The organism is Gallibacterium faecale, from assembly GCF_027920745.1.
Taxonomy (GTDB): Bacteria; Pseudomonadota; Gammaproteobacteria; order Enterobacterales; family Pasteurellaceae; genus Gallibacterium; species Gallibacterium faecale.
In genome coordinates this window covers 1-57,671 of sequence record NZ_JAQIBB010000001.1, presented here as the reverse complement: position 1 = coordinate 57,671, position 57,671 = coordinate 1, and the positions used below count along the sequence as shown (strand labels likewise).

The window sequence follows — 57,671 nt, the reverse complement described above, 5'->3', positions numbered from 1 at the left end:
AAGATAGTCTTGATAACACTCTGCGATTGCATTGACATCAAGGTTTTGACGGGCTGAAATAATTTGTCGATAAGATTGATGCAGTTTCTGACACACGTCGTGATCAAGTAATGAAACAGGTAAGCGATAACGCCAATTTGGATAAGCTCTGGCAATCCCCGGAATATTAAATGAAGATTCAATACCTAATAAATTTTCTGGTTGAATGGCAAATAACTGACTACGACTTACTGCTCCTAATTGATGAATTGCAATGATTAATTCCTCTGTAAGCTGTAAATCTTGTGGTAACGACGCTAATAATTTCGCTTGTTTTAATGTTTGTACAAAACGCAATTTGTCGTCTGTACGTTGTTGTAAAGCACGTTGGTATTGAGCCTCTTGTAACACCCCTAACTGATACATTGTTGCTAAATCAGTTGCTTTCCAAAATCCTTGTAATGGCGCAACATCATGGGTGCTCACTACCGCAATCGCATTCTTTTTATAATGTTCCGGTAATAAATAACCATCATAGGTCTTATTGAAATACATGACTGCATAAGAATAGATACCATAACGATCTAACCACTCTCTCACTTCTGGCGGAACAATGCCTAAATCCTCACCAATAATTACGCATTGAGAACGTTGACTTTCAATCGCTAAAATCGCAATTAATTCTGCAATCGGATAATAAACATAAGCACCTTGTGCTGCATTAGCACCTTGCGTAATCCACCATAAACGATATAACGCCATCACGTGGTCAATCCGCAATACACCATAATTTTGCATATTAGCACGCCACAATTTGATTAATGTTTCATACCCTTCTGCACGTAAATATTGTGGATGTAGCGGTGGAAGCTGCCAATTTTGCCCAGCCGGTCCCAATTCATCAGGAGGAGCTCCCACAGAGGCTTTCATACAAAATACTGCTCGATGACACCACGTATCTGAACCACCTCGTGCCACACCAACAGCTAAATCACCATAAAGCCCTAATTTCACGCCAACTTGTGCACAAATATGTTGTACCGCCTCTAATTGATCTCGCATCAACCATTGCAGCCACATATAAAACTCAATTTGTTTGCTATGTTGTTTAGCAAATTGCTGAACAGCTTCACTATTAGGATTTTGATACTCAAGTTCCCATGCTAACCAACCAGCTAAATCTTCTTCATCTTCGTTATCATGAGCAAAAGTGCGATCTAATACTTCAAATAATCCATGTAAATATAGTGGTTCACCTTGTTCAGCAACAAATTTAGCAAAGGCTTTACGTCGATAGGCTAATCGTCCTGCTTTCTTAAATACTTGATAAGCCATACGTAAACCATCAAGCTTTAATTGCCAGACTTGTGAATAATCCACCCAACCAGTATCCCGCACTTGCTGCAATAACTTTTCTACTTCTGGTGATTGTCGCCATGCCAATGCTGTGGGATCTTCCATTTCCGGCAATAAATCTACGGCTAAATAGATTGGATTTAACCAACGACGTGATGATGGGCTATACGGACTTGCCCACTCTGGATGGGCTGGAAATAATGAATGTAACGGATTGATTCCAATAAAATCAATTCCATCTCGGGCATACTCTGCGGCAATTTGTTGTAAATCACCAAGATCACCAATCCCCCAATTCCGTTGTGAACGTAAACTATATAATTGCAAATTTAAGCCACTAACTTTTTGTTCACCACTCAAGCAAGGTGCTTGATAAGTTTTAGCTGGTGAGACCAATAACCGATATTTAGCATAATTGGTAATTAATTGATAATAGCCCATCGGTAATGGCATAAATTCTAGATACTGCTCTGTTTCAATACGCCAACTATTTTCAATAATTTGTTGTTGTTCATTGAGAAGTTGTTGTGGATATTCATCTGCTTGGAAATTTAGCTGTTGCCATGTTAACCGAGAAACATTTTCTGCTTGTAACACAAAAACATTATTGAAAAGTGACGTTGAAGTTTGAGGATTAAGGCTAAGCCAGTTGATTAATGTTTGTAATACAACATCATCAACCTGAATTTTTTCCCCCTCTAAACTGTAATAAAAAGGGGCAATACCTAGTGCTTCTGCTTGTCTCTCTAATTGAGATCTTTCGGACAACTGTCCATGCTGAGGGGAGTTCACTATCGAATCCATGAGATTCTCCACAATAAGTACAACAATCTCGTTAACCACAAGTAGGAGAGCCTTGCCAATCGTTTGCGGAACATCTCTTTCCTACTTAACGAATACTCTATTTATACTCTTTTTTTAGTAGAAAACCTATCACAAGATAGTGAAGATATGATCTCCTCCACAATATTTTTTATTTTTTGTCGTTTTTTGTAACAACTCATTAATTTCTTAATAAGATTTGCTGTAATACGCAGTACAATTTTTTGCTTTAACTGAATAGTTTCATTATTTCCGCTGTGGTTAATACAGTCGCAAATTCCTCTTGTAAACTGGCTAAAGCTGTATCATGTATTAGTTGTGCCGAAAAGAGTTCTCCGTTTAATCCTTTCCGACTAAATGTCGCTGTGGCATCAGCGGCTAAAAAAACTGTATAGCCATAATTTCCTGCCATTCTAGTTGTCGTAGAAACACAATGATCCGTAGTTAAACCAACAATCACAAGTTGTTGAATCTGTTTTTCATCTAATAGTCGTTTTAAATCCGTATCAATAAAGGCACTATTCACTTTTTTCTGAACCACAATTTCACCTGTTGTTGGTGCGACTAAAGGCTTGAACTGATGTCCCTGATGGGTAGCGAATAGACAAGATTGAGGATTCTGTGAACAATGTTGAATATGAAAAACTGGATAACCTTGATTACGCCAATGCTGCAAAAGTAATGCCGCATTTTCTTCTGCTTTTGGATTATTTCTTTCTTCACCCCAATAGCCAGGAATATCAAAGCCTTGTTGAATATCAATAAGAAGTAATGCTGGTTGTAAAGTTTGCATCGTTTTTCCTAATAAATAAAAGACTGTTAGCACACTTAAAATTAATCACAAATCTTAATAAATGTCTCACGGGTTCCCTCTCACACTTGCCCGAATGTAAATCAGATTTTCAGGCAAAAAAAGTGATCATTTTTCGAACGCAGTGAGAAAAATCTCTGTTTTTTGCCGCCCGGAAAATCTGATTGGAATGAGGATCAGCAAGTGTGTGAGGGTGGTTTATTCGCTTCGCTCACCCTTCGGGCTGTTGCTTTCAGCAACATTCAACGCTTTGCGTTGTCTTTTGCTTCGTTTTCTTTACACAAGTAATGACAAAAAGCGTTAGCTTTTTGAACGTTGCTTGCAACGGCCCGTTAGGGTGAGCAAGCTTGCTTGCGAATAAAATGAAGTCGCCCTTTAGGGCGAAACCTAAATGCTAATTAGAACAAAAATATTAAATAGATATTGTCATTCAATCCCTTAATACACCACTATTAAACATTGGCAATCCAACCACAATCAGACTATCCCGATAAATCCCAAGTAAATCTTTTGCACTTACCTTTTGTAACTCCGCTAATGGTTTATCTAAGGCTGCCACAGCTTCAAATGTAATACCTTGTGGTCCAGAATCACGAGTGGCTAACTCAAATAAAGTTTGACCACGGCGAACATGGCTACCAGAACTAATTAAAATTGCATGTTTAATTTTATGATGTGCTAATGCATAACGAGAATAAAGAGCATTTTCTACCGTAGAACGTGCATAGTTATCAGCAAAAATTTTTTTTGCATCAATCCCTTGTTCAATTAGCCATTTTTTCATTAAATTAGCTTCAGTTTGATTATTTTTTGGTACCCCGCCAGTAACAATAATTAATGCCTCTGGATTCTGTTTTGCTAACTCTAATGTTTTCTGTAAACGCTGAATTAAGATCTCGTTCATACTACCATCAGGATTTAGTGCATAACCTAATGTAATAATTGCATCTTGAGCAGTTAATTTTGTTTCTGATTTATCTACTATTGGTAACTTAGTCACTTTATCGATTGTTGCGAAAACTTGTTTTAAAGTTGCTGCTTTTTCTGGCGCAATTTTTTCCAGATGTTTTAAATAGTTACCACTTTCCTTATCATCACCTTTATAACGATACCAACTTGCTAAATACATATTGTTTTTTACATCATCAGGTGCTACTTCCAGCGCTTGTTTATATAACTCAATCGCACGATCCACGTTCCCATTATAAATATAGGCATTGGCTGCACCTAAAACAAAATCAATACGATAAGGTTCTAATTTATGTGCTGTTAATAAAATATCAGCAATACGTTCCATATTGCTTGGTAATTTAGCGGTAAATCCTGCATCGGAAACTCTCGCAGGTGATTTTTGAATTTCAACTGCTTGAGCCAAAAGATCATCAATTACTTGTCGTTGATTTACAAGCTGTTGATACTCAACCTGAGGTTGTAACACTTCAACACTTTGAGTTGCAGAATAAGCTTGAACCGCAGCAAATAACGACACTGCTATAACACTTAATTTATGAAATTGCTTCATAACAAATCTCCTTTTTTCAGTCATAGAACTGTTTTATATAAAAGAAAAAAGTAATTACTTCTTCTCTATACCTAATAAATGCAATGTTGCTGCATCTAAATTTGGAAACCAAATAACCGGTTCAGGGCGAGCTGGGTGTTCAGCTAAAAACTTCTCCATCCATACCATATTGTACCAACGGCCAAATTTATAGCCGCATTTACGAAATTCCCCGACTAAACGATAACCTAAATGTTGATGAAAGTTAGCACTATTCCGTGTCAGATATTCATTATCTTGTTCTGGATAACCAATACAAGCATTTAAATTATAAATATTCTGCGCTTTAGAAATTTGTTCAAGTGCGGTATAAAGCCGTTTTCCTAAGCCTGATTTAGTTTGATTTTCTTTTAAATAAATTGTCGTTTCCACCGCCCAATCATACGCTGCTCTACCAACAAAAGCGCTGGTATAGGCATATCCTAAAATCTCACCACCTTGTTCTAAAACAATATACGGGTATTTAGCTAAAGTTTTACGCATACGCGCTTTGAACTCTTCTAAACTTGGCACTTCATATTCAAAAGTAATTGCAGTTTTTTCTACATAAGGTGCATAAATATTTAAAATCTCTGCTGCATCATCCAAAGTTGCAACACGAATAATGATGTCGTCCTGTTGTTGTTCCATTCCGTTTTCCTCTTAGTCATCCCACTGCTTTTCGATAATAACTATCTGGCATACAGTTTTCAATTTTCTTATTTACTGATCTTGACCAATTTCATTCTGATCCAGTTACCTCTATAATAGCCAGCGCAATACAAACACACATCATACAATTAAAAGATAATTAGTGACTGAAAATAGTGCAAAAACGTTAGGTATCCGAGATTACGGAATTGAAGAGGGTAAAGCAGCGAATTTAATTATTCTGCCAGCAGAAAATGGATTCGATGCGGTACGCCGTCAAGTTCCAACCCGTTACTCAATTCGTAATGGTAAAGTGATTGCGGAAACACAACCAGCACAAAGTCAAATTTATTTATCAGAACAAGAACGTATCAGCTATCGTTAGATAACTCTAGGCAAGATTAACGTTAATTCTCTCTAAAATAGGAGATGAGTAATGAATACATCAGAAAAATGGTTAAGTTGGGCAATAGAGCTACAAAGCCTTGCTCAAGCAGGTTTAGCTTATGGTAAAGATAATTATGATCTCGAAAGATATCAAAGAATTCGAGAGATTTCTGCCGAAATCATTGCTTATCAAGCAGATATCCCTTTTACTAAAGTAATGGATCTTTTTTGTAATGAAATCGGTTATCAAACACCAAAATTAGATACCCGAGCAGCCATTTTTCAAGACGATAAAATTCTATTGGTGCGAGAAAACGATGGAAATTGGTCTTTGCCCGGCGGTTGGGTTGATGTCAATATGTCGATCAAAGAAAACACTATTAAAGAGGTGAAAGAGGAAGCGGGTCTAGACGTAACTGCTGATAAAATTATCGCAGTTCAAGATCGTGCTAAACATAATCAACCTTTATATGCTTATGGTGTTTGTAAAATCTTTGTTCTCTGCACTGTGCTTAAAGGACAATTTCAACAAAATATTGAAACAACAGAATCCGCTTATTTTGCTGAAGATAACTTACCTAATCTTGCCACAGAGAAAAATAACCAACAGCAGATCCAAATGTGCTTTGCCGCTTATCGTGATAAACATTGGGTTACTCAATTTGATTAAATATTCATTGAAGAAGGAGAAAAAATGAGTCAGAAAAATGAATTACAACGTACTTTAGATTGGTTTAAAGAGGCAAAACCGAATCCAGAATTAAAAGATCTTTCTGTTCAAATTGGTTGTCATTTTGAAGAAGTTGTCGAAATGTTAGATGCGTTAGGTCATGCTGAAATGGCACATAATCTTGAAATTCTCGCTAATAGCTATAAGCAAAATAAGCAAACAGAACGCCTAACTGAATTAACCCATGAACATAAAGTCGAGGTGTTAGATTCTTTAGCCGATCAAGTGGTTACTGCCACAGGGGTTGCTTATATGGCTGGTTTTGATTTCTATTCTGCCTTTGCTGAAGTTAATGATTCAAATTGGTCAAAATTCGAGAACGGCAAGGCTATCTTTGACGAAAACGGCAAAATTAAAAAAGGCGAGAATTACTTTAAGCCGAAGTTGGAAAAGTTTGTGAAGTAATTAGTGATAAAAAATGCGGCTTTCGCCGCATTTTCTTTACTTATTTAATGTGTTGTGCCAAAACCTTTTAGACCAACTACATGCACAAACTCTTGGTTATGTGCGATTTTACGTACCAACTTATAGGTTGTTCCTTTTTCTGGACTGATGTTTTCTGGTGCGGCAATCAATAACTGCATATCTAAACGTTCACAAAGTTCAAATAGTGTTGAAATCGACTTCGCATCTAAACGAGCAGCTTCATCTAAGAATAATAAACGACAAGGCACAATATCCTTACCACGTAAACGGCGAGATTCTTCTTCCCAACTTTGTACTACCATTAACAAAATTGACATCCCTGTACCAATCGCTTCACCTGTTGATAATGCCCCACTTTCCGCGCGCAACCAACCGTCTGCGCCACGGAACACTTCCACTTCAAGATCAAGATAATGACGATAATCAAGAAGTTCCTCACCGATTGTCTGTGGACTACGTTGTCCCATATCAATGTGTGGATTAAGGCGTTGATATAACTTCGTTAACGCTTCTGAGAAGGTCAATTTATTGTTATTAAACAGATCTTCATATTCCGCTTGTTTACCTGATAACGCATCTAATAGCATTGCATGAGTATCACGAATATTCACGACCAACCGTACGCTTTTCACCTGACCAAAGGCAATATTTTGTAACCCTTGGTTCAACAAGCGAATACGGTTTTGTTCACGTTGAATCGTCTTACGCATAATATTAGCCACGCTATCCGCACTAATTGCTAATTTTTGTTCACGACTGGTTAATTCTTCAGTTAAGCGAGATAGTTCAACTTCCATTTGCTCAATCGCATCAATCGGATCATCTGTTTTTAAGATGTCTTGACGAATCCGTTCACGTAAATGTTGATATACCGCAATAAAGAATTTCACTTTATATTCTGGCTTCGCTGAATTTTCAGATAATCGCAACGCATCACGTAAATATTCATTATCTGCTACGGCATTACGCAATGCCCCTAACGCTTTATCCGACATAGAACGCAACTCTTCCGCGGAAAGATAAGCTAACTCACGGCGGTGCAAACGTTTCTCTACATCACTATGACGAGATAAGCGTTGTACTGCACACCAACTTACTTTTGCTGCTACGACAACTTCACGTTGCGCTTTATAATCTCGTTCTAATTTACGTAAGTTTTTAGTTAAGCCATCCGTTTCATTTTCTAAAACCGCTAATTGTTTTTCTAAATAGTTACAGCGTTGGCGATTTACCGAAAGCTGTTGATACAGTTCATCACGGCGATTTTTCGCTCGCATTTCTGCATCAGCATCCACACGCACACCTAATTGAGCGACTTCATCAAGTAATTCTTGCAATGTTTGCTGCTTAATTTCCTTAGAGGTTGTTAGCCCAGTTAAAACTTGTTGATACTGCTGTAACTGAGTTTGTGCTTGATTGAGTGCTTGACGTTTTTGTTCACGCTGTTGCTGCATTTGCTCTAAACGTTCACGCAATCTAATACTTAATTCTGAGGTTTCTAATTCTGCACTTTCTTGATAACTGAAATGTGCCAAACGGCTTACTACATCGGTAACAGCAAATAAGCGTTGTTGAACTTGTTTTTGCAATTCTACTGCACGTTGATATTCAGCTTGTAAGCTTTCATGTTGCTCAGGATCACTTTGTAACGCACTAGCAATTGGTTCTAATTGTTCAATCAATGCCCCATTTTGACGCACATAGAACACGCTTTCTTCTGCTTCAGCTAATTGCATTTGATACTCTTCAATCTGTTCAACAAGACTGTCTTCAGTCAATAAGGCAAGATTTGGTAAGAGTTTATTTAATTGTTGTAATTGCTGACGAATATCCGTTAATTGGCTACGTAATTGTTGCTCTTGATCGGTTAATTTAGCTAACTCACGCTCTACCTCATTACGTTGTTGTTGAGCTTCACGCATTAATTCTTCAGGATCAACTTCAAACGCTAATGCTAAATGTGAACCAACAAATTGGCTAAGTTGTTGATGTAGGCGTTGGCATTTTTGCACATCAAATGATACTTGGGCAAACTGCTCTGCAATTTCATCACGTTGTTCACGCAAGGTTTCTAAATGTTTTTCACGTGCCGCACGTCCAAACAGAGGGATCTCAGGGAAAGTAGAATAACGTAATTCACGTTGTGATACTTGTACCACTACCCCACAATCTAACTCTTGCGCTGATAACACACTATCATCAAATGAATTTGGATCACCCTCAATAAGATAGAGATCATCTGGGCAATCTTGTAATTCTTGTAATAACGGTTTAACTGCTTCTAAATCTCGTACCACAATCGCATGACGAGCTGGACCATATAAGGCTGAGAAATAAGGTGCATCGGTAATATCTACATCATCATATAATTCAGATAATAATACGCCCCCAAATTTTTCCGCTAATTGATTAAGGCGAGGATCTTCTGAACCATCTGGTTGTGTTAAACGTAAAATTTGTTGTTCAAGATCTTGTTTTTTTGCCTCAAGCTGGTCACGTTGAATGATCAATTCCCGTTCTTTAGTTAATTGATTTTGCATAAAATCCATAACATTTTGCGAACTGTGGAATTGTTGATTCACTTGCTCTTGAATTCGTTCTAATGCGGCTTGTGCAGTGAGCCATAATGGTGCTTTTTGCGTATTTTGTTGATACACCGCTTGGTAGTGATCACGTTGTTGGCGTAATGCTGATCGTTCTTCAATAATACTATTTAAACGTTCATCTAACGCTTCGCTGCGATCCTCTTGCTGTAACGCATAGCTTTCTAACTCATCGGCACTTTGTAGAGACTGCCCTGCTTGTTGGTTAAAAGTAGCTAATTGCTGCTGCACGCGTTGTTGTTGGTCAGCTTTTTGTTGCAACTCAACCAATTTTGCTTTGAGGTCATTCGCTTGTTGTTGCTGTAATTTTTGTGCAGGATAATCACGCAAAATCTGCTTCGCATATTGCCAAGCCTCTGCTCTCGCAACTTCCCCCTGAATTTTACAAACTAATTGGTACGCTTTATCAAACTGAGTTTTCGCAATATCTACTACTGACAATTTTTGTTCTAATTCTAAAACTCGTTCGGTCAAGGCATCTGCTTGTTCGCTAAATTCCGCTTGATATTGTTCTGCGGTGTCTGGCGTTAAGCTAGCAATGCCTGTTAAATTTTTCGCTTTTTCTAATGTTTGAATAGCTTGTTGATATTGCACACTACGTGTTTGTTGTGCATTTAACGCTTGCTGATAATCAGTTAATTGATCACGAATTGCTTCAATTTCACCCTCAATCATCTCAATGCTTTCTTGTTGTTCTGCTAAGGTGATTTGTGCTTCTTCGACAATGCCTTGTTGCTCTTCAATTTTTTCACTTAATTCAGCAACATCTTCTTGATAGCGTTCAATTTTTTCTTGATGATGTTGCGCATTCACCACTAAATTGTAATGATCATTTGCCCCTTGGTAATCAATTTCTAAGGTTTTCTCAGCCTCTTGTAATTGACTGACTTCACGGCTGAAATCAACAATATTATGTTGCGCTAAATTGAGCTGCTGCTTGGTTTGAAACAGTTCGTTACGTTGTCCCAATAATAGCGCAATATTATGGCGTCTTTCATTAGAATGGCGCATATAGTCCGCAGCCACATAATCGGTCGATTGGGTGATTAAGTGCTTAAATAAATCTCGATCTGCCTGAGTGACTTTAATCGCTTCTAATGTCATTCGATTTTCACGCAATGCCACTTCCATATCTTGGAACGCTTTTTTCACACCAACATTTTCTGGCAATAAGTAATCGCGTAAAGAACGGGTAATCGCTGACGAAATTCCACCATACAGAGATGCTTCAATTAATTTGTAGAATTTATTACGATCGGAAGATGAACGCAGGCGTTTTGGAATAATCCCCATATCGAACATAAAGCTATGATAATCAGCAACAGAGTGATACTGTTTGAAACTTCCTCCTAATGCTTCAATTTTCTCTTTCACTTCAGGTAAACCAATCACTTTAGCTTGGGTTTCTGAAATTTTATCGGTAAAAATTTCTGTTGGTGAAATGGATAATGGTACGCCCTGAATCGAAATCGCCTTAATATCAACTTTACGATCACGCCCTGCAATTTGTTGCAATCGCACACCGACTAAAGCACGTTGGCGATGGGAGTTAATCGTATCTAAAATCGCATAACAGATTCCTGGACGTAATTTTCCGTATAACCCTTTATCGCGTAAACCGCCAGATGCACCTGCTTCTGTGGTATTACGGAAATGCAATAAAGTTAAATCAGGAATTAATGCGGTTACAAACCCTGCCATGGTGGTTGATTTTCCTGCCCCATTACCACCGGATAATGTTGTTACTAATTCATCTAAATCAAAGGTACGTGCAAAAAAACCATTCCAGTTAATTAAGGTAAGCGAACGAAATTTACCTCGTTCTGCATTGGTATTCACACTTGCAACACTCACTTGTTGAGGTTCTAATGCTTCCATTTCTAATTCCGCCATTATGCTTCCCCTTCCTCAAAATTATTTTCTTCTAATTCATCTTCATCGTTTTCATTATTGTCATTATCAACTTGCAATGAATCTGGTGTTGCAATTTCCCCTTCACGAATTAAGCGTAATTGTGCAGCTTGCAGATCTTCACCACTACGTACTTCAGCGCCAAAACGGAACACGGCTTCAGAGATCACAAATTTACCACTATGTTGATCACCCACAGTCTGTAACATTCCTAAACGGCGTAAACGACTAATTGCAGCACGTACTTTTTCCGCTAATTTTTGTTTATCTAAATCCGAACCACTCGAACGTTGATTCACCGCTTTTAATAATTTATTCTCGTCCGCCAAATTAAGCAGTTCATCATATACTTCTTGCACAGTAAAAATGCCTTGTTGTGCCAGACGTTCCGGACTTAAATAGAGATAACACAAGACTTTCCCTACTAACATTTCTAATTCAGATAACACACTGCGCGCAATTAAAGTAGTCGCTTTGGGGCGTAAATAGAAAAAACCTTCTGGCGCACGAATCAGCTCCACATTATAACGGCGGTAGAAAAGCTCTAACTCTGTTTGGAAATCTAATAAAAACGCGTGTGGTTCTAATTGATCAAGACTAATATGACGTCCAGAACGTAACTGACTATCAACAATAGGGAATAATGGGTTCGCTATCGCGGTGGCTAATTTAGTCGGAATCGGTTCGTAAGAGGTAGTTTCACTCATAATTCTTTCGCTTTGTTAACGTTATTTCTTTGGTTGATTGTTATATTCATCAATAGGGTGAGCTTGTACTTCTGCACCATAGGCATTGATTGCCTGCCATTGCGGTACATTGCCGCTAAAATCTTGACTCGCAATACCAAGACGTACCGCTTGATCAACAATAATTCTTGCAACATCAAAATGTTGTGACTGCGGATAACGATCTAATTGTTCACGTAAAACTGCACCTAGCTCTATTGGTTTCTGATCTTGATAATACTGGATTAATAAACGCTGCATCGTTTCGGTAATTTGTTCATGTACGGTTTGTAATGATTCATACTCTAACTCAGCAGGTAATTCACCTAAGGCTTCTTCTTCACGTAAAGCCAGTTCTTCATCGCGTAAATCCACCAGACGTTCAGCTTGTACACTCCATAAATAGAATGGGGCATCAAAATAATCCGCAATTGAACGGCGTAAACGTTGAGCAAATACCCGATTTTTATCTAAATCAATAGCAGTACGAATAAATTTATGTACATGGCGATCGTAACTAATCCAAAGGTCAATCGCTTGTTGTCCCCAGCTAATAATTCGATCCAATTTAAGCTGTAAACTAATAATTAACTGCGCCACAAACTCTAATTGTTCACGTCCTAAAATACAGTCTTGAACCCGTAATAACCCTGCTTGCAACTTATCGCCTGCGGCATTAAGGGTATCTTGTAATTCGCGTAAATTACCTGATGTTTCATCTAATAGACGTTCACAACTGGAGATCGCCGCTTGCCAATCTTTACTCAATAATTCTGCGATCTCTTCTTTGGTATGATGTTGACTTTCATCCATAATCCGTTGTGACAAGTCGATACTGTCAAAAATCTCTGCCACCGAATATTTTAATGGGGCAAACACTTCTCGCCGCCAATAATATTCATCGCCATCATTTTCTGCGGCTTCTGCGGCACGTTGGATCTCATCCGCCACAATAGATAACTGCACTGAAAGACGTAACGCTGAAAATTCACGTTGACGAATATAGTAATCCGATACACCAACGCCTAAAGGGGTAAGACGATAAATCGCTAATCCTTCTGTGAATTCACTGCTGAAACGATTAACTAAACGTTGCTTAACTAAATCATTAATCGCATTATTGGCACGCTGCGTTAAGGTTTCTTCTGACTGCCCTAATGCTTTTGAAACATGGCGGAAGAGATCAACTAAATCACTTTCTTCCATTTCGCCGGCAAAGCGTTCATTGTTAAAAATAGCGATCGCCAAAAGAAAAGCTAAACGTTCTGTGGTTAGATTTAAACTAAATTCTCGTTCTTTTACCCACGAGACTAATTCAGGAATGGTTTGAGTTGATTCACTCATTATTAACTACCTAAACAACTGAGGTTTATCTTGATCAAATTAATATGCTAAAACAGGCAACATTCTAGCAAAAAATTGCTATTTTTCTAAAGGTTATTTAACAAGATCGTGACCTTTTCTCTGTGACTGATCTCCCATTTTTACAAATATTAAAAATTTCGCTGTACAAACACTGATTTCTCGCAAAATACCTCAATAAGTTATTGCAAAAAAAACAAAAGCCCTTACCATAGCAAACCGATTTTTTAGCTGAAAAACTGATTATTTAATATGTCATTAGAGAAAAAACAAATCTATAACCTTAACAAATTACATAAGCGTTTACGCCGTGAAGTCGGTAAGGCAATCGCTGATTTTAATATGATTGAAGAAGGCGATCGCGTGATGGTGTGCTTATCTGGCGGCAAAGATAGCTATACCCTATTAGATATTTTATTAAATTTAAAACTCAATGCTCCGATCAATTTTGAAATTGTTGCCGTTAATCTGGATCAAAAACAACCTGGCTTTCCAGAAGAAGTATTACCTAATTATCTATCACAATTAGGGGTTGAATATAAAATTGTTGAAGAAAATACTTATGGCATTGTGAAAGAAAAAATTCCTGAGGGTAAAACCACTTGTTCACTCTGTTCACGTTTACGCCGTGGGATTTTATATCGTACTGCAACAGAGTTAGGAGCAACTAAAATTGCACTTGGTCATCATCGTGATGATATGTTAGAAACCTTATTCTTGAATATGTTCTATGGTGGCAAAATGAAAAGTATGCCACCAAAATTGATTAGTGATGATGGTAAACAAATTGTCATCCGCCCACTTGCCTATTGCCGAGAAAAAGATATTGCTCGTTATGCAGAAGCGAAACAATTCCCGATTATTCCGTGTAATCTTTGTGGTTCACAACCTAATCTACAACGCCAGGTCATTAAAGAAATGCTACAAGCTTGGGATCGCCAATATCCAGGACGGATTGAAACTATGTTTAGTGCCTTGCAAAATGTTGTGCCATCACATTTATGCGATCCGAAATTATTTGATTTCAAAAATATTCGTCATGGTAGCTTATTAGAAAATATTGAGGGCGATATTGCTTTTGATAAACCAGAAATTCCAACTGCTCCTATTATGCAAGATGAGGAGAATGATTTTTTAGAACAAACACAGATTAGTTTTAAGGAAGTATGTTGATCTTAAAAATAAACCTACGATAGTGATCGTAGGTTTATTTTTATATTGATAATTGGAAATTTACTATTTCGTTGCTGCACTAAACATCCAAATTAATTTTTCTTGCTCTTTAATATAATCACTCATTAACGAGGCAGTTCCCTCATCTTCAGCTTCATTGGCAATAGCAAGAATATCTCTTTGTTGTTCAAGTAAATTTTGCAAACCACTTAATACCCCTTTCAAACACTCTTCGGCTGCACTAACACCTGAATGTTCCTTAATTTTAGCAACCTGTAAATATTCACTAAACGCATTACTTGGGGTATAGCCTAATGTCAAAATACGTTCTGCAATTTCATCTACTTTTACCACTAAATCATTATAAATTTCTTCAAACTTAGCATGTAATTCAAAGAAATTTACCCCTTTAATATTCCAGTGATAACCTCGTACATTCATATAAAATACTTGATAACTAGCCAATAAATTATTTAATTCGTTTGCTAATTTTTTTGATAATTTTGTATCTAAACCAATTGTTGTTTTAGCCATAATTAGCCTCTCTTAACTTACTTTGAATAATAAATTAAACCACTGATTTAGGAAGTGACATTTAATTACTTCCTTAAACCTTATGTGAGGTATTTTAGTTGCAAATTTGAATGAACAAAAATGGGTATTCCCAATGTAATTGATAGCTTCTAACAAATTAAATTACTTTATTCATTGTTATAAATTATTAAAAATAAAAAATCTGTCCCTTTAGTTTTACATCCTAGACACTTATAGGAACAGATTTTTATTAATATAGATAATAAGTTTGTTATTTATTAGCAATTATTACCGCACGTTTTGGTGCGGGATAACCTTCAATGGTTTTACTTAAATCTTGAGGATCAAGGAAATCAATTAAGCTCTCATTCTCAAGCCATTCTGTTTTACGTTGCTCAGCTAATGAAGTTACGGCAACATCCACACAACGGATATTTCTAAACCCTGTTTTCCCTAACCAATTAATTAACGCCGCAACCGAAGGGATAAAGTAAACATTTTTCATTTTGGCATAACGTTCACCAGGAACTAATACCGTATGTTGATCTCCATCCACCACAAGCGTTTCTAAGATCAGTTCACCGCCTTTCTTTAATTGTGCTTTAAGCTGAGAAAGGTGATCCAATGGCGATTTGCGATGATATAGCACGCCCATAGAGAACACCGTATCAAAAGCATGCAACGGTTGCATTTGTTCGATACCGAGTGGAATCAAATTAGCTCGGCGGTCGTTATTTAACAGCTTTCTAACTGCTTCAAACTGGCATAGAAATAATTCGGTTGGATCAATACCTACTACCATTTTTGCCCCTTCACCGACCATCCGCCACATATGGTAACCACTACCACAGCCAACGTCTAACACTAACCGATCTTGTAATGGTGAAATATGCGGTAACAAACGATCCCATTTAAAATCAGAACGCCATTCACAATCAATATGCACACCATATAAATGATATGGCCCTTTACGCCAAGGCATTAGCTGTTTTAAATGGTGAACCATTCTTTGTCGTTCACCCTCAGTGAATGGTTGATGCAAATGTGCGGTTACGCTATGTTTCAGATCGATTTCATCCGCAATACGCTCTGGTAAAAAATCAACAACTTTTGACCATTTCGCATATTCACCATGTGTATTAGCTTGCCATTGTTTGAGCTGTGCAGGTAAGGTTTCTAACCAATCTGACAGCTCACTGGTAGCAATTTGTTGATAAAAAGGTCGAAAATCAAACATAAATGCTGTTTTTCATCCTTAGCGGATAACATCTAAACCATTCATATATGGACGTAATACTTCTGGCACAATAATTGATCCATCGGCTTGTTGGTAGTTTTCTAGCACTGCCACTAAAGTACGGCCAACTGCTAAACCTGAACCATTAAGGGTATGCACAAGACGAGGCTTTTTCTCACCTTTCACACGATAACGTGCAGACATACGGCGCGCTTGGAAATCCCACATATTTGAACAAGATGAAATTTCACGGTAGGTATTTTGTGCAGGCACCCAGACTTCTAAATCATAAGTTTTGCATGAACTAAAGCCCATATCACCAGTACAAAGTAATACTTTACGATATGGTAAACCTAATAGTTGTAATACTTTTTCTGCGTGTCCCGTTAACTCTTCTAATGCTGCCATTGATTTTTCAGGTTCAACAATTTGTACTAATTCTACTTTGTCAAATTGGTGCATACGGATTAAACCACGTGTATCACGACCATAAGAACCTGCTTCAGAACGGAAACATGGCGTATGTGCGGTCATTTTTAATGGTAAATCTTCAGCATCTAAAATTTCTCCACGCACCATATTGGTGACAGGCACTTCCGCAGTTGGAATCAACGCATAAGGTTGTTCACCTTCTAGTGGTTTTGTATGGAATAAATCTTCACCAAATTTTGGTAACTGCCCTGTACCACAAAGAGTTTCGTGATTGACTAGGTAAGGCACATAAGTTTCAAGGTAACCATGTTGCTCGGTATGTAAATCAAGCATAAATTGTGCTAAAGCACGGTGTAAACGAGCGATTTTGCCTTTTAAAACAACAAATCTTGCTCCTGTTAATTTCACGGCAGTTGGGAAATCAACACCGCCACTGAGTTCACCTAAATCTACATGATCACGAATTGGGAAATCATACTGTTTTGGTTCCCCCCAACGAAATACTTCAAGGTTTTCGCTATCATCTTTCCCTTGTGGTACTTCATCTGCAGGAATATTTGGAATTGTTAAGGCAATTTGTCTTAATTCTTCTTGGACTTGTTCTAAAGCTACTTTCGCTTGTTCTAATTCCGATCCCATATTATCTACTTCAGCTAATAATGGTTGGATATCTTCACCTCTTGCTTTCGCTGCACCGATAGCCTTAGAACGTGCATTACGTTCTGCTTGTAAACTTTCTGTTTTAACTTGTAATACTTTACGTTGTTCTTCTAATTGCTCAATTTTTTGCACGTCTAATACAAAATTTCTTTTTTCAAGTAATTTTGCTGCTGTTGCGGCTAAATCATTACGTAGTAGATTAGGATCAATCATCTTTTTTTCCTTTTTTGATTCTGTACTTTATTGAAATAAAAAAACGGCATTATTCTAACACGGAAAATCATGTTACTCGTGGAAATTTTATAGATTAAATGCATATTTCATCATTTCTTGTTCTTGCCTAGAGATACCTAAATTTGTTGCAAACTTTCGCCATTTATTTACAACAGTCATCACCTCATCATAAATTTGTTTTGCTTGATTAGGTGTTAATTGAAAAAACTCAGCTACCTCAAAAGCTAACTGGAAATCTAATCTATTATCGCTGTCTGTGATATTAAGATGTAATCCTTGAGATAATGGGCTTGGATTGAGATCATAAGCAGGCGATAAAATCCAACCTGCATTTTGATAGATAAAACCGTGATTCCGCAAATGATCATCCGTATTTGATACAGCTATATTAAACACAATTCTTCGCCATAATTGCATAAGATCTCTTTTAGTTTGAGAACCGTTTTCTGTTATAAACTGAGCTATTTCTAAATAACTCGCTTCATAATCGCCATCATAGTAGCCTAGCTGAGTTAAGGCTGAAGTAAAATGGCGACGTCGTTCACCTATTCGATCAAATCTTTGGGTCAAAAATGTATGATGTTCCTGATTGAACTTTTCAATTCGACAAGTTGCCATTTCAATACCAGATTGAGTGGCTAAACCATAAATTAAATATTCCCATAACCCAACATCATACTCATCATATTTGCTAGGAAACTTTGCGATCCATAACTGCTTATACTCGTCGATCACTGAGGCTTTAGGTCTCGCACCTCCTAAAGATGATCCTGGAGAAATCAGCATATAAAGCCATTTTAAATAATCAGGATCATCAATATTGCTATTTTCTAATTGAAAAGCAGCAAATTCTAACTCTTTTAAAGAAGATATAGGTGGAGCAGCTAAATAGTCATTATTATCTAAAAATTCACCATTTAGTTCAGTTTTAAACCTTAATGCCCCCATGCGATTCATATCATGTACACCTAACAAGTAATCACTTTCTAAAAGCATTTTCGGTTTACGATTTTGTTGATTGGCTAAAGCAATCTCTCGCCGTTTCATCAATAAACGTCCCCAACGATCAGGACAGGAATCTAGAAAAATTCGAAAATTCTGTGCATTTAAACTATATTGTTCCCCAGAATAAAGATGTAAATCAGGATCAATCTGTTGCACAAAAGGCGATTTTAGCCAGTTATTATCATAGCTAAAGCGAAATGACTCTTTTCCTCTTACGACATCAGAAGATAAAACACCGATTAACTCTGGCTTAATCAATTCTTCCCAGCTGGCAAACACATAAATCTCTTTACTCATTCGATTTCCTTAATAACGCAATATCTTGTAATTTACGTCCAAGTTCATCGTCTTTACCAACTTTACTGAAATCTTGTTCCAATCCTAATACCCCTAGCACCATAACATAATAGCCAATAGCAACATTAGGATTACCTTGGGTTATTTTACGAATTGTCATACGACTTAAACCAGTCCGCTCTGCTAATAGTGTTTGCGTGAATTTTCTGCGTTTAATAGCAAGTTTGATATTCTCTCCAAGTTGAATTAACACATTTTCATACTTAGGGAATAATTTAGGAGATTTTGTCTTATTGAACATTATAACAACCATTTTTTAAGATTTTGATAATTATAATGTTCATTTTTTCTTTTTTCAATTCCCAGCAATTCTTGCAATCAAATCCATCACAAAGCCTAATCGTTGTTGGGTATCGCTAAAATCTTGCGTAAATCTGAATTTTAATGGACCATCAAAACGGTAAACATTCGGTTGTTGCTGAATCAGCTTCAAGAATAACATTGGATCGAGTTCTACGTGTGGTGCAAATTCTAAGAATCCACCTGTCGCCATTGCTTCAATTTTTTGAATTCCCAATGGTTTCGCTTGTAAACGTAATAACGCAATTTCAAATAAATTCTTCGTTGCTTGTGGTAATAATCCAAAACGATCGATTAACTCAACTTTTAATTCAGACAATTCTTCTTCGTTTTTCGCACCAGCAATACGCTTATAAAAAGAAAGACGTAAATTAACATCACCAAGATACTCTTCTGGCAACAATGCTGGAATACGCAAATCAATATCAACCTGCGCTTGCGTTAACTCATCTAAAGTTGGTTCTTTCCCTTCTTTAAGAGCTTTCATCGCACTTTCTAACAGCTCCATATACAATGAAAAACCGATAGTTTCGATCTGTCCGCTCTGTTCATCACCTAATAACTCACCTGCACCACGAATTTCTAAGTCGTGGGTCGCCAACACAAATCCAGCCCCTAAATTATCTAAACTACTTAACGCCTCTAATCGTTTACGGGCATCTTTGGTCATTAATTTTTCTGGTGGAGCTAATAAATAAGCATAGGCTTGATGGTGCGAACGCCCAACTCGACCACGTAATTGGTGTAATTGTGCTAAACCAAAGTGGTCGGCCCGTTCAATAATAATCGTATTGGCGCTTGGAATATCAATTCCTGTTTCGATAATGGTTGTACACACTAAAACATTAAAACGTTGATGATAGAAATCGGTCATTACACGTTCCAACTCACGTTCTCGCATTTGTCCATGCCCGATACCAATACGTGCTTCTGGCACTAAAGTTGCTAATTTTTCGGCACAATTTTGTATCGTTTCCACATCATTGTGTAAGTAATAAACTTGCCCACCACGTAAGATTTCCCGTAATATCGCTTCTCGAATAATGCGTTCATCGTGTTGGCGAACAAAAGTCTTAATCACTAAACGGCGCGCCGGTGGCGTTGAAATAATCGAGAGATCACGAATACCATTCATCGCCATATTGAGTGTACGTGGAATTGGAGTTGCAGTAAGGGTGAGAATATCAATATTACTACGCAACTGCTTAATTTTTTCCTTTTGTCTTACCCCAAATCGATGCTCTTCATCAATAATTAACAGACCTAAATCATGGAAATCCACTTCACCCTGTAACAACTTATGCGTTCCAATAAGAATATCTATCTTTCCTTCTTTGACAAGAGATAAAACATTCTTTTGTTCTTTAGCTGTTTTAAAACGTGACAATACCTCAACGTTCACTGGCAAATTTGCAAACCGATCACGGAAATTATCATAATGTTGTTGTGCTAACAGTGTGGTAGGTACTAATACCGCCACTTGCTTTTGATTCATGACCGCTAAAAATGCCGCTCGCATTGCTACTTCAGTCTTACCAAATCCAACATCACCACAAACTAAACGATCCATTGGTTTGGCTTGGCACATATCGCTAATAACCGCATTAATTGCCATTTGTTGATCATAAGTTTCCTCAAATGGGAAAGTCGCAACAAATTGTTGAAACTCTTCACGATCATACTTAAATGCAAAACCTGGTCGAGATTCTCGCTTCGCATAAACATCCAGTAATTCTGCGGCTACATCACGGATTTTCTCTGCTGCTTTTTGACGAGATTTAACCCATGCTTCACTACCTAATTTATGTAATGGTGCGTTTTCTTCTCCACCACCAACATAACGACTAATTAAATGTAATGATGAAACAGGAACATACAATTTCGCATCATCTGCATAACGCAACACTAAATATTCGGCTAACATTCCGCCCGTTTCTAACGTAGTTAAGCCATCATAGCGCCCAACACCATGCTCTAAATGCACCACAGGTTGACCAATTTTTAATTCTGCTAAGTTACGAATTAGCGCATCTGGATTCACATTTTTTTGTTGCTGGCGCTGACGAGTTTGCACTTTTTCACCAAGAAAATCCGTTTCACAAATAAAAGCAAACTGCTGATCAACAATAAAGCCTCTTTCCATTGCTCCAATCATTAAACTAAAACGTTGCTGATTTGCTTCAGATAATTGCTGAATTGGTGTCGGCTTAATTTTTAATGGTTTTAATAATGAAAGTAAGGTTTCTCGTCGCCCTTCACTTTCTACTGAAAAAACAATAGGTTCTGCAAAATTTTCAATAAATTGACGCAACATTTTTAACGGTTCTTTTTGCTGCGCATTGATCGTTAATTCTGGTAGTTTACTGACGCTAAGATTTTGATTGCGTGCTTGTTGATCTAATACTGCTTCCGTTAAGGTTAGTTGTGGATAATCTTTGAGATACTGATTGACACTATCTGGACGTAGCCATAAAGTTGCTGGTGCAAGCAATGGACGCATTGGATCAACTTTTTGGTTTTCATAACGCAACTGTGCATCACGGAAAAAAGTTTCGCCATATTGTTGGATTTTCTCATCAGTAATAAATAGCGTATTGATTGGTACATAATCAAAGAAAGTCGCCATTTGTTCAAAAAAGAGTGGCTGCCAATATTCAATGCCAGCAAATAACGTTCCTTTACTAATTTGCTGATAAATATGCTCTGGATCACGGCGAATCTCACCAAAAGTTTCGCGAAAATTAGTACGGAAAAACTCAATACCTTTTTCATCAATCGGGAATTCATGTGCTGGCAATAAATTAATTTGCTGAATTTCTGCTATCGTCCGTTGTGTATCTACATCAAAGGTCCGAATAGAATCAATTTCATCATCAAAGAAATCTAAACGATAAGGAAGATGACTTCCCATCGGGAAAAGATCTAACAATGCCCCACGTACGGAATATTCGCCGTGTTCAAACACTTGATCAACTGCACGATACCCTGCTTTATTTAGTTGCAAACGCAACTGTTCCAGATCACATTGTTGCCCTTTTTTGATTAAAAAAACATTTTGCGCTAAATAACTTGGCGGACAAACACGTTGCATTAAGGTACTAATTGGTAAAATAAAAATACCTTGTTTTGTCTGTTGTAAATGAAATAACGTACTTAATCTAGTAGAAATAATCTCTTGGTGTGGCGAAAACGTATCATAAGGCAGGGTTTCCCAATCCGAGAAAATTTCTGCCGGTAATGAAAATTGTCTTAAACTTTCTGCAAGATGATTCGCTTGTCGCATATCTGGAGTAACGACAACAGTAACACCTTGATGTTGCTGTGCAACCTCGGCAATGACTAATACACGACTATCTGCAATGACATTACCAATATATTTATGATCGTTCGCTTTTTTTGCCAGATTAAGATTAAAAAACTTCATAACGTTACTTTATATTTGTATTCACAACTCTGCTGTTTGCTATTTATTTAAAGGTAATTCGCCAACAATTATGTATATGAGGATTACGCTGGAAATCCTGTGGTAAGGTTTGTGCTGAAATATTCTCAGCTTGTAAACCTAACTGTTCTAAGCCAGCTAAATCCATTTTGAAACCACGCTTATTATTGGAAAAAATTATCGTTCCGTGACGACGTAACAGTTTACTTAATTTCTGTAATAGTAAGAGATGATCACGTTGTACATCCCAACTATTTTCCATACGCTTAGAATTTGAAAAAGTAGGTGGATCAACAAAAATTAAATCATATTGCCCTTTAGCGTTTTCTAGCCATTGCAAGCAATCTGCCTGAATTAATTTATGTTGTCTTCCTTTAATATTATTGAGGATAAAATTTTGCTCTGCCCAGTTTAGATAAGTATTTGACATATCTACTGTGGTACTCGATTTTGCCCCACCTAAAATGGCATGAACAGTACAAGATCCTGTGTAAGAGAACAGATTTAAAAAATCTTTTCCTTTTGCCATTTCTCCAACCATTTTACGGGTTAAACGGTGATCCAAAAATAAACCAGTATCCAGATAATCTGTAAGATTTACCCACAATTTTGCGCCATACTCATGCACAAAAAAGTAATCGCCTTTATTGGCTAATTTTTCATACTGATTATTTCCTTTTTGTTTTTGACGCACTTTTAACACTAACTTATTACTTTCAACGCCTGTTACTGCTAATGTTGCAGTCACAGCGTCCAATAAACGCTGACGTGCTTTTTGCGGATCAATATTTTTTGGTGCTGCATATTCTTGTACCACGATATGATCAGCATAACGGTCAACAGCAAGGTTATATTCAGGTAAATCTGCATCATACAAACGATACGCATCAATCCCTTGTTGCTTCGCCCATTTCTCAATTTTCTTAATATTTTTATTCAAACGATTAGCAAAATCAGGCGCTGCATTATTAGCATTAAATTGAAGCCCAGTATCTTCATTTTGTTTTACCGCTTCTGGTAGTTCACTAATCAAATAATTTTTTTGGATACAATCTAATGGTCCATTTTTAGCTTTGAATTGGCGTGAAGAACGTAAGCGTAAACAATCTAATAAACTTAATTCGCTACTAAAAATGGAAGCTTGCCAATGTGCAAAATATTGTTTTAAACGTCTGCCAAATACTGAATATAAAGCAATTAACGTCGGTGTTGCCCCTAAGCGTTCACCATATGGCGGATTACAAACAACAGTACCTACTTCTGTTGTTGGTGGGGTCAAAGTAGCAATATCAGCCGCTTTAAATATGATTAAATGCCCTACACCAGCATTTTCTGCATTCTGTTTTGCTTTCTCTAATACACGATGATCACGATCCAGTCCAAAGAAATGGGCTGTGCATTGTTGCGTGCCTTGTTCTGCTTGTACTAACGCTTCAGCTTTAACTTTTTGCCATACTGCTTGTTGATGTTTTTTCCAGCGATTAAAGCCCCAATGCAAGCGATTTAATTGTGGTGCAATGTTTGCTTCCATTTGTGCAGCTTCAATTAATAACGTTCCTGAGCCACACATTGGATCCACTAACGGTGTACCAAATTTCCAGCCTGAGCGAATAATAATGGCAGCAGCTAATGTTTCCCGTAATGGTGCTGCACCTGTATCACTGCGATATCCTCGCATATGTAATGCTTCACCACTCAGATCTAACGATACATTCAACTCTTCACGATTCAAGTACACATTTAGGCGGATATCTGGATAATCTTTATCAACTTGTGGACGAGCTTGACCATGGCGCGTGAAATAATCGACAATGCCATCTTTAACTCGCATGGCACCATATTGAGTATGGCGGATTGCTTGGTTTGTTCCACTAAAATCCACCACAAAACTATCATCCGCAGAAAAATGTTGTTGCCAAGCAAAATTAACAACTGCGGTATAAAGATCTGCATCATCATAGACTTTGCTGCTAAATAATGGGTATAAAATGCGAGAACTAAGGCGACTCCACAATAGTGTGCGATATAATGTTTCATCATCTGCGTGATAATGCACACCGCCTTGTGCAATCTTACATTGGCTTGCGCCTAATTTTTCTAATTCTGTTTTTAATAACTCTTCAAAACCACGTGCTGTGGTAGCAAATAATTGATTCATATTTTGGTCAAATTTCTGGAAAAAAATTGCGGAAAATTATAGCAAATTAGCCTGTTTTCTTTTGTAATAATTTTTCGACTACACGTGCAGCAGCAAAAAAACCAAAGGTTGCAGTCACCATAGTTGCAGCACCAAAACCATTACTACAATTCATCGTAGCCGAAGTTGAACATTCACCACTCATTTTAGGAAATATCAGAGGTTGAGTAGAAAACACACAATCGATCCCAAACTTACGCTGCGGATTATCGGTAAAACCATACTGTTTTCGTAATAGATAACGCACTTTTGCTGCTAATGGATCTTGAATCGTTTTACTTAAATCTTTAATTTGAATTTGGCTTGGATCGGTTTGCCCACCTGCACCGCCTGTGGTAATGACTTTTATCTTATGGCGCTTACAAAAAGCTAATAAAGCCGCTTTTACTTTAACGCTATCAATCGCATCGATCACATAGTCATAGCCTCGTAATAGATACTCTGCAATATTTTCTGTTGTTAAAAAGTCATCAATAATTTCTACTTGTGCATTTGGGTTAATTGACAATACACGCTGCTGCATTACCTCTGTTTTTAATGCACCAATATTCTCTGTGGTCGCATGAATTTGACGATTTACATTGGTTACACAAATATCGTCCATATCAATTAAGGTTAATTTTCCCACGCCTGAACGCGCTAATGCTTCCACGACCCAAGAGCCAACGCCACCAATACCAATTACACAAATATGGGCTTCACGCAAGCGTTGTAAGGTGTCCTCACCGTAAAGACGCCCAATCCCACCAAAACGTTGTTCAAAATTATCTACTCGTGCCATATGTTTAATTTAATACCCAAACACGTCCATAATGTTTTAATAATCCTGCTACATGACCAGCGCGTTCACCGATCCCCTGATAAAGGTCAAAATGTTGTCCTTTTACTGCACCACCTACATCTAATGCTACCATTAAGCGTAATTGATGCGTTCCTTTCCAATTCCCAACATCGTCAATTTCAGGCATTTCAACTAGCAACACGGTTCCGGATGGAATTAAACTGCGATCAGAAGCAACTGAAGCTAATGGCACTAATGGCACACCAGCAGATCCTTTTACTTTGCCGTTAGGTACATTTTTGAAGAAAACATAAGATGCATTACGTTCTAATAACCCTTGCAAACGGCTTGGATTACGATTAGCCCAATCTTTAATCGCTTGTACTGACATTTTTTCTTTTTCGATTTCCCCATCTTCAACCAATAGTCGTCCAACACTGGTATAAGGAAAACCATTTTGTCCTGCATAAGCAAAATAGGTAAGATCATTGTTACCAAAATCAATATAACCACTGCCCTGTACTCCGAGTAAGAAGTTATCTAACATCGAATCACTATAAGCAAGCTCTAGCCCTTTACCTTTTAACGCGCCGGCATAAATTTGTGCTCTTGAAAAACGTTTATAACGCGGCATTGCATAAATAGGATGTTGATATTTGCCTTGTGGGCTGTGACGTGCATGAATAACCGGTGAGTAATAACCTGTCATCAACACATTTTGGAAACCATCTTCTCCTGCCATTTTTTGAATACCAATACCAAAGTTATTAAGCTGCGATACATCTGCTCCTGCTAATACCCAACTGGTAATTTTGTCATAGGTACTACGGAAATTAGCACTCAATCGTGGAGAAACATCGGCAATAATACTCAGTTGAGTCAAAAAATCACCTTGGTTCACCACTGCACTTTGATTTTCTACCATTCCCACTGGCGTTAATGGCATCCGCATATAGCTGCGTCCTTGATAGACGGCACCTAATTGTTCGTGTAATGAACGTTCTGAAATCGTTGATGAGGAATGATTAGATGAAGAACAACTTGCTAAAACTAATATTGCCGCCGCAACAGCAGCAAATTTTTTCATTTTTCTCATGGACAACAATAAAACCTCTAAACTTGCACAATGAATTGAATGTCAAAATGGAGATAATGATAACAATTTTATGACTTGCTTGCTGAAATTTCTGTGAAATGTTCGTTTTAATTTCGTTAATGATTATTTTTTTATCAAAAAAACTTTAAAATTTAAAAAAATCTTGCAAAAACGAAAAAAACGAGTATAGTTACGCACATCTGACGCGGGGTGGAGCAGCTTGGTAGCTCGTCGGGCTCATAACCCGAAGGTCGTTGGTTCAAATCCAGCCCCCGCAACCAATCTTTCCTCTCTCTTTTATTTTTATAAATTAATCCTTGACTCTCCTCCAACAGTAACCTTTATTATCCATTTATCATTTAATCCAATGTATAAATTATTATGTGCCATTCCGTTGATCCTATGACATCAGAAAAATCTTCTCACACTAACCATCACCATAATCATCCGCATACTGACAATAAGCTGATTTTATTTTTCAGTTTTGCCTTAATTTTTGGTTTTATGCTAATCGAGTTTTGGGCAGGTTATGCTTTTCATAGTTTAGCGTTACTCGCCGATGCGGGGCATATGGCAAATGATAGTTTTGCCTTGCTATTAGCATTAATTTCCCTCTTTTTATCCGCAAGAATGCAAAAAGGATTGGCTATTTTGAATGGTGTTTCTCTGTTAGTCGTTGCAATAGTTATCTTGTTTGAAGCTGTAGAACGCTGGCAGCATCCATTAGTGATAAAAGCTCTACCAATGTTATCTGTTGCCATAATTGGTTTAGTAGTAAATATGATTGTTGCTTTTTTAATGTTACGTGGCGATTTAAATAATCTAAACTTAAAAGCCGCTTACTTACACGTTCTAGCTGATGCTTTAGGCTCTGTAATTGCAATTATTGCAGGATTAAGTGCTTGGCTGTGGGCAATCAGTTGGGTAGATATTGTGGCTAGTGCATTATTAAGTTTGTTTATTTTTAGAAGTGGCTGGCAAATTGTGGTGCAAGCATATAAAAGCTTATTAGAAATGAAGTAAAATCTATTAAAAATAGATTCAGACTGTTAACAAACCTGAAATTAATCACAAATCTTAATAAAGGCTTAATGGGTTCCCTCTTACACTTGCCCGAATGGAAATAAGATTTTCAGGCAAAAAAAGTGATCATTTTTCGAACGTAGTGAGAAAAATCTCTGTTTTTTGCCGCTCGGAAAATCTTATTGGAATGAGGAGTAGCAAGTGTGCGAGGGTGTATTTATTCGCTTCGCTCACCCTTCGGGCTGTTGCTTTCAGCAACATTCAACGCGTTGCGTTGTCTTTTGCCTCCTTTTCTTTATACAAGTAATGACAAAAAGCGTTAGCTTTTTGAACGTTGCTTGCAACGGCTCGTTAGAGTGAGCAAGCTTGCTTGCGAATAAAAGGAGGTCGCCCTTTAGGGCGAAACCTAAATATGAATTAAAACAAAAATATCTAAAAATATTAAACCAGCTTTGTTTTTTAAAACAATGTTAATTTAGATTTCCCCGACACGCATGCAAAATATACATCTAAATTTAGTATCACCTAGAACTAGGTCTGCGCCTCAGACCATTTATAAAGGAACTGCTACTGCTAAATGAGACGTATCATTTTTACGCTCAATCTGAAAACTTCGCTGTTCTGCATTTTGCTGATAACGTACTACACTAATACTACAATTAATCAAACTTTCACTCACACCAGGTTCTCGATGGGTTTGCCACGTATAGCCACCCAATAATGCAAGTAATAATCTTAATGTATGCCCGTGGGAAACGACTAAAATATTACCTTGATCATGAATTTGAATAATATCTTGTACTGCTTGCCACGCACGTGCTGCTAATGCAGAAAAAGGTTCTCCTTGGTTATATTGCGCAATATTTTGATCATAAATTTCAGGATGCTTAACTAAATTTTGAAACGCCTCTGTATGACGAATAGTATCAATCTTAATCCCTTCCCATTGACCAAAAAATTGTTCATTTAATCCTTGATGTTGGAATAATGAAATAGAACGTTCCCCAATAACGTGCCTTGCAGTATCAATTGTACGTTGTAAACAACTTGAATAAGCAGCAACAAAAGGTATCTCTTTTAATGCCTCTCCCGCAGCTAAAGCACCATTAATTCCTTCGCTCGTTAAAGGTGAATCGCCTTGCCCTTGCAGCAACCCCGTTTCATTCCATTGTGTCCGACCATGACGTAAAAAATAAAAGGTAAGATCTTTCTGCATTGTTTTCCTCTAAATATAAAAAAATAGCCCTCATTATTTGAGGGCTGTTTTAGCATAATTATGCTTGTTGTTCTTGATCTGCATATTTTGCTGCTATTTCTTTTAAAAGTGGCTGTAATTCACCTTTTTGGAACATTTCAAGAATAATATCGCAACCACCAATTAACTCACCTTCTACCCATAATTGTGGGAATGTTGGCCAATTTGCAAATTTTGGTAATTCAGCACGAATATCAGGATGTTGTAAAATATCCACATAACCAAAAGGCACTTGGCAATTAATAATTGCTTCTACTGCTCTCGCAGAAAAACCACATGATGGGAATTTTGGTGAACCTTTCATATAAAGAATAATTGGATTTTCACTAAGTTGTTGTTTAATTCTTTCAATAGTTTCCATAGACTAACCTCAAATGTTAAGGAGATAAGACAAAAAGTGGCAAGATTGTAGCACAAGCCTCTAGATAAACCAATCTTCCTCATTTGGGTTACCAGCTTCCGCCAGCACCACCTCCACCAAAACCGCCTCCGCCAAATCCACCGCTGCTTCCGCCACCAAAGCCACCATCATGACGATCAAAATCATGTGGATTAATATAGATTCCACCATTTTGATAATGACGCGATCTTGGACTCACATAAGTTCTACGCTTATGGCGTTCACTTAAAAAGACAACCAAAAAGAAAAACGCAACCATTAACAGTGGAATAAAATCATATCGCTCTTCTTCAGCCAGTTGTTCTGGTTTAAATTCTCCTTGGCTAGCCGCAATAATATATTTTAAGCCTTCAGCAATCCCTGTTGCATAACGATTCTCTTTAAATGCTGGCGTAATTACTTGGCGAATCACTTTACCTAAAAAAGCATCTGGTAAAGCCCCTTCTAAACCTTGCCCCGTAGCAATAAAAATCTTACGATCGTTTTTTGCAATCAGCATTAAAACGCCATTATTTAACTGTTTACGCCCAATTCCCCAACGATCACCTAATCTAAATGCATAATCAGCAATTTCAACATCACCTGTGGAAGGAATCATTACCACCGCAATTTGTGAACTTGTCTTTTGACTATATGCCACTAATTGTTGCTCAATCACTTGTTGCTGCTGTTGCGTTAATGTATGCGTATAATCATTTACATAGCGAAAAGGTTGTGGTGGTTCTGGATAAATTGCTCCCCAACTTAATACCGGAAAAAATAAGCAAAATAGCAAAAAATAAGCATACTTTCTCATTTAATCACCACTTCATTTGGTAATTCATTACGATCATTTTCTTGATATGGAAAATGTAACGCTAAACGCTCTCCAATCAACGCAATCGCACTCACAATCCCTTCGGTATATTGTTTTTGTTTTGCTGCCGCAATGATCAAGTCGCATGCTTGCTGCCAAAAGCCATCTTCAACATGATGATCGATACCTTGATCACCAATAATTGCGCATTGCTTCGATTGTAAAGCGAGATAAATTAATACCCCATTTCGCTGTGCTGTTTTTTCCATTGCTAATTGTTGAAACAATTCCGTGGCTCTCTGTACACCAGAGATTTCGCGATCCGCAGGGAGTTTTCGTTCTACATAAACTCGCAATTCCGCCGAAGTTTGCAATTCTAAACGAGCAATCGCCCGCTCTACACGGGCTTTATCTATCGGTTGTTTGAATAACATAATGTTTTAATTTATTAGTTAAAATTGACTGTTGGTGCTTTTTCTGCTCCCGCATCTGCTTTGAAATAAGGTTTTTCATTAAATCCAAATAACATTGCCACTAATTTAGTTGGGAAAGTGCGGATTTTTTTATTATATACTTTAGCTGCTTCATTAAATGTATTACGAGCAACATTGATACGATTTTCAGTACCTTCTAATTGCGTTTGTAAGGTTAAAAATCCTTCGTTCGCTTTTAGTTCAGGATAGTTTTCTACAGTAGCCAATAAACGTGATAATGTAGAACCAACTTGGTTTTGTTGTTGTTGAAATTGAGCTAATTGTTCTTCTGTCATATTCGCAGGATCAATTTTAATTTGTGTTGCTTTTGCTCTTGCTTCAACCACATTAGTTAATGTTTCCTTCTCAAAATTAGCTTGGCCTTTAACGGTATTAACTAAGTTTGGAATTAAATCTGCTCGACGTTGATATTGGGACTCAACATTCGCCCATACAGAATCAATATCTTCTTCCGCTTGCACCAAACTGTTATAACTTCCCATTACAGTGAACCCAAGAACAATCGCAACTAAAATCGCAATTAATGTACTTTTTTTCATATATTCCTCTTTATGATTGAATTAACAACGTCATAAAACGACATAGTCTGTTTAATAAAGTTATTTATTGTAATGCAATTTACTCACTGGCTAAACTTCTATCCAACTTAGTGATGATTAATTGTTCGCTTATGCCTCTATTACTGAATAACAATTAATATTTGTGATCTGCTTCACAGATTTTAATGAAATTATTCACTCGGAAAGGAGTAGAATAGCCAAGCTCATTATTGCAATAACTTCAAGGAGAGAACAATGAGAACATTAAAATTAAGTGTTTTGGCTATTTCTGCTGCATTAGCATTGTCTGCTTGCAGTACACAGCAAAATGTTGAACAACAAGCTGCACAACGCTTAGTTGATCAAGCTACTTTTGGTGTGAACTGGGTTCAACAATCTGGTGAATATCAAGCTTTAGCTTATCAAGCCTTTAATATTGCTAAAGTAAGCTTTGATAAAGCCAAAGTACAAAAAGGGAAGAAAAAAGCAGTTGTTTCTGACCTAGATGAAACCTTATTAGATAATAGTGCTCATGCTGCATGGCAATCTAAAAATTTACAACCTTACACTAGTGAAGGTTGGACTAAATGGGTAAATGCACGCCAAACTGCCGCAGTGCCTGGTGCCGTAGAGTTTGCTAATTATGTAAATAGCCATGGTGGTACCATGTTCTATGTGTCAAATCGTAAAGATAGCAATGAAAAAGCTGCAACTATTGATGATATGAAACGCCTTGGTTTTACTGGTGTTAATGATAAAACATTATTATTGAAGAAAGATAAATCAGCTAAATCTGCTCGCTTTGCAGAAATTGAAAAAATGGGTTATGAAATTGTGATGTATGTTGGTGATAATCTTAATGATTATGGTGATGCCACTTATCATAAACCAAATGCAGAACGTCGTCAGTTTGTCGCAGAAAATGAAAGCAAATTTGGTAAACAATATATTGTTTTACCAAATCCAAATTATGGTGACTGGGAAGGCGGTTTAGATCCTAACTATTTCAAAAAATCTGCTTCTGAACAACTAAAAATCCGTGAAGCAGCATTAAAAGCATGGGATGGTAAGTAATCTTTCGGATTATTTTGCATCAGGTAGTGAATTATCGAGAATTCACTACCTTTATCTGTAGAAGATCAAACCTAATCTGACAGTCCCCATTTAAATATATCTTACTGATCAAAAATGCCTTAAATAGCATAACTATTTAAGGCATTATCTAGCAAATTCTTTTTACACCATTATTTAATTTAAATAAGTAAATACTCTTACAACTTTCTTAACACCATTGATAGTTCGCACCGCATCTACCGCAGCATTTGCTTGTGCTTGTGTTAAACGACCTAATAGATAAACAACGCCATTTTCTGTCACTACTTTTACATCTGTCGCTTTCACATTACCATTTACAAAGAGTTTAGATTTTGCTTGAGTGGTAATCCAAGTATCCTTGCTTGCCTGTGCAAAAGTGACTTTTGGTCCAATCTCAATTTGTTCATAAACATCAGCAATATCTTTCACACCTCGAGCAAGATTAGTTGCGACCTCACGTAAATCTTCACTTGGCGCTTGTCCTACTAGCAACACTCTCGCATTATAAACAATCGCACTAATATGTGCTTGTTCGTCAAGCTGTTTATCTTTACGTAATGCATCCGCAACACGCAATTCTAATGTTTGATCATCAATTTGAGTGCCAGTAGTACGTGGATCGGTAGCAACTTTAGTCGCTAATGCACCACCACCAAGAACTGCTGCGACACAGCCTTGTAATAAGAGGATAACCGCTAAGGTTGAACCTAATTTGATCAAGTTTTTCCACTGATGATTTTGCATCATTGCCTCCTTTATTGGGATTAATGAGAGAAAAGCGAAAAATCAATTAATTCGCATAAAGTATTAATAATAAATAAATGTTGTTCTAAAGTACGTACTTCTTTTTGCACTGGAACTGCGATGTTAATATCTTTTTCATCTAGCAGCCCATTTAGATGATCGCTTTTATCGCCTGTTAATGCAACCACTAAAATATCTTTTTCTTTTGCATTACGAATTAATGAGAGCGAAATTTCTTCTGTATCTGGAGTCAAAACGACAAAAATATCGCCAGTTTGTATCAATGTATTAAACTGCTTTTGATATGCTTCTAATAAATTATTATCACTTAATAATGCTGCACCTACCGCACCATCTAACCCTAAATAAACTGCGGGAAAACTTGGACGTGCTAATTGGTAACGATTAATTAAGTTAGCAACAAAAAGTTGTGCATTGGCTGCAGAACGACCATAACCAAACACCACCATTTTATTACCACGTAATAGACATTGAGTTAATTCATTGGTCGTTTTTTCTAAGATTTCCGGAATAACTGCGGCAGTGGCAATATGTCCTTTAATGCTCTCTTCATATAATGCTTTTATTCGATCTAACATAAAATCAACCATTGAATTCAATAAAATTTTTTAACCATGTTAATTGATGTTGAGTGCCATCATAAGCGATCACATCAAACCGACAATCTACGGTATCTAAACTCTCTGCAAATTGACTTAACCATAAATTTGCCGCATTAATCCATTTCTGCTGTTTACGCCAAGAAACACTCTCTACGGCTGATCCAAATTTATCACTCTTACGCTGACGCACTTCAACAAACACTATCGTTTGCTGATCTCGCATAATGAGATCAAGTTCACCACATTTAAATACCTGATTTGCAGCAATAAATACTAAACCTTTTTGTTCTAAAAAACGGCGAGCTTGTTGTTCAAACTCGCCGCCTTGTTTTCTTGGTTGGAATAACGCCATTATTTAGTTAATTGTCTTAATATTGCCGTTATCGTATTGCATCCAAGTCATTGCGCGCTCAATATTACAGCCATCGCCTGCGCTCAATACGCCAGTAAGCCCATTGATTGTGAAACCTGGAATTTGACGCATTTCAGCAAATTTGTTAATCAACATCCAAGCATCAGCGCCCATTGCATATAAACGGAGTAAAGAATAATCCCCATTTGCGAGTTTTAATGCTTGTTGATAGCTTGCTGAATTTATATCGCTTAAGAACGGAATATCACTAAATTTTACGCCATTCATTGTTAAACGATAATCTGGACCATTATTGGCTGAATTACTACGTGACATAGCATAAATCGCAATACCATGTGCATCAGAATTATCTAATGCAGTTTTGATCTCTTGTAATTGTTGGCTATCAGCAACAACATAAATTGCGTTCACTTTTCCTGACATAGTCGCATTTTTAATATTTGCCAAAATATCATCCACTAAATTGTAGTAGTAAGTGTTAGCATCTGTGCCTGCTAAACTTTGCCATTTCGCATTAAATGCAGAAGAACTACGCTGACCTAAATCATTTTGTGGTACAAACACAATCGGGTTAGTTTCGCCGTCATTCCACATTTTCACTGCTGCTGATTGCGCTTCATCTTCTGGTGATAAACCATAATAACAAACACCTTGTAATGGACGCATACTTGGTGCGGTATTTAAGGTTAAAACGCTTAATCCTTGCATTGCATTACTATTTAATAACGACTCTACATTATCCTTTAATAAAGGTCCAACAACTGCTTGCGCACCTTCTTGTTTTGCTTGATTAACTAAATCCGCAACCGGTGTTCCCGCCATCGTATCATATGCTTTTACAATAATTGGTGAATTACCATGTGCATCATTAAACCCTTGTTGGATAATTTTACCAATAAGCTCTCCATTACCACTTAACGGAAGCAATAATGCAACTTGTTGGATCTTTAAATCTTCAAAGTTAACCACACCGCGTAAATCGGTCGGTAATAGGAATGCTGCTGGATGGTTAGCATATGTTGTTTTCCAATTTTGGATTGCGAAACGCATTTGATCTGGTTGAGAAATATGATCATTATAAACTTTAGCTAAATCTACCCAGCCTTTTAATGTCGCATCATTTGGATCAACAATTAAGCTATTTAGCGTATTTTTATCTAAACGTCTTAATAAGCTCCAAATTGTATCGTTATTTTGTTGTTTACGTTGCATATCACTAATGAAGCGATCCATTTGCACATGTGCATTAATTGCGCCCATTGTATCTTGGCTATTTTCTGCAACCTGTGCTAACACATCGTAATAGCGTACTTTTTGTGAGTTACTTAAGCTATTGATATCTAATGTATTAAGTAACCCAGTTGCATTGCTATTATCACGTTGTGCGGCAAATAATCCTGCTTTTAAGAGTGAAGCGTCGAGTTGTTGATCCTTATCCAACTCTTTGAGAGAAGAGAGTAAGCTTTCTGCTTGTGCGACTTTATTTTCACTTAATAAAGCACGCACCGCCAATAATTGGTAATTTGTGCGTTCTTCTTCATCTTGACTACTGTTGGCTTTATCTAAATAAAAATCTGAACTTGCGTAAGCATCATTTTGTAGCATTGAATTACCTGAACCAGTTAATGAGCTACAACCTGCGATGCTAAACATCACAAAAAAAATCAGTAAAAGATTTTTTAAATTCATTCGTTGTAATAGAATGTTTAACATATTCATCCCTATGATAATTTGAACTATCATGACAAAAGAAAACCGCTCAACTGACTGTTGAGCACCTGTGAAATCTTACTTATCTATTAGTTTAAAAGCAAATAAAAGACTTAATTATGAGCAATTTATTTGGCACATTGTATATTGTTGCTACACCAATCGGAAATTTAAATGATATTAGCCAACGTGCGTTGGATATTTTAACTCAAGTTGACCTTATCGCAGCAGAGGATACTCGCCATAGTGGATTATTACTCAATCATTATGCGATTAAAAAACCTTTATTCGCTCTACACGACCACAACGAACAGCAAAAAGCTACTTTATTGATTGAGAAATTACAGCAAGGTATCAATATTGCGTTAATTTCTGACGCGGGCACACCTCTAATTAGCGATCCAGGTTTTCATCTCGTCAGAGCTTGTCGTCAAGCTGAAATTCAAGTTGTGCCTATTCCTGGCTGCTGTGCTGCAATTACTGCATTATCTGCTGCGGGAATTGCCTCTAATCGCTTTTGTTTTGAAGGCTTTTTGCCAGCTAAAAGTAAGGCTCGTCAAGATCGTTTAAACGAATTAAAAACAGAAGCTCGAACCTTAATTTTTTATGAATCAACTCACCGAATTTTGGATACATTACAAGATATGTTATTGATCTTTGGTGAAGATCGTTACCTGGTCATGGCACGTGAGTTAACCAAAACATGGGAAACTATTTATGGTAACACGCTAGCTGAATTAATTACTTGGTTAAAGCAAGATGCTAATCGTTGTAAAGGGGAAATTGTCCTTGTAGTGGAAGGTGCTCCTGAATTAGATAAATCTGATTTTAGTGAGCAGGCTCTTCTCAGCTTACGATTAATCAGCCAAGAATTACCATTAAAAAAAGCAGCAGCGATTGTTGCCGAAGTTTATGGTTATAAAAAGAATGCACTCTATCAATATGGCTTAGATCATTTTACGACTGAGCGTTAATCACAGAGAAAGGAATTATTGTGTATCGTCATCACTATCTTGAAATGCAAGAACATTACCTTTATGTGCCATATTTTGATCATATGCGCCGGGTACGTGTTCTTTTGCCAAAAAACTACCATCAAAAAGAATGGCAACGTTATCCTGTACTCTATATGCACGATGGACAGAATGTCTTTTATAGCAAAGAGTCCTATTCTGGTTATTCATGGAAAATTATTCCTACAATCAAACATCACAAAGAATTTCCCAAAATGATCATTGTTGGTATTGATAATGCTGGCACTGAACGCCTTGATGAATATGCCCCTTGGAATACAGACGTTGGTTCGCCTGATATGCGGCATATTGGTGGACTTGGTATGCAGTATGGACAATGGGTTGTTGAAGTGGTTAAACCTTTTATTGACCAACATTATCGGACATTACCTGAACGTGAACATACCCTATTAGCGGGTAGCTCAATGGGTGGGATTATTACTGCCTATATGAGTGCCGCTTACCCGCATATCTTTGGGCATTTAGGCGTCTTTTCTCTAGCCTCTTGGTTTAGTGAATCAGCCTTTCTTGACTTTATTCATCATCATCCACTTGATCAAGCAACAAAAGTATTTATTCAAGTTGGCACTAAAGAAGGTGATGATGCCGATGCACAATTTATTTCTAATATGAATCAAGCTTATATCGACTGTACTTTACGTTATTATCAAGCATTAATTCGCACCGGGCATCCACTAGATAATATCTGTTTGCGTTTAATGGCAAATGAAATCCATCATGAAAAACATTGGGCAGATCATTTTGTTGAGTTTTTATGGTTTGCATTTTTTAAAGAGTAGATAATGATTTTTATACGTTTATTTTTAGTTTGCTTAATATTATTTATTGCTTTTTTTGGCTTTATCCCTGTTGCAATGGCTTTTGATGCAGGAATTAAACTATGGAACAGCCTTATTTTTATTGGATATATACTCTTTTTTGGTTCAATTTTACTCTTGATTGTGCTACCAGAAGAAAGACTAACGCCCAAATTATATCTTAAGATATGTACCACTGGCTTTGTTATTCCACCATTGTTATTTTTTATTTTACTAATGCTTCCAAATTCCTAAACGATAGATTTATTGCTGCTGGCGTTTTATCATAGTGAGCTTAAATTAATTCACTGAGATAACCTTATGGAACATATCTTTACCAGCATCTTTCCCGTATTTGGATTGATATTAATTGGCTATTTTTTTAAAAGAATCTGGAGTAATGGACAAAATGGAGGCTAAAAGTCATTTTTACTCATCAAATAATCCTGAATAAACTTTATCTTACGTTCCTTCTTTAACCCTTGATGGCATCTCAATTTGTTCTTTAAATCTCCAAATAGACCTTCTAAGTAATTTGTTGTTTTGGGAATATTCAACTCCGAATATTGCTCAAATTGAAATAACAACGGTATATTTCGTTTTAAACTGAAATAAGCCGTTCTCAGACGTTTATGGGTATACCACATTTTACCTGTTTCTAAATTGATGCTACGTTCATTTAGATATTCTTTGTGTTGTTGATACCATTGTTTCAAGCCTTGTTTGAAATCTTTTTCTGTACAATTTTTCATTCGATATGTGAGGGCTAACAATGCTTTTGGTGCAGGATCTTTAGGATGACGCGATAGGTAGTGGATGATGCATTGTACTTGGTGGAATTGACAAAGTTGTACAGGAATATCAGACAATAATGTGGTTAATCCACGTCGTCCATCGCAGATAATACTTTGTATTTCAATATGCTGTGATTTTAGGTGTTGAATACCCATAAGGTAGTGTTGATTGGTTTCGTATTCAACTGTTTTGATAAAAAGTACTTGCTGCGTTCGGCTGTCTGCAAAAACCATGATGCCGTATTCTCGTCCGAAATAGGTGGTATCCATCAGTAAATTAACAGCGATTGATGTCGTGGTTTTAAGTGTAATTTGGACTTTATCTAAGTGTCGTCTGATGGTCTTTTCGTTGCAATGATAACGAATGGCAAGTTGCTTGATGGTTTGCTTGCCTTGTGTGTAGGCTAGCCAAATTTCGTGAGAATTGATGCGATTGCCACCGTCAAATTGACGATGACAATCCGAACATTTGTAGCGTTGTTTATGGTTGCGAGTGCCATTCTTTTTGACTCGATTTGAGCCACAGAAAAAGCATTTTTTGTATTCAAAGCCTTTGACCTATCTAAAAGCCTTTCATGATAAGCTTTTCAGAAGTTTTTAGCATCCAAATTGTCCATTACGCCAAGAATCTCTTTTCCCTCTCACGAATTCTGGCCACTTGCCGATAAATTAACTTACTTTGTCTTAATGCCCTCTCTGCTCGTGATTGAGCTTTCCAATGCTAAATTTTCTTTAAACAGCTTAACTTTTATGCTGGTAGTATTGCTGGCATTATTCACAACCTTGATTGCCCTTATCATCATTAATTTATTTTGGAAAACCAGTAATGCTTCTTTTACCTCAATAGTACAAGGCGGAATTCGCTTCAATACTTATGTATTTTTAGCATTGGCAAATGCAATTTTAGGCAGTGAAGGACTAGTATTAAGTGCCATTATTCTGGCAGTAGCGATTCCTTTTGTGAATATCTGTTGTGTGACGATTTTTGCTTTCTATTCTGATAACAATAAACTTGGTTTCAACTATCTCATTAAATCAATTATCAAGAATCCGCTTATTATCGCTTGTATCGTTGGGGCAGCGATCAATCTATCTGGATTAGGAATGCCGGTCAGTCTAGAAAATTTATTAAAGATTCTAAGCAAAGCCGCATTACCACTTGGATTACTTTCTATTGGTTATGCGTTAGTGATTCGGGACTTAAATAGTTCAAAAGGTGATCTATTTATCAGTTCACTTGCAAAATTTATTCTATTACCATTTTTTATGTATCTGTTTGCCCGATGCTTTGATCTCAGTCCATTAATGCAAGCAACGTTAGTCTTGTTTGGTATTATGCCTACCGCTCCCAGCGCTTTTATTCTTGCTCGACAACTTGGTGGAAATTTACCATTAATGACTAGTATTATTACTACGCAAACTTTAGTCGCTGTGATTTGGATTGTGTTGTTTTTGCAGCTTTTTGTGTGAGTTACCGTAATAAAAAGCTAGCAAGCTCTTTTTAGAGTTAACCAAACCTAAAATTAATCACAAATCTTAATAAAGGCTTAATGGGTCCCCCCCCCCCCCCTCTCACACTTGCCCGAATGCAAATAAGATTTTCAGGCAAAAAAAGTGATCATTTTTCGAACGTAGTGAGAAAAATCTCTGTTTTTTGCCGCCCGGAAAATCTTATTGGAATGAGGAGCAGCAAGTGTGCGAGGGGGTGTTTCTTTTGCTTCATTTTCTTTACACAAGTAAAGAAAATGAAGTCGCCCTTTAGGGCGAAACCTAAATGATCGTTAAAGAAAAATATTAAATAGATTTTATCCTAAAACTAAAAAAGTAGCCCTTTTCCCTTAAATAATACCTTGCTCTTCTAGTTTTCCTAAGAAAAATGGCATTTGCACTTTCCACCAAGGCCAATCATGATCAACATCATGCCCCCAAAAATCGAACCATGCTGGAATTCCTTTGTGCTGGAAAGCTTCTTGTAAACGTGCTGTATCTGCAATATGTTGCTCTTCCCAAGCCCCTTGTCCTACGGCAACAATATAGTGATTTTGACGATAACGATCTAAAAACCAGCTATCATATTGTCCCCATAGATAATCAATCGGAGAGTTAAAATAGACCACTTCATCACCATAAAATTCTCCGGTGAAGAAACGTGCATCATATACACCACTTAACGCAATTGCTGTATCAAACAGATCAGGATGACGTAAGGCAAAATTAATCGTATGAAATGCCCCCATGCTACACCCTGTTGCAATCATTGCTTCATACCAATTCGATTCATAACGAATCAAAGGTACCAATTCATTAACAATATAACGATCATAAGCATTATGTGCTAATGCCATATCATGACCTGATTTATTTGGAGCTAACCAAGACTCTTTATCTAAAGAGTCTGGGGTATAGAATTTCACTAATCCACGATCAATAAATGAACGGCACGCTTCAATCATCCCAAAATCACCATACTCATTTTGGCTACCGCCTGATGATGGGAACACAATAATTGGCTTCCCTGCATGTCCATAAACATTGAAGTACATTTCCCGCCCAAGTTCACCACTCCAATGGCTTCTTCTTTCAAAATGCATAATCCTCTCCTTACTGTTTAGCGTGTGCAAATTGAATAATTTCACGCATTTGTTCTATGGTTTCAGTACGTGCCAAAATACCTTCTTCCCCCATAATTTTCGCAAAAATACCCGGTACATTTTGCACACTAATAATATTGCCACTAAAGCGTTCACAGATAGCTTGCGTTGAATTCACATAATTTTTATTGGCTTTACGTGAAATATAAACCACATTCCAAGGGTGAGTAATCTGGGAGTAGAATTTATTCTCTTTAACGATATGTGCATATTCATTAAATACATCAAAATCATTAGCATAGTTCCACATATCAATCGTTAAACCACCTGGTGGACGGCAGTTAATTTCTAATGGCATTAATTCGTTTGTTTTTTTCACACGGAAAAATTCAAAGTGGAAAAAACGTTCACGCACTTTAAACGCTTCAACACACTGTTTACCTAACTCTACCAATTCAGGGGAAATTTCGCGCGGTACGTAATAGAACATATCGCTATCTTTCTCAACTGTATCTAATACCGCTTCGGAATACTCAAGGCTCGCATAAAAAACAATATTGCTATTAATATCAGCAAGTCCATCAAAGGTAACAATATCACCGTCAATAAACTCTTCCATGATGTATTCAACATTTGGATTTTTATAGCCAAAAAACGCCTCTAACTCCTCAATAGATTTAATTTTATAAGTGTCGCTTGCACCAACACCTGAATTCGGTTTAATAATCACTGGGAAATTTAATTCTTTTGCCAAATCGCGAGCATCTTGATCATCTTTGAATACACGACCTTTTGCTACCTTTAACCCTGTGGCTCGAAAAATTTCTTTCATTTGTGATTTGGTTTTAATTGCGTGCATATCTTCATTTTTATAACCAAACACATTGAAATCTGTACGTAGTTTAGCGTCTAACTCTAACCAATATTCATTATGTGATTCAATACGATCAATACGACCATATTTATGGGCAAAATAACCAACGGCACGATAAACCTGATCATAATCTTCCATATTATCGACACGATAATATTCCGTTAAGGCATTACGTAATCCCTCACTTAAAGATTCATATGGCGCATCTGCAATCCCTAATGTATGAAAGCCGTTTTCCCGCAATCTAACCGCAAACGTTTCAAAATTCGTTGGAAAATGTGGTGAAATCATCACAAAATTTAACGGTCTTGACATTCAGTTTCCCTCAAAATAAAAGTTGATAATTGTGTTGTGCATAAGATCGTAAGATCCGCTGTTTATTTTGCCATAAATTCTATTTTTTTGTGCAGAAAAGATCCGTATAAAAATAGTCAAAACTGATAATTTAAAGTAGAATAAGCGCCTTTTCATCTAAACCACACAAAAAGCGAGAATTATGTCAACACAATTTGTTTATACTATGCATCGCGTGAGCAAAGTTGTGCCGCCGAAGCGTCAAATTTTAAAAGATATCTCTTTAAGCTTTTTTCCAGGTGCCAAAATTGGTGTATTAGGCTTAAATGGTGCTGGAAAATCTACACTATTACGGATTATGGCTGGCGTAGATAAAGAGTTTGAAGGTGAAGCGCGTCCACAACCCGGTATTAAGATTGGTTATTTACCACAAGAGCCGAAATTATCTCCACAGCAAACTGTACGTGAAGCTATTGAAGAAGCTGTTGCAGAGGTAAAAAGTGCATTAACGCGTTTAGATGAAGTTTATGCGTTATATGCCGATCCTGATGCTGATTTTGACAAGTTAGCTGCTGAACAAGCTAAATTAGAAGCAATTATCCAAGCACATGATGGGCATAACTTACAAAACCAATTAGAACGTGCTGCCGACGCATTACGCTTACCTGATTGGGATAGTAAAATTGAACATCTTTCTGGGGGTGAACGTCGTCGTGTTGCACTTTGCCGTTTACTGTTAGAAAAACCAGATATGCTATTACTCGATGAACCAACTAACCACTTAGATGCTGAATCAGTTGCTTGGTTAGAACGTTTCTTGCACGATTACGAAGGTACTGTGGTTGCTATTACCCACGACCGTTATTTCTTAGATAACGTTGCTGGTTGGATTTTAGAGTTGGACCGTGGTGAAGGTATTCCATGGCAAGGTAACTACTCTTCTTGGTTGGAACAAAAAGAGAAACGTCTTGCACAAGAAGCTGCAACAGAATCAGCTCGTCAAAAATCAATTGAGAAAGAGCTTGAATGGGTACGCCAAAATCCAAAAGGTCGCCAAGCGAAAAGTAAGGCACGTATGGCACGCTTTGAAGAACTTAACTCTAGCGAATACCAAAAACGTAATGAAACCAACGAACTCTTTATTCCGCCTGGCCCACGTTTAGGAGATAAAGTGATTGAAGTAGTAAATTTATCTAAATCATACGGTGATCGTACATTAATTGATGATCTCTCTTTCAGTATTCCGAAAGGGGCAATCGTTGGGATTATTGGGGCGAATGGTGCAGGTAAATCAACTTTATTTAGAATGTTATCAGGTCAAGAACAACCAGATAGCGGATCAATTACGTTAGGTGATACGGTAGTGCTCTCTTCTGTTGAACAATTTAGAGATAATATGGACAACAGCAAGACAGTTTGGGAAGAAGTTTCTGGTGGATTAGATATTATGAAAATCGGTAACTTTGAAATTCCGAGCCGTGCTTACGTTGGGCGTTTTAACTTTAAAGGCGTAGATCAACAAAAACGTGTTGGTGAACTTTCAGGGGGTGAGCGTGGCCGTTTACATCTTGCTAAGTTATTGCAACGTGGTGGGAACGTGTTATTACTCGATGAACCAACTAATGATCTTGATGTTGAAACCTTACGTGCTTTAGAAAATGCGATTTTAGAATTCCCTGGTTGTGTGATGGTAATTTCGCACGACCGTTGGTTCTTAGACCGTATTGCCACTCACATTTTAGATTACGGTGATGAAGGAAAAGTCACTTTCTATGAAGGTAACTTCACTGACTATGAAGAGTGGAAGAAGAAAACCTTTGGTGCCGATGCAGTACAACCAAAGCGGATTAAATATAAACGTATTACTAAGTAATCCTAATTGATAAAAAATCCTGTTGTTTAATTGAATAACAGGATTTTTTACTCTCTTCCTTTTGTGATTTCCTCTCTTATTTTCTGCTTTTTTATGCTAGAATCTGCAACCGTTTTTGTTCATCTATATTTGGATATATTGGAGAAAATATGAAAGTTTTAGAAGGTCAAGTTGCTGCACCAAATGCCAAAATTGCAGTGGTGATCGCTCGTTTTAATAGTTTTATTAATGATAGTTTATTAGAAGGCGCGCTTGATGCCTTAACCCGTATTGGGCAAGTAAAAGATGAAAATATTACTATTGTAAAAGCACCAGGTGCTTATGAATTACCCCTTGTGGCTCGCCGTCTTGCTTCCAGCAAAAAATTTGATGCAATTGTTGCATTAGGTACGGTGATCCGTGGAGGTACAGCACACTTTGAATATGTGGCTGGTGAAGCAAGCAGCGGTCTTGGTCAAGTTGCTATGCAAGCAGAAATTCCTGTTGCTTTTGGTGTACTTACTACCGAAAACATTGAACAAGCGATTGAACGTGCTGGTACTAAAGCAGGAAATAAAGGGGCTGAAGCTGCATTAGTAGCTTTAGAAATGGTTAACTTATTAGCTCAAATTTCAGAATAATGACTCAACAAGCAAAACCAACAAAACGTCGTCGTGCTCGTGAATGTACAGTTCAAGCACTTTATTCTTGGTTTGTATCACAAAATACACCTGAAAAAGTTGAACTAGATTTCATCACTGATGAAGATATGAAAGGCGTGGATTTGCCTTATTTTCGTAAATTATTCCGTGAAACAGTGAATAATATTGATACCATTGAACAACTCTTTAGTCCGTATTTGGATCGTTCTATTGATGACTTAGGTACGATTGAGCGTGCTATCCTCTCAGCGGCAACTTATGAATTAAAATTTGCCCCAGATGTCCCTTATAAAGTTGTCATCAATGAGGCCATTGAAGTGGCAAAAACTTTTGGTGCAGAAGACAGCCACAAATATATTAATGGCGTATTAGATAAACTCGCACCACAACTTGGCCGTAAATAATCTTGGCGTATATTCACCTTATCTTGCAAAAGATAAGGTGATCTCAACAAAGGATGTGAGAATATGACAGGTAATGGCGAATTCGATATTATTCGGCGTTATTTTGCTTCCTCAACTCGTCAGCCACGGCGAGATGTTTGGTTATCAATCGGTGATGATTGTGCAATTACTGAAATCAAACCAAACCGCCGCCTCGCTATGACAACGGATACCTTAGTCGAAGGTACACATTTTCTACCGACTATTTCCCCTGCTGATCTTGCCTATAAAGCTGTTGCGGTCAATTTAAGCGATTTAGCTGCAATGGGTGCTGAACCAGCATGGATTAGTCTGGCATTAACCATGCCCAAAATTGATCACCAATGGCTTGAACAATTTAGTCAAAGTTTCTTTGCTATTCTTGATCACTATAATGTTGATTTAATCGGTGGTGATACTACTCGCGGTTTGTTATCTCTCACTATTACTGCTCACGGTTTAGTCGCAAAAGAAAAAATTTTATGCCGACATACAGCAAAAGTAGGCGATTGGATTTATGTATCTGGTACCTTAGGTGATAGTGCAGCCGGACTCGATCTTCTATTAAACAATACACCTATTGAAAATGAGGAACAGCGTTATCTATTACAACGCCACTTACGCCCTACACCGCGTGTATTAATGGGAATGGAATTAGCAGGAATCGCTAATGCGGCAATCGATCTCTCTGATGGCTTGATTTCAGATTTACAACACATTTTAGATCGCAGTCAGTGCGGTGCGGTGATTGAATTAGATCAGTTGCCTTTATCACCACAGCTCCTAAGCCAGTATTCCTTAGCACAAGCACAGCAATTTGCCTTGGCTGGCGGTGAAGATTATGAATTATGCTTCACTATTGCGGAACAGCAGCGTGAAAAAATGGAGCGTACTTTACGTTATCTCGGCGTTCCATACCAATGTATTGGACAAATTCGTGCTAATAAACAATTACAATTTATGCAAAATAATAAACCAGTAGAGGTAGCAGTTTCCCATGGCTTTGACCACTTCAGCGAAAAATAATCATGCGGCATTGCAAAAAACTAAATTAACTAATCCTATTCATTTTCTTGCTCTCGGCTTTGGTTCAGGCTTAATTTACCCTGCACCAGGAACTTGGGGAACATTAGCTGGATTAATTACCGGCATTATTTTATTGCAATGGATTACTCCGCCAATTTTTTTAGTATGTACGCTAGTTGCTTTCTTATTGGGTATTTATCTTTGCGGAAAAACAGCAGAAGATATGCAAGTTCACGATCATGGTAGTATTGTATGGGATGAAATTGTCGCAATTTGGTTAGTGCTTAGTGCATTACCTGATTACTCTTGGGCATGGTATTTAGCTGCATTTGTGTTATTCCGTTTGTTTGATATTCTCAAACCAATGCCTATTCGCTATTTTGATCGTAAATTAAAAACCGGCTTTGGTATTATGTTCGATGATTTACTTGCAGCAGTTTACGCCATTCTTGTGCTGCTACTTTGTCAGTGGATGTTATAAAAGGATTTAAATATGTTGTGGAATATTATGATTGTTCATCTATTAGGCTTGATGACCCCCGGCCCTGACTTTTTTTATGTCAGCCGTACTGCAGCCAGTAATTCACGAAAAAGCGCTATTTGTGCAGTAATTGGCATTACGATAGGTGTTGCCTTTTGGGCAACTTCTGCGTTATTAGGTTTAGCCATTATTTTTGCTACCAGCCAGCTTTGGCATGGTGTGGTAGTGTTACTTGGTGGTGCTTATTTAAGTTATATTGGCTACAAAATGCTAAATGTACGTGCTAATGTCACGTTTGATCAGGATAACTCACATCCTACTGCCCCAGCAGTTAGCTCAATTAAACAAGAAATCTTAAAAGGGTTATTGGTTAATCTTTCTAATGCAAAAGTGGTAATCTATTTTAGTAGTGTGCTTTCTCTATATTTAGCGAATGTTAATGGTATTCAACATATCTTAGCCGTATTAGCCGTGATCTTGTTAGAAACTTTCTGTTATTTCTATGTGATTTCACTCCTCTTTTCTCGACCTATCGCTAAGCGTTTTTATAGTAAATATAGCCGTTGGTTAGATAATGCTGCTGGTATTGTATTTCTTGCTTTCGGTCTTTATTTAGTTTACTCAGGTATCCAGTACCTACTTTAATAAATCCTTTAAATTTTTCTTCATTGCCTGGATTTGTGATTCATATAAGACCTTGCTCTCTTGCTCATCAATCATATACATAATGGTTTGCGACAAGGTCATTTTCATTTTGCGGGAATAACGAGAAAGGCGATGCCAAACGGCATAGTCAAGATCAATCGATTTCTTTTTCGTTGTTTGTTTTTCTGCATTAAAAAAGCGTTTACGTTTTGCGCGAATCGCCTGATCAAGTTTAATTACTAAATCTGGCGACATATGGGTTTCAATCCACTGTTTAACATCATCTGTCTGATGTTCTAACTTTGTGAGCTGCTGAATTTTATCTTCCGCCATACTTTGTTCAAGATAACGAGTGATATTAATCCCCTCTCGTGCTTTACGTGTTAAGTAAAGCCATTTCCAATGCGTTTCTTGATTGTCGAGTTTTTGGTAGCGCATAATAACCTCACAAAGTTAAAGTCGTTTAACCGCAAAATCAGATCGGTGATTTACCTTTATCCTAGAAGCTAACTAAATAAATCACACGATCATTATTTCTTACAGTGACAAAGTAACTCGATGATTATAGAGTTTTTTTTGCGCTTAAGCTATTTCTCTGCTAACTAAAATTTATAGTCCGATCAATTTATCACGCAAAATCCCTAACCATTCACGTAACACCAATCCTGATTGATAAAAGCTCACTGGCTGTGGCACAAATTTCAGCAAGCCACTACTTGAGGCACGCTGACTTAATGTTGGAGCAGGTAATACTTCAAAACCTTGACGCAGGAAAGCTGCACTCGCGCGACGCATATGCCATTCATTAGTGACTAAAATCACACGCTGAATGTGTTGCCCATCAACGCTTTGATCAAATAATTTACGCAAATACATTGCGTTCTGTTCGGTAGTATTAGATTTATTATCTAACCATTTTGCTTCAATTTGGAAAAAACGTTGTAACTCACTACCCATCACTTTGGCTTCATTATCAACACCACCACTGATGGCTATTGGTAATCCTGTCTTTTGATGTAAATAAACCGCATAACGCATTCTTTCTAACGGAAGCGCTGCAGTAGTGGAATAAGACTCTGGATAGTCGCTATACCGTAATCCACCACCAAGAACAACAATTACTTGCCCTTGCTGATAAGTTTCTGGATTAGGACGCTCTAACGCAATCGAACGAATTAACAAATTTGAAAAAAATGGGATACTAATCAGATAACCAACAACTAGAGATAGACCTAACATCACTTTTGCCGTTTTCTGAAAACGCGTAAATAGTAAGATAAAGGCCAATAACCCTAATAAGATTAAATTAAAAGGCGGTAAAATTGCTGCCTCAACGACTTTTTTCAGGATAACTTCAAACATTTTGTTTATCTTGATCTAATTTTGCTTGCTGACGTAACTGTTCTGCAACTAAGCGTATCGCTTCACCACTACTCACACCTTGCTGCATAAGCTGTTGAATTTTTTCTACTGCTTGTTGTTGCTGTTCATGCGTTAAATTTAATGTATCTAGCATAACTTTTGCTCTCAATCGTTAAAAAAACAATTTGCGACCTTGATATAACACTTTTTCTAAGATGTTGCTTGCACTTTCTTCTGCTTGTTTACCCAATTTTTGGGCAAGTGATTTTTTCGCACAATATTTCACTAACAAGACATCTTTCTCTGTTATTGCCTGCAAGATAACATCATCACTGGTTTTTATTTCATCAATAAGGGCCAAACCTAAAGCTTGTTTACCAAACCAATGTTCTCCTGTTGCTACTTGTTCAATTTCTACTTGTGGACGGTGTTCAGCAACAAATTGTTTAAATAATTGGTGAGTTTCTTCTAATTCTTGTTGGAATTTTTGTTTACCTTTTTCAGTATTTTCACCTAATACTGTTACAGTGCGCTTATATTCTCCCGCAGTCATCACATCAACATCTACATCATGCTTTTTCAATAAACGATGAATATTTGGGACTTGAGCTACAACGCCGATCGAACCAATAATCGCAAATGGTGCTGCAATGATCTTATTCGCTACGCAAGCCATCATATATCCACCACTGGCTGCGACTTTATCTACCGCAATGGTTAATGGAATATTATGATCGCGTAAACGTTGTAATTGTGACGCCGCAAATCCATATCCATGTACCACTCCGCCCGGACTTTCTAAACGTAATAACACTTCATCTTTATCAGGACGTGCTACGGCTAAAATGACATTTAATTCTTCACGTAACGCGTTAGCGGCATTGGCTTGAATATCACCATTAAAATCCACCACAAATAAGCACGGCTTTTGCTGAGAAAACAGATCTTGATCTTGTTGCTCTGTTACTGATTTTTCTGCTTGTTTTGCTTTTTTCTTTGCCGCTTTTGCTTCTGCTTTTTCTTGTTTTTTTCGACTTTTCGCTAACTGCTTTGCTTGTTGCTCATCTAAGCGAAACTCTTTCAATAATTGTTGTTGATCTTCATACTGTGCATTCAAATTAGTAATCCGCAATTCGCCTGCTTTACCTTGATTTTTCTGCTTCAACATCACAATAATGGCGAAAATCACCCCAATCACCACAACTAATGTGATAAGTTCTAAAATAAACACACTATAATTGATGAAAATATCTGACCACATAAACTTGGTTCCTTACGCTGTTATCTTCTCTCAAAGTGGCTTATGATACTCGATTTTTCCTTTTTATTCATTAATCAATCACATTATGCAGATTAATCCCAATAAAAATGCCAACATACGTTTTCTTTCATATGTTGGCATTCATTCTGCTGAATTGGTCCTTAGCGCTGGGCTAATTTTGCAATCTCAATAATCACTTGTGTTGCTTGTTGCATCTCGTGCAAACTGGCTAATTCATGCTTACTATGAAAGTTATAAGCTCCAGTAAATAAATTTGGACAAGCAATTCCATTAGCAGATAACCATGCCCCGTCTGTTCCGCCACGGATAATCTTCCGTTTTGGCACAATCCCACAATTTTTCATAGCCAGTTCAGCCACTTCAATACTTTGTGGCACCTTAGAAACGGCATTAGACATATTGTAATAACTGTCTTCAAGCGTAATGAATACCCGATCTGCAAGTTGATGCGTTTGAATAAATTGTTCTACTAATTGTGTTAATAAATTCTTACGTTGGATAAAGCCATCTTCACTAAAATCACGAATGAGATACTTCATTTCACAGTGTGCAATATCACCCGTAATACTATCCAAATGGAAAAAACCCTCACGATCAGCGGTATGCTCTGGCACTTCTGTGACAGGTAATAATTGATGAAATTGACAAGCTAATGCCAACGCATTGATTAATTTATCTTTTGCATATCCTAAGTGAATTGATTCGCCTTTAAAGCTAATCGTTGCTGTCGCTGCATTAAAGTTTTCAAATTCAACCTCACCAACACCGCTACCATCAATGGTATAAGCCCAATCACAATAGAACTGTTCGATTGGAAAATATTGCATACCCGCCCCAATCTCTTCATCAGGCGTAAAGGCAACTCGAATATTCACACGCGGTAATCGATAACTAATAATGGTCGCTAATGCTGTCATAATTTCGGCAATACCGGCTTTATTATCTGCCCCTAACAATGTCGTGCCATCAGTTACGATCAAGGTATGCCCAACCAACTTTCGTAAAAAAGGCGAAGTCACTGGGCTAATAAATTCTTCTCCTAAACCTAAAGCAATATCACCACCACGATATTCTTGGATCACTTCTGGTTTAACATCCTTACCCTTAACACCGAGATAAGTATCTAGATGGGCAATCAATCCAATCGTTGTATGATTTCCCGGAATATTTGATGGCAACAAAGCCGTTACCACACCATGGGAATTCATCTCAACTTGAGCCAGCCCTAATCCTTTTAATTCATCTCTTAAATACTCAGCTAATAACCATTGTCCACGGCTACTTGGTGAGTGTTTCACCCCTTCTTTGGACTGAGTATCAAAGCTGATATAGTTTAAAAAACGATCTAATAAGGCATTTCGCAATGTTTGTTCTGAGTACATCTTATTTCCCATTATTTGCTAAAAAGTTCATACTAAATTCAGGCATAAAATGCTATCATATCTGCCGCTTCACAATATGATATAAATCAACACCTTTGGTGAAATTTATCGTTAAAACTTCGTTAAATTTCATCTATTTTTTAAAATCCTAAAAAAATTTTTAATATAGGCTTTTAATTATTAGGGGATCACTATATCATTGCGAATTTCTTGTAGATGTAATTCTCGTGGGTATGTGAATTTATTGACTTAGGAGGAAAAACAAAGCTAGTGGAAAATCCAGTACAACAAAAGCCAATTATTGAACTACAATCCGTAACCAAATCTTATGATGGCAAAACTATCATTAAAGATATTAATCTTACTATCAATAATGGTGAATTCTTAACTATTTTGGGGCCTTCTGGCTGTGGTAAAACCACTATTTTACGCTTAATTGCAGGTTTTGAAGAAGTTAATGCTGGACGCATTATTTTAGATGGGCAAGATATTACTTCTATTCCCGCAGAACAACGCAATATTAATACCGTGTTCCAAAGCTATGCGCTATTCCCACATATGACAATTTTTGAAAATGTGGCGTTTGGCTTGCGTATGCAAAAAGTACCAAATGAGGAAATTAAACCTCGTGTTCTTGAAGCGTTAAGAATGGTTCAATTAGAAGAGTTCGCAGATCGTAAACCTGCACAACTTTCAGGTGGTCAACAACAACGTGTCGCGATTGCGCGTGCGGTGGTAAATAAACCAAAAGTTCTCTTACTGGACGAATCCCTTTCTGCATTAGATTACAAACTTCGTCAACAAATGCAGAATGAATTAAAGGCTTTACAACGTCAACTTGGGATTACCTTTATTTTCGTTACACACGATCAAGAAGAAGCATTAACTATGTCTGATCGTATTATTGTGTTGCGTCAAGGTAAAATCGAACAAGACGGTACACCTCGCGAAATTTACGAAGATCCGAAAAGTTTATTTGTGGCGAAATTTATTGGTGAAATCAATATTTTCGATGCTACTGTGTTACAACGCATTGATGAAAAACGGGTACAAGCTAATGTTGAGGGGCGTATCTGTGAGATCTATGTAACTCGTCCTGTAACTCAAGGACAAAAATTAAAAGTATTACTTCGTCCTGAAGATATCCGTATTGAAGAAGTTCATGACAAAGAGGCTCATGAGGGCTTAATTGGTTATGTGTGTGAACGTAACTATAAAGGAATGACTTTGGAATCAACCGTACAATTAGAGTGCGGTAAACGGGTATTGGTAAGCGAATTTTTCAATGAAGATGATCCTGATGTTGATCACTCTTTAAATCAAAAAGTCGCAATAACTTGGGTTGAAAGCTGGGAAGTGGTACTTGACGATGATGAAGATAACAACGCGTAAATTTCAAAACTTTACTGTCGCCATCATCTTTGCATGGCTAATATTCTTTGTATTAGTACCGAATGTTTTGGTACTAATTACAAGTTTTTTAACTCGAGATAGCAGTAATTTAGTGGAATTTACTTTCTCACTAGATAGCTATAAACGCTTAATTGAACCACTCTATGCACAAGTATTATGGAATTCCCTCTATATGTCGGGAATCGCCACTATTATTTGTCTAATTATTGGTTATCCATTTGCGTTTATGATTGCCAAAATGCGTCCTGCGTTTCGTCCAATTATGTTGTTTTTGGTAATTTTACCCTTCTGGACAAACTCATTAATTCGTATTTATGGTATGAAAATCTTTCTTGGGGTAAAAGGGGTATTAAATAATACATTGTTATGGCTAGGTATCATTGATACACCAATTCGGATTTTAAATACCGAAGTGGCGGTTATCATTGGTTTAGTTTATATCCTATTACCATTTATGATTCTGCCACTCTACTCTTCTATTGAGAAGCTGGATCAACGCTTATTAGAAGCAGCGAAAGATTTAGGGGCAAATGCGTTTCAACGTTTTGTGAAGATTATTATTCCATTAACAATGCCGGGCATTATTGCTGGGTGTTTGTTAGTACTTTTACCAGCAATGGGAATGTTCTATGTCGCCGATTTACTTGGTGGTGCGAAAGTTCTATTAGTCGGTAACGTTATTAAGAGTGAATTCTTAATTGCACGTAACTGGCCATTTGGTTCTTCGATCAGTATTGCATTAACCATTTTAATGGCACTTTTATTATTCATTTACTACCGTGCAGGTAAATTATTTAACAAGAAATCGGAGTTGGAATAATGCGCAAAACATTACGTAATCTCTTTTTATTTTTGGTTTATGCCTACTTGTATATTCCGATTGTTATTTTGGTGATTAACTCTTTCAATTTAGATCGCTATGGTCTTTCTTGGAAAGGATTTAGCCTTAACTGGTATGAGCGTCTTGCCAATAACAATACGTTATTACAAGCGGCTTTCCACTCAGTAACTATTGCTTTTTTTGCTGCAACCGTAGCTACCTTAATTGGTTTATTGACGGCGATTGCACTTTATCGCTATCAATTTAAAGGCAAAAAATTTGTGGGTGGGATGTTATTTATTGTGATGATGTCACCAGATATCGTGATGGCAGTATCCTTATTAGCCTTATTTATGCTAGTAGGTATTTCATTAGGTTTCTGGTCACTTCTATTTGCGCACGTGACTTTCTGCTTACCTTATGTGGTTGTAGCAGTGTTCTCACGCTTAAAAGGTTTTGACGTAAAAATGTTAGAAGCAGCACGTGATCTTGGAGCAAGTGAAACCACGATTTTACGCAAAATCATTGTGCCTTTAGCGTTACCAGCAATTATTTCAAGTTGGTTATTAAGTTTTACCATCTCATTAGATGATGTGGTGGTATCTTCATTTGTTACTGGCGTAAGTTATGAAGTTTTACCATTGAAGATTTTCTCTTTAGTAAAAACTGGGGTAACGCCTGAAGTGAATGCATTGGCAACCATTATGATTATCTTCTCTTTAACGTTGGTTATCTTAAGCCAGCTTATTGCAAGAAAAGATAAAGCCTAACTCATCATTCACAATTTATTATCTATAAAGAAAAACACCTACTGCAAGATGATAATCTAACAGTAGGTGTTTTATTTTGTCTTACTTTCATTTAAATGTTCTGATAAAAAACTTTATTATTGCAACAATAATGGGTATCCATAATAAGATAGTTAAGCCAGGATATTCTACCATCGCGGCCAACATACCGAAGACAAATACAATTGCAAAAATCCACAGAAACAAAGAATACAGCTTATTTTTAACCTTATTTGCTATAATAGCTCCCCATCATAAAAGGGGTCATTAATAAAAAACACTCTGAATCATACTATGATTTAGCGAGTTTTGTATTCTTTTTATAGGGGAAAAGCATAAACTACTGCACAATTAATGTTATCCCTATTGTCTGCAATATGCTTTTCTCTTCATTTAAATCATTTTTAGTTAGTGGATTTCTGTCTAAATAACCTGCTTCAAACTCTAATTCCCATTTATTTAGACTAGTATTAACATCTAATGCAAACTTTTGTACGATTTCTGTCGCTTGTCTTGACTTATTAAGAATAATCGCCAGTCGAAGTATAATAACTAATGCGCGAACATCTTGACTGTGATAGCGACTTCCCTTCAGTAAATCTAATTGTTTCAATGACTTCATCTGAAAACGGACTAAAGTTGCTAATAATTTCTTTTGCATAGGATCAAACCCTGGCAGCTCACTGTTCTGTAACAGATAGCTTGCATGTTTATGTGACCCACTATGATTAACGACCATTCCAGCTTCATGTAATAACGCTGCGGCTAATAAAATACTTAACAATTCCTCTACTTGTTCGCTATGTTGCCAACGCTGATAACGTTTTGCCAATAATATTGCGGTATCTGCCACTCGTAACCCTTGTTCTTTATCAATCCAAAAATGTTTAATAAAGCTGGTTACTGTTCTTTCCCGAATATCCTCAACTTGAAATTGATTTTCAAAGCTGTACAAAACCCCTTCTCGTAAGGCGCCGTCTGAATAACGCATCTGTTCGATACGATAATTCTCAAAAACAGCACTAAGAATTGCAACACCAGCAACAAAAACGCCTACTCTGTCTTCACTTAATCCTGGAATTTTTAACTTATCCATCGAATCAAATTTTAAAATAAGCGCTATCACCTGCTGTAAAGTTTTCGGTGTAATCATACCATCAGGACTAAAATTTTCGGCAATTACCTGACTAATTGCTTTAATTGTGCCCGAAGAGCCTAATGCTGCATCCCAGCTAAGATGTCGATATTCCCAAGAGAGATCTTCAATCCGAGCTAATGCTGTTTTTTGTGCTAAATTAAATTGTTTTTCACTGATTTTGCCATCAGCAAAAAATGCTTTGGTAAAACTAACACACCCCATATGACGGCTTTCCGCTAATAAAGGAGTAAACCCTTCACCAATAATCATCTCTGTGGAGCCACCACCAATATCCACAACTAATTTCTGACCTGTTTCTGGCTGGGTATGAGCTACACCCAAATAAATTAATTTCGCTTCTTCAGCGCCTGAGATTATCCTAATCGAAAATGGGAACACTTGCTTAGCCGCCTGCAAAAATTCATCGCTATTTTCAGCTCGGCGCAATGTATAAGTTGCTACGGTTTTTACTTGTTCTGGGGTAAACCCTTGTAAACGTTCTGCAAAAAGTGCTAAGCAATCTATTCCTCGTTGGATCGCTTCTTGGCTTAAATGATGTTTTTCATCCAATCCATTACCAAGTTGTACACGTTGTTTCAGTCGTGATAACACCTGAATCGAACCATTTACTACTCGCACAATGATCATATGAAAACTATTTGAACCTAAATCAATCGCTGCAAACTCTTTAGATTCTTCATTCACCAATGCACTTTTTTTGTTCATTTTTCTATCCTATTTCTCATTTGCTCTTGCAGATAAATACTCATGAATAGCAAGTTGTGAACGGCATAGGGGTTCATCATTTTGCACATAATTATTTTTTTCCTCACTATCAATCACACGAGCTTTAACATTATCTGCAAGTTGGATGTTTAAAATATCAATTACACACTGCTTCACATCAGGATCAAGTAACGGCGTACCGACTTCAATACGACGGTCCAAATTTCTCGTCATCCAATCCGCTGAAGAAATATAGACATCAGGGTCGCCGTTATTCTCAAAATAATAAACTCTCGGATGTTCCAAAAAACGATCTACGATACTAATAATATGAATATTCTCGCTTAAACCTTTGACACCTGCTTTTAGTGAACACATTCCTCGAATAATCATCTTGATAGTTACACCTGCTTGGCTTGCTTGATAAAGTAAATCAATCATCGCTTCATCTACCAGATTATTGATTTTTAAGATAATACCACTCTTTTTACCCTTCATCGCGTTCTTTATCTCTCGATTAATCAAAAATGTTAATCTTTTGCGTACATTAATTGGTGACACTAATAAATAAGCAAATTTTATTGGATTAAAAGGCATTTCAATAAAACGAAATACCCGTTTTACTTCATCAGTAAGCACCTCATTTTTTGTCAGCAAGGCAAAATCTGTATAAATTGTTGCTGTTTTTTCGTGGAAATTTCCGGTACCAATATGGGCATAATCAACTAGCTTGCCGTTTTCATTACGTGTAATCAGAAATAATTTTGAATGAATTTTAAAACCAGCCGGTGAAAAAATAACTTTAATATTACTTTCCGTTAGACGTTTTGCCCAATGAATATTCGCTTCTTCATCAAATCTCGCTTGCAATTCGATAATCACTGTAACCTGTTTCCCATTATTCGCTGCATTTAATAGCGCTTCTATAATTAAAGATTGGCTAGCTACACGGTATAAATTAATTTTAATTGCAGTCACATTAGGATCAAAAGAAGCTTGACGTAGCGTTTCACAGATAACACCAAAACTATGATAAGGATAATACAGGAGAATATCTTTTTTACTTACTGCATCAAAAATAATGCGTTCTTTTTTTAATTGTGGATGCTTAATTGTAGGTAATGGCGGATTCACTAGCGCCTTATTCCCTAAGTCTGGGAATTGTAGTAAATGATTAAAACTCAAATAACGCCCACCCGCTTCAACTAAATCAAGATTTGTAATATGTAAGCGTTTTTTTAGCATTTTTAGTAAATTTTTAGGCATCACTTTTTCATATAAAAATCTAACTGGTTGGGCTGTTAAACGTTGTTTTAAACTAGAAGACATCTGTTCCAACAAACTATATTCAACTTCCGTTACTAAATCGTATTCTGCATCTCGGGTCATTCGAATGGAATATGCATTAATTTCATCATAGTCAAATACGGTGTCTGCAAAAATATCTGGTAAACAAAAACGTAATACATTATCGAGTAATACAAT

Annotated in this window: 52 protein-coding genes, 1 tRNA gene and 2 pseudogenes (1 of these 55 running past the window's edge); 20 read left to right on the top strand and 35 right to left on the bottom strand. The window is 37.1% G+C overall.

The features are described from left to right. The 4 genes from glgB to PF272_RS00260 all read right to left on the bottom strand — a co-directional run. Window positions 1-2,139 carry the 5' end (the start) of a 1,4-alpha-glucan branching protein GlgB gene (glgB, locus tag PF272_RS12940; RefSeq protein ID WP_413789408.1) on the bottom strand. It extends 2,400 nt beyond the left edge of the window, so the window shows 2,139 of its 4,539 coding nt (coding positions 1-2,139); its start codon is at window positions 2,137-2,139; its stop codon lies beyond the left edge, outside the window. Between the two features lie 247 nt (window positions 2,140-2,386). After that, on the bottom strand, window positions 2,387-2,950 hold the full coding sequence (locus PF272_RS00270) for a cysteine hydrolase family protein (protein WP_271141200.1): 564 nt from the start codon (window positions 2,948-2,950) through the stop codon (window positions 2,387-2,389). Between the two features lie 448 nt (window positions 2,951-3,398). Continuing rightward, window positions 3,399-4,490, bottom strand: a complete 1,092-nt coding sequence (locus PF272_RS00265) for an ElyC/SanA/YdcF family protein (RefSeq protein WP_271141199.1) — start codon at window positions 4,488-4,490, stop codon at window positions 3,399-3,401. A gap of 54 nt (window positions 4,491-4,544) precedes the next feature. Beyond that, entirely contained in the window at window positions 4,545-5,159 is a 615-nt protein-coding gene (locus PF272_RS00260; RefSeq protein ID WP_271141198.1) for a GNAT family N-acetyltransferase, read from the bottom strand. 160 nt (window positions 5,160-5,319) lie between these two features. On the opposite strand from PF272_RS00260, the pseudogene PF272_RS00255 reads away from it, so the two are divergent. The 3 genes and pseudogenes from PF272_RS00255 to PF272_RS00245 all read left to right on the top strand — a co-directional run. After that, window positions 5,320-5,544: pseudogene (locus tag PF272_RS00255) on the top strand (amidohydrolase family protein); the annotation flags it as partial. A 51-nt stretch (window positions 5,545-5,595) separates the two neighbouring features. After that, on the top strand, window positions 5,596-6,216 hold the full coding sequence (locus tag PF272_RS00250; RefSeq protein WP_271141197.1) for an NUDIX hydrolase N-terminal domain-containing protein: 621 nt from the start codon (window positions 5,596-5,598) through the stop codon (window positions 6,214-6,216). A gap of 24 nt (window positions 6,217-6,240) precedes the next feature. Next, complete coding sequence (locus PF272_RS00245; protein ID WP_065236641.1) at window positions 6,241-6,681, top strand: nucleoside triphosphate pyrophosphohydrolase family protein; 441 nt, start codon at window positions 6,241-6,243, stop codon at window positions 6,679-6,681. 44 nt (window positions 6,682-6,725) lie between these two features. Here PF272_RS00245 and mukB read toward each other — a convergent pair whose 3' ends face one another. The 3 genes from mukB to mukF are packed head-to-tail and all read right to left on the bottom strand — an operon-like array spanning window position 6,726 to window position 13,285. Beyond that, window positions 6,726-11,198 carry a chromosome partition protein MukB gene (gene mukB, locus PF272_RS00240; RefSeq protein ID WP_413789407.1) on the bottom strand — a complete coding sequence of 1,491 codons (4,473 nt, stop codon included), beginning with the start codon at window positions 11,196-11,198 and terminating at the stop codon, window positions 6,726-6,728. Beyond that, window positions 11,198-11,923, bottom strand: coding sequence for a chromosome partition protein MukE (gene mukE, locus PF272_RS00235; RefSeq protein WP_271141196.1), 726 nt, complete (start codon window positions 11,921-11,923; stop codon window positions 11,198-11,200). The genes mukB and mukE overlap by 1 nt, the downstream gene beginning before the upstream one ends. A 21-nt stretch (window positions 11,924-11,944) precedes the next feature. Then, the gene (gene mukF / locus PF272_RS00230; RefSeq protein ID WP_271141195.1) at window positions 11,945-13,285 is read right to left on the bottom strand and encodes a chromosome partition protein MukF; all 1,341 of its coding nucleotides are present in this window, start codon (window positions 13,283-13,285) and stop codon (window positions 11,945-11,947) included. 270 nt (window positions 13,286-13,555) lie between these two features. Between mukF and ttcA the strand changes: the two genes are divergently transcribed. Then, window positions 13,556-14,476 (top strand): tRNA 2-thiocytidine(32) synthetase TtcA, encoded by a 921-nt coding sequence (gene ttcA / locus PF272_RS00225; protein WP_271141194.1) that lies wholly within the window; start codon window positions 13,556-13,558, stop codon window positions 14,474-14,476. A gap of 63 nt (window positions 14,477-14,539) precedes the next feature. Here ttcA and PF272_RS00220 read toward each other — a convergent pair whose 3' ends face one another. The 9 genes from PF272_RS00220 to mltA form a co-directional block, all read right to left on the bottom strand. Continuing rightward, window positions 14,540-15,010, bottom strand: coding sequence for a Dps family protein (locus tag PF272_RS00220; RefSeq protein ID WP_271141193.1), 471 nt, complete (start codon window positions 15,008-15,010; stop codon window positions 14,540-14,542). Between the two features lie 271 nt (window positions 15,011-15,281). Continuing rightward, a complete protein-coding gene (gene cmoB, locus PF272_RS00215; RefSeq protein ID WP_271141192.1) occupies window positions 15,282-16,247 on the bottom strand; it encodes a tRNA 5-methoxyuridine(34)/uridine 5-oxyacetic acid(34) synthase CmoB in 966 nt (321 codons plus the stop codon). 18 nt (window positions 16,248-16,265) lie between these two features. Beyond that, window positions 16,266-17,552, bottom strand: a complete 1,287-nt coding sequence (serS, locus tag PF272_RS00210) for a serine--tRNA ligase (RefSeq protein ID WP_271141191.1) — start codon at window positions 17,550-17,552, stop codon at window positions 16,266-16,268. Window positions 17,553-17,639: 87 nt separating this feature from the next. Next, window positions 17,640-18,875 (bottom strand): type II toxin-antitoxin system HipA family toxin, encoded by a 1,236-nt coding sequence (locus tag PF272_RS00205; protein WP_271141190.1) that lies wholly within the window; start codon window positions 18,873-18,875, stop codon window positions 17,640-17,642. Continuing rightward, entirely contained in the window at window positions 18,868-19,176 is a 309-nt protein-coding gene (locus PF272_RS00200) for a helix-turn-helix domain-containing protein (RefSeq protein ID WP_271141189.1), read from the bottom strand. The genes PF272_RS00205 and PF272_RS00200 overlap by 8 nt, the downstream gene beginning before the upstream one ends. A gap of 54 nt (window positions 19,177-19,230) precedes the next feature. Then, window positions 19,231-22,659, bottom strand: a complete 3,429-nt coding sequence (mfd, locus tag PF272_RS00195) for a transcription-repair coupling factor (RefSeq protein ID WP_271141188.1) — start codon at window positions 22,657-22,659, stop codon at window positions 19,231-19,233. A gap of 43 nt (window positions 22,660-22,702) precedes the next feature. Next, on the bottom strand, window positions 22,703-24,835 hold the full coding sequence (gene rlmKL / locus PF272_RS00190) for a bifunctional 23S rRNA (guanine(2069)-N(7))-methyltransferase RlmK/23S rRNA (guanine(2445)-N(2))-methyltransferase RlmL (protein WP_271141187.1): 2,133 nt from the start codon (window positions 24,833-24,835) through the stop codon (window positions 22,703-22,705). A gap of 46 nt (window positions 24,836-24,881) precedes the next feature. After that, window positions 24,882-25,655: a tRNA cyclic N6-threonylcarbamoyladenosine(37) synthase TcdA gene (tcdA, locus tag PF272_RS00185; RefSeq protein WP_271141186.1), complete on the bottom strand. Its 774-nt coding sequence runs from the start codon at window positions 25,653-25,655 to the stop codon at window positions 24,882-24,884. A gap of 4 nt (window positions 25,656-25,659) precedes the next feature. Continuing rightward, entirely contained in the window at window positions 25,660-26,742 is a 1,083-nt protein-coding gene (gene mltA, locus PF272_RS00180; protein ID WP_413789406.1) for a murein transglycosylase A, read from the bottom strand. A gap of 213 nt (window positions 26,743-26,955) precedes the next feature. On the opposite strand from mltA, the gene PF272_RS00175 reads away from it, so the two are divergent. Together PF272_RS00175 and PF272_RS00170 are read left to right on the top strand one after the other, a co-directional pair. After that, window positions 26,956-27,032: transfer RNA gene (locus tag PF272_RS00175), tRNA-Met, on the top strand. A gap of 121 nt (window positions 27,033-27,153) precedes the next feature. Beyond that, window positions 27,154-27,774: a cation diffusion facilitator family transporter gene (locus PF272_RS00170; RefSeq protein ID WP_271141184.1), complete on the top strand. Its 621-nt coding sequence runs from the start codon at window positions 27,154-27,156 to the stop codon at window positions 27,772-27,774. Window positions 27,775-28,327: 553 nt separating this feature from the next. Here the strand turns inward: PF272_RS00170 and PF272_RS00165 are convergent. The 5 genes from PF272_RS00165 to PF272_RS00145 all read right to left on the bottom strand — a co-directional run bounded on the left by PF272_RS00165 (window position 28,328) and on the right by PF272_RS00145 (window position 31,258). Then, entirely contained in the window at window positions 28,328-28,990 is a 663-nt protein-coding gene (locus PF272_RS00165) for a histidine phosphatase family protein (RefSeq protein WP_271141183.1), read from the bottom strand. A 58-nt stretch (window positions 28,991-29,048) separates the two neighbouring features. After that, window positions 29,049-29,390, bottom strand: coding sequence for a Grx4 family monothiol glutaredoxin (grxD, locus tag PF272_RS00160; RefSeq protein ID WP_271141182.1), 342 nt, complete (start codon window positions 29,388-29,390; stop codon window positions 29,049-29,051). An 88-nt stretch (window positions 29,391-29,478) separates the two neighbouring features. Next, window positions 29,479-30,225, bottom strand: coding sequence for a TPM domain-containing protein (locus PF272_RS00155; protein WP_271141181.1), 747 nt, complete (start codon window positions 30,223-30,225; stop codon window positions 29,479-29,481). Further along, window positions 30,222-30,662: a TPM domain-containing protein gene (locus PF272_RS00150; protein ID WP_065239752.1), complete on the bottom strand. Its 441-nt coding sequence runs from the start codon at window positions 30,660-30,662 to the stop codon at window positions 30,222-30,224. Before PF272_RS00150 ends, PF272_RS00155 begins: the two co-directional genes overlap by 4 nt. An 11-nt stretch (window positions 30,663-30,673) precedes the next feature. Then, on the bottom strand, window positions 30,674-31,258 hold the full coding sequence (locus PF272_RS00145) for a LemA family protein (protein ID WP_065233496.1): 585 nt from the start codon (window positions 31,256-31,258) through the stop codon (window positions 30,674-30,676). 255 nt (window positions 31,259-31,513) lie between these two features. Between PF272_RS00145 and PF272_RS00140 the strand changes: the two genes are divergently transcribed. After that, window positions 31,514-32,332, top strand: a complete 819-nt coding sequence (locus PF272_RS00140; protein WP_065239753.1) for a 5'-nucleotidase, lipoprotein e(P4) family — start codon at window positions 31,514-31,516, stop codon at window positions 32,330-32,332. 174 nt (window positions 32,333-32,506) lie between these two features. Here PF272_RS00140 and dolP read toward each other — a convergent pair whose 3' ends face one another. Genes dolP through PF272_RS00120 form a run of 4 tightly spaced genes read right to left on the bottom strand, consistent with a single transcriptional unit; the run spans window position 32,507 to window position 35,806 of the window. Then, the gene (gene dolP / locus PF272_RS00135; RefSeq protein ID WP_065239754.1) at window positions 32,507-33,097 is read right to left on the bottom strand and encodes a division/outer membrane stress-associated lipid-binding lipoprotein; all 591 of its coding nucleotides are present in this window, start codon (window positions 33,095-33,097) and stop codon (window positions 32,507-32,509) included. 20 nt (window positions 33,098-33,117) lie between these two features. Beyond that, on the bottom strand, window positions 33,118-33,696 hold the full coding sequence (locus tag PF272_RS00130) for a D-sedoheptulose-7-phosphate isomerase (RefSeq protein WP_065233499.1): 579 nt from the start codon (window positions 33,694-33,696) through the stop codon (window positions 33,118-33,120). A gap of 4 nt (window positions 33,697-33,700) precedes the next feature. Next, window positions 33,701-34,072, bottom strand: coding sequence for a YraN family protein (locus tag PF272_RS00125; RefSeq protein WP_271141180.1), 372 nt, complete (start codon window positions 34,070-34,072; stop codon window positions 33,701-33,703). 3 nt (window positions 34,073-34,075) lie between these two features. Next, entirely contained in the window at window positions 34,076-35,806 is a 1,731-nt protein-coding gene (locus PF272_RS00120) for a penicillin-binding protein activator (protein ID WP_271141179.1), read from the bottom strand. 116 nt (window positions 35,807-35,922) lie between these two features. Between PF272_RS00120 and rsmI the strand changes: the two genes are divergently transcribed. Genes rsmI through PF272_RS00105 form a run of 3 tightly spaced genes read left to right on the top strand, consistent with a single transcriptional unit; the run spans window position 35,923 to window position 37,889 of the window. Next, window positions 35,923-36,777 (top strand): 16S rRNA (cytidine(1402)-2'-O)-methyltransferase, encoded by an 855-nt coding sequence (rsmI, locus tag PF272_RS00115; protein ID WP_065239758.1) that lies wholly within the window; start codon window positions 35,923-35,925, stop codon window positions 36,775-36,777. Between the two features lie 44 nt (window positions 36,778-36,821). Beyond that, complete coding sequence (locus PF272_RS00110; protein ID WP_271141251.1) at window positions 36,822-37,616, top strand: alpha/beta hydrolase; 795 nt, start codon at window positions 36,822-36,824, stop codon at window positions 37,614-37,616. A gap of 3 nt (window positions 37,617-37,619) precedes the next feature. Beyond that, window positions 37,620-37,889 carry a hypothetical protein gene (locus PF272_RS00105; protein ID WP_271141178.1) on the top strand — a complete coding sequence of 90 codons (270 nt, stop codon included), beginning with the start codon at window positions 37,620-37,622 and terminating at the stop codon, window positions 37,887-37,889. A 161-nt stretch (window positions 37,890-38,050) separates the two neighbouring features. Here PF272_RS00105 and PF272_RS00100 read toward each other — a convergent pair. Further along, a pseudogene (locus PF272_RS00100) lies at window positions 38,051-38,953 on the bottom strand (IS256 family transposase, variant Zn-binding type); the annotation flags it as partial. A gap of 162 nt (window positions 38,954-39,115) precedes the next feature. Between PF272_RS00100 and PF272_RS00095 the strand changes: the two are divergent. Beyond that, entirely contained in the window at window positions 39,116-39,898 is a 783-nt protein-coding gene (locus PF272_RS00095; RefSeq protein ID WP_333781477.1) for an AEC family transporter, read from the top strand. Window positions 39,899-40,266: 368 nt separating this feature from the next. Here PF272_RS00095 and PF272_RS00090 read toward each other — a convergent pair whose 3' ends face one another. Beyond that, window positions 40,267-41,019, bottom strand: a complete 753-nt coding sequence (locus PF272_RS00090; RefSeq protein ID WP_271141175.1) for an esterase family protein — start codon at window positions 41,017-41,019, stop codon at window positions 40,267-40,269. A gap of 10 nt (window positions 41,020-41,029) precedes the next feature. Next, window positions 41,030-42,208 (bottom strand): ATP-grasp domain-containing protein, encoded by a 1,179-nt coding sequence (locus PF272_RS00085; RefSeq protein WP_271141174.1) that lies wholly within the window; start codon window positions 42,206-42,208, stop codon window positions 41,030-41,032. 181 nt (window positions 42,209-42,389) lie between these two features. On the opposite strand from PF272_RS00085, the gene ettA reads away from it, so the two are divergent. The 6 genes from ettA to PF272_RS00055 all read left to right on the top strand — a co-directional run bounded on the left by ettA (window position 42,390) and on the right by PF272_RS00055 (window position 47,275). After that, window positions 42,390-44,060 carry an energy-dependent translational throttle protein EttA gene (ettA, locus tag PF272_RS00080; protein WP_065238565.1) on the top strand — a complete coding sequence of 557 codons (1,671 nt, stop codon included), beginning with the start codon at window positions 42,390-42,392 and terminating at the stop codon, window positions 44,058-44,060. A gap of 149 nt (window positions 44,061-44,209) precedes the next feature. Further along, window positions 44,210-44,680 carry a 6,7-dimethyl-8-ribityllumazine synthase gene (gene ribH / locus PF272_RS00075; protein ID WP_065233507.1) on the top strand — a complete coding sequence of 157 codons (471 nt, stop codon included), beginning with the start codon at window positions 44,210-44,212 and terminating at the stop codon, window positions 44,678-44,680. After that, a complete protein-coding gene (nusB, locus tag PF272_RS00070; RefSeq protein ID WP_271141173.1) occupies window positions 44,680-45,105 on the top strand; it encodes a transcription antitermination factor NusB in 426 nt (141 codons plus the stop codon). The genes ribH and nusB overlap by 1 nt, the downstream gene beginning before the upstream one ends. 63 nt (window positions 45,106-45,168) lie before the next feature. After that, window positions 45,169-46,149: a thiamine-phosphate kinase gene (thiL, locus tag PF272_RS00065; RefSeq protein WP_271141172.1), complete on the top strand. Its 981-nt coding sequence runs from the start codon at window positions 45,169-45,171 to the stop codon at window positions 46,147-46,149. Further along, window positions 46,121-46,630, top strand: a complete 510-nt coding sequence (locus PF272_RS00060) for a phosphatidylglycerophosphatase A family protein (RefSeq protein ID WP_065233510.1) — start codon at window positions 46,121-46,123, stop codon at window positions 46,628-46,630. Before thiL ends, PF272_RS00060 begins: the two co-directional genes overlap by 29 nt. A gap of 15 nt (window positions 46,631-46,645) precedes the next feature. Next, a complete protein-coding gene (locus PF272_RS00055) occupies window positions 46,646-47,275 on the top strand; it encodes a LysE family transporter (RefSeq protein ID WP_209435867.1) in 630 nt (209 codons plus the stop codon). On the opposite strand, the gene matP is transcribed toward PF272_RS00055, so the two are convergent. From matP to pepT, 5 genes are all read right to left on the bottom strand, one after another. Continuing rightward, entirely contained in the window at window positions 47,267-47,713 is a 447-nt protein-coding gene (matP, locus tag PF272_RS00050) for a macrodomain Ter protein MatP (RefSeq protein WP_065236610.1), read from the bottom strand. The genes PF272_RS00055 and matP overlap by 9 nt on opposite strands. A gap of 171 nt (window positions 47,714-47,884) precedes the next feature. After that, a complete protein-coding gene (locus tag PF272_RS00045; RefSeq protein WP_271141171.1) occupies window positions 47,885-48,637 on the bottom strand; it encodes a YdcF family protein in 753 nt (250 codons plus the stop codon). Beyond that, on the bottom strand, window positions 48,630-48,791 hold the full coding sequence (locus PF272_RS00040) for a YoaH family protein (protein ID WP_082985011.1): 162 nt from the start codon (window positions 48,789-48,791) through the stop codon (window positions 48,630-48,632). Before PF272_RS00040 ends, PF272_RS00045 begins: the two co-directional genes overlap by 8 nt. An 18-nt stretch (window positions 48,792-48,809) precedes the next feature. Beyond that, entirely contained in the window at window positions 48,810-49,898 is a 1,089-nt protein-coding gene (gene sohB, locus PF272_RS00035) for a protease SohB (protein ID WP_271141170.1), read from the bottom strand. A gap of 161 nt (window positions 49,899-50,059) precedes the next feature. Then, entirely contained in the window at window positions 50,060-51,301 is a 1,242-nt protein-coding gene (gene pepT, locus PF272_RS00030) for a peptidase T (RefSeq protein ID WP_271141169.1), read from the bottom strand. 270 nt (window positions 51,302-51,571) lie between these two features. Between pepT and potA the strand changes: the two genes are divergently transcribed. The 3 genes from potA to potC are packed head-to-tail and all read left to right on the top strand — an operon-like array spanning window position 51,572 to window position 54,304. Then, window positions 51,572-52,693, top strand: coding sequence for a spermidine/putrescine ABC transporter ATP-binding protein PotA (gene potA, locus PF272_RS00025; protein WP_065233516.1), 1,122 nt, complete (start codon window positions 51,572-51,574; stop codon window positions 52,691-52,693). Further along, window positions 52,674-53,534 (top strand): spermidine/putrescine ABC transporter permease PotB, encoded by an 861-nt coding sequence (gene potB, locus PF272_RS00020; RefSeq protein WP_065233546.1) that lies wholly within the window; start codon window positions 52,674-52,676, stop codon window positions 53,532-53,534. Before potA ends, potB begins: the two co-directional genes overlap by 20 nt. Further along, entirely contained in the window at window positions 53,534-54,304 is a 771-nt protein-coding gene (gene potC, locus PF272_RS00015; RefSeq protein ID WP_065233517.1) for a spermidine/putrescine ABC transporter permease PotC, read from the top strand. Before potB ends, potC begins: the two co-directional genes overlap by 1 nt. A gap of 358 nt (window positions 54,305-54,662) precedes the next feature. Here the strand turns inward: potC and ppx are convergent, their stop codons facing one another. After that, window positions 54,663-56,186: an exopolyphosphatase gene (gene ppx / locus PF272_RS00010; RefSeq protein ID WP_271141168.1), complete on the bottom strand. Its 1,524-nt coding sequence runs from the start codon at window positions 56,184-56,186 to the stop codon at window positions 54,663-54,665. A gap of 9 nt (window positions 56,187-56,195) precedes the next feature. Continuing rightward, on the bottom strand, window positions 56,196-57,671 hold a 1,476-nt coding region (gene ppk1 / locus PF272_RS00005; RefSeq protein ID WP_271141167.1), incomplete at its 5' end, for a polyphosphate kinase 1.

Excerpts from the sequence above, each read along its gene's own strand:
- thiL (WP_271141172.1), top strand. The coding sequence starts at position 45,169 with ATGACAGGTAATGGCGAATTCGATATTATTCGGCGTTATTTTGCTTCC.
- mltA (WP_413789406.1), bottom strand. The coding sequence starts at position 26,742 with ATGAAAAAATTTGCTGCTGTTGCGGCGGCAATATTAGTTTTAGCAAGT.
- matP (WP_065236610.1), bottom strand. The coding sequence starts at position 47,713 with ATGCGCTACCAAAAACTCGACAATCAAGAAACGCATTGGAAATGGCTT.
- mfd (WP_271141188.1), bottom strand. The coding sequence starts at position 22,659 with ATGAAGTTTTTTAATCTTAATCTGGCAAAAAAAGCGAACGATCATAAA.
- PF272_RS00060 (WP_065233510.1), top strand. The coding sequence starts at position 46,121 with ATGGCTTTGACCACTTCAGCGAAAAATAATCATGCGGCATTGCAAAAA.
- PF272_RS00250 (WP_271141197.1), top strand. The coding sequence starts at position 5,596 with ATGAATACATCAGAAAAATGGTTAAGTTGGGCAATAGAGCTACAAAGC.
- PF272_RS00155 (WP_271141181.1), bottom strand. The coding sequence starts at position 30,225 with ATGAGAAAGTATGCTTATTTTTTGCTATTTTGCTTATTTTTTCCGGTA.
- PF272_RS00205 (WP_271141190.1), bottom strand. The coding sequence starts at position 18,875 with ATGAGTAAAGAGATTTATGTGTTTGCCAGCTGGGAAGAATTGATTAAG.
- PF272_RS00120 (WP_271141179.1), bottom strand. The coding sequence starts at position 35,806 with ATGTTAAACATTCTATTACAACGAATGAATTTAAAAAATCTTTTACTG.
- PF272_RS00220 (WP_271141193.1), bottom strand. The coding sequence starts at position 15,010 with ATGGCTAAAACAACAATTGGTTTAGATACAAAATTATCAAAAAAATTA.
- mukF (WP_271141195.1), bottom strand. The coding sequence starts at position 13,285 with ATGAGTGAATCAACTCAAACCATTCCTGAATTAGTCTCGTGGGTAAAA.
- rsmI (WP_065239758.1), top strand. The coding sequence starts at position 35,923 with ATGAGCAATTTATTTGGCACATTGTATATTGTTGCTACACCAATCGGA.
- PF272_RS00165 (WP_271141183.1), bottom strand. The coding sequence starts at position 28,990 with ATGCAGAAAGATCTTACCTTTTATTTTTTACGTCATGGTCGGACACAA.
- PF272_RS00170 (WP_271141184.1), top strand. The coding sequence starts at position 27,154 with ATGACATCAGAAAAATCTTCTCACACTAACCATCACCATAATCATCCG.
- PF272_RS00130 (WP_065233499.1), bottom strand. The coding sequence starts at position 33,696 with ATGTTAGATCGAATAAAAGCATTATATGAAGAGAGCATTAAAGGACAT.
- PF272_RS00090 (WP_271141175.1), bottom strand. The coding sequence starts at position 41,019 with ATGCATTTTGAAAGAAGAAGCCATTGGAGTGGTGAACTTGGGCGGGAA.
- mukE (WP_271141196.1), bottom strand. The coding sequence starts at position 11,923 with ATGAGTGAAACTACCTCTTACGAACCGATTCCGACTAAATTAGCCACC.
- cmoB (WP_271141192.1), bottom strand. The coding sequence starts at position 16,247 with ATGTTTGATTTTCGACCTTTTTATCAACAAATTGCTACCAGTGAGCTG.
- tcdA (WP_271141186.1), bottom strand. The coding sequence starts at position 25,655 with ATGGCACGAGTAGATAATTTTGAACAACGTTTTGGTGGGATTGGGCGT.
- PF272_RS00145 (WP_065233496.1), bottom strand. The coding sequence starts at position 31,258 with ATGAAAAAAAGTACATTAATTGCGATTTTAGTTGCGATTGTTCTTGGG.
- PF272_RS00085 (WP_271141174.1), bottom strand. The coding sequence starts at position 42,208 with ATGTCAAGACCGTTAAATTTTGTGATGATTTCACCACATTTTCCAACG.
- PF272_RS00245 (WP_065236641.1), top strand. The coding sequence starts at position 6,241 with ATGAGTCAGAAAAATGAATTACAACGTACTTTAGATTGGTTTAAAGAG.
- nusB (WP_271141173.1), top strand. The coding sequence starts at position 44,680 with ATGACTCAACAAGCAAAACCAACAAAACGTCGTCGTGCTCGTGAATGT.
- PF272_RS00105 (WP_271141178.1), top strand. The coding sequence starts at position 37,620 with ATGATTTTTATACGTTTATTTTTAGTTTGCTTAATATTATTTATTGCT.
- potB (WP_065233546.1), top strand. The coding sequence starts at position 52,674 with ATGAAGATAACAACGCGTAAATTTCAAAACTTTACTGTCGCCATCATC.
- grxD (WP_271141182.1), bottom strand. The coding sequence starts at position 29,390 with ATGGAAACTATTGAAAGAATTAAACAACAACTTAGTGAAAATCCAATT.
- ppx (WP_271141168.1), bottom strand. The coding sequence starts at position 56,186 with ATGAACAAAAAAAGTGCATTGGTGAATGAAGAATCTAAAGAGTTTGCA.
- pepT (WP_271141169.1), bottom strand. The coding sequence starts at position 51,301 with ATGTACTCAGAACAAACATTGCGAAATGCCTTATTAGATCGTTTTTTA.
- rlmKL (WP_271141187.1), bottom strand. The coding sequence starts at position 24,835 with ATGAATCAATTATTTGCTACCACAGCACGTGGTTTTGAAGAGTTATTA.
- PF272_RS00125 (WP_271141180.1), bottom strand. The coding sequence starts at position 34,072 with ATGGCGTTATTCCAACCAAGAAAACAAGGCGGCGAGTTTGAACAACAA.
- PF272_RS00140 (WP_065239753.1), top strand. The coding sequence starts at position 31,514 with ATGAGAACATTAAAATTAAGTGTTTTGGCTATTTCTGCTGCATTAGCA.
- PF272_RS00045 (WP_271141171.1), bottom strand. The coding sequence starts at position 48,637 with ATGTTTGAAGTTATCCTGAAAAAAGTCGTTGAGGCAGCAATTTTACCG.
- mukB (WP_413789407.1), bottom strand. The coding sequence starts at position 11,198 with ATGGCGGAATTAGAAATGGAAGCATTAGAACCTCAACAAGTGAGTGTT.
- dolP (WP_065239754.1), bottom strand. The coding sequence starts at position 33,097 with ATGCAAAATCATCAGTGGAAAAACTTGATCAAATTAGGTTCAACCTTA.
- PF272_RS00110 (WP_271141251.1), top strand. The coding sequence starts at position 36,822 with ATGCAAGAACATTACCTTTATGTGCCATATTTTGATCATATGCGCCGG.
- sohB (WP_271141170.1), bottom strand. The coding sequence starts at position 49,898 with ATGTGGTCAGATATTTTCATCAATTATAGTGTGTTTATTTTAGAACTT.
- ttcA (WP_271141194.1), top strand. The coding sequence starts at position 13,556 with ATGTCATTAGAGAAAAAACAAATCTATAACCTTAACAAATTACATAAG.
- ribH (WP_065233507.1), top strand. The coding sequence starts at position 44,210 with ATGAAAGTTTTAGAAGGTCAAGTTGCTGCACCAAATGCCAAAATTGCA.
- PF272_RS00040 (WP_082985011.1), bottom strand. The coding sequence starts at position 48,791 with ATGCTAGATACATTAAATTTAACGCATGAACAGCAACAACAAGCAGTA.
- PF272_RS00270 (WP_271141200.1), bottom strand. The coding sequence starts at position 2,950 with ATGCAAACTTTACAACCAGCATTACTTCTTATTGATATTCAACAAGGC.
- serS (WP_271141191.1), bottom strand. The coding sequence starts at position 17,552 with ATGATTGATCCTAATCTACTACGTAATGATTTAGCCGCAACAGCAGCA.
- ettA (WP_065238565.1), top strand. The coding sequence starts at position 42,390 with ATGTCAACACAATTTGTTTATACTATGCATCGCGTGAGCAAAGTTGTG.
- PF272_RS00260 (WP_271141198.1), bottom strand. The coding sequence starts at position 5,159 with ATGGAACAACAACAGGACGACATCATTATTCGTGTTGCAACTTTGGAT.
- PF272_RS00265 (WP_271141199.1), bottom strand. The coding sequence starts at position 4,490 with ATGAAGCAATTTCATAAATTAAGTGTTATAGCAGTGTCGTTATTTGCT.
- PF272_RS00095 (WP_333781477.1), top strand. The coding sequence starts at position 39,116 with ATGCCCTCTCTGCTCGTGATTGAGCTTTCCAATGCTAAATTTTCTTTA.
- potC (WP_065233517.1), top strand. The coding sequence starts at position 53,534 with ATGCGCAAAACATTACGTAATCTCTTTTTATTTTTGGTTTATGCCTAC.
- PF272_RS00200 (WP_271141189.1), bottom strand. The coding sequence starts at position 19,176 with ATGTTCAATAAGACAAAATCTCCTAAATTATTCCCTAAGTATGAAAAT.